The sequence below is a fragment of the Streptacidiphilus sp. EB103A genome (assembly GCF_041261405.1).
In the GTDB taxonomy this organism is placed as follows: Bacteria; Actinomycetota; Actinomycetes; order Streptomycetales; family Streptomycetaceae; genus Streptacidiphilus.
This window is the reverse complement of sequence record NZ_JBGCAQ010000005.1, coordinates 113,325-170,627: the sequence shown is the minus strand read 5'-3', so window position 1 is coordinate 170,627 and position 57,303 is coordinate 113,325. Positions and strand designations below refer to the sequence as shown.

The window sequence follows — 57,303 nt, the reverse complement described above, 5'->3', positions numbered from 1 at the left end:
GCCTCCGAGCGGGCCGGCCCCGCGCAGCACCAGCACGGTGTCCTCGGTGATGCCGAGGGCCGGGTCGTCGATGTCCCGCTGGAGTTCCTGATAGGAGTCGAAGACCACGGCGGGGCCGGTGTGGGTGAGCAGCTCGGGCGCCGCCGCCAGGTGCTTGATGACCGCGCCGCCCGGTGCCAGGTTGCCGTGCAGCACCGCCACCCCGCCCTCGCTGGCCACCGGGTCCTGCGGGGTACGGATGACCTGTGGGTCATGGGTCTCGGCGGTGGCGTAGTAGGAGGAGAAGGGGGCGCCGGTGACGGTGATCCGGTCCGGGTGCAGTGCTCCGGGGACCGTCGAGAGCTGGCGCAGGAGGGCGGGCAGGCCGCCGGCGTAGTGGAAGTCCTCCATCAGGGCCGCGCCGACCGGGCGGACGTCGGCCAGCACCGGCACCCGGCGGCCGATCTCGTCGAAGTCCTCCAGCGAGAGCGGCACACCGAGCCGTCCGGCCATCGCGACCAGGTGGATCAGGGCGTTGGTTGAGCCGCCGAGGGCCAGCACCGTCGCGACGGCGTCCTCGAACGCCTCCCTGGTCATGATCCTGGCCGGGGTCAGCTGCGCGCGCACCAGCTCCACCGCGCGGGCGCCGCTGGCGGAGGCCATCCGGTGGTGGCCCGAGTCGACGGCGGGGATCGAGGAGGAGCCCGGCAGCGCCATGCCCAGCGCCTCGGCGGCCGCCGTCATCGTCGAGGCCGTCCCCATGGTCATGCAGTGCCCCGGCGAGCGGGCCAGACCGCACTCGACCTGCGAGAGCTCGCACTCGCCGATCCGCCCGGCCCGGTACTCGTCCCAGTAGGCCCACAGGTCGGTACCGCTGCCCAACGCCCGGCCCCGGTGGTTGCCGCGCAGCATCGGCCCGGAGGGGACGACCAGGGCCGGGAGTCCGGCGCTGGCGGCGCCCATCAGCAGCGCGGGCACGGTCTTGTCGCAGCCGCCCATCAGCACCGCCCCGTCCACCGGGTAGGAGCGGAGCAGTTCCTCGGTCTCCATGGCGAGGAGGTTGCGGTAGAGCATGGGGGTGGGCTTCTGGAAGGTCTCGGACAGGGTGGCGACCGGGAACTCCAGCGGGAAGCCGCCCGCCTGCCAGACCCCGCGCTTGACCTGCTCGGCGCGCTCGCGCAGATGCATGTGGCAGGGGTTGATGTCGGACCAGGTGTTGAGGATCGCGATGACCGGCTTGCCGAGGTGCTCCTCGGGGAGGTAGCCGAGCTGGCGCATCCGGGAGCGGTGGCTGAAGGCGCGGAGCCTGCCGCCGGTGGGGTCCTCGCTGTCGCCGAACCAGGCGGCGGAGCGGAGGACCGGCGGGGGTGCGGGTGCGGGTGCGGTGAGGTCCGCGGGATCGTTCACAGCCAGCCCTCGATCCGCCACTGGGCTATCAGCTCGGAGATCCGGACCCGCAGGTCCTCGGGCAGGACCCGGGACGGCGGGCGCACCGCGCGGCCGGACAGGCCGAGCTGCTGCAGGGCCTCCTTGACCACGCTGACGTTGTCGGCGGAGGCGTCGGCGGCACGCAGTTCCTCGAAGACCCGGGCCGACTCCCACACCCGCATCGCCTTGGCGAAGTCGCCGCCGCGCAGCGCCTCCAGCAGCGCGGCGGACAGCTGCGGGACGACGTTGACCAGCCCGGAGGTGAAGCCGGTCGCTCCCACCGCCCAGTAGCCGGGGGTGGACAGCTCGGCCAGCCCGGCGATCCAGGCGAAGCGGTGCAGTCCGGCGTCGCGGGCCACCGAGGCGAACCGCACCGGGTCGGGAACGGCGTACTTCACCCCGATCACATTGGGGCTGCGGTCGGCGAGTTCGGCGAGCTGCCGGCCGTCGATCCTGGGGTCGCGGACGTAGAGGACCACCCCCAGCTCGGGCACGGCGTCGGCGATGGCGCGGTGGTACTCGATCCAGCCCTCTGCCGAGCGGTAGGGGTGGACGGGTTGATGGACCATCAGCGAGCCCGCCCCGGCCGACCGGGCGTCCAGTGCGCCGGCGACGGCGCTCGCGATGTCGAGCCCGACCCCGGCCATCACCTCGGCCCTGCCGTCCACGGCCGCGACCGCGGACTCGACGGCGCGGCGGGTCTCGGCCCCGGTGAGGGTGTAGAACTCGCCGGTGTTGCCGTTGGGGGTGACCACCTCGACGCCGTGCTCGACCAGCCGCCGGATCAGCGCGGCGTGGTTGTCCCAGTCCACCGCGCCGTTCTCCTGGAACGGGGTCACCGGGATGGCGACCACCGTGGACAGTCGGGCACGCAGCGCCTCCAGCGGGGTCCGGGCGTCCTGCAGGCGCAACTCGTTCTCCGTCGTCATCAGATCCCGTCCTCGGGGAAGTTCCGGGCGGCGAACGCACCGATATGAGCTCGCATCAGATCCCGTACCTGGTCCGCCTCCCGGGAGCGGGCGGCGGCCAGGATGGTCCGGTGCTCGCGCGCCTCCTGCTCCCAGGAGGGCTGCCGGGCCCAGGCCGCGCTGGACAACAGCGCCGTCTGGTCCCGCAGTTCGTCCAGGGTCCGCACCAGCAGCGGGTTGCCGCAGCCGGCGTACAGCGCCCGGTGGAAGGCGCGGTTGGCGAGCGAGCGCTCGGCCGTGTCCGAGGCCTGGTCGGCGCGGTCCAGGGCGCGCCGCGCGTCCTCCCAGTCGACGGAGCCCGCGGCGGTGCGGGCGGCGGCCACCGGCTCCAGCAGCAGCCGCATGTCGTAGACGCAGCGGGCGTGCGCCTGGTCGACCTCGCGGACGGCCGCGCCCTTGTAGGGGCTCATGACGACCAGCCCGGAGCCGGCCAGGGTCTTCAGCGCCTCCCGGACCGGCGTCTTGGAGACGCCCAACTGCTCGGCGAGGTCCGTCTCGACCAGGGCCTGTCCGGGCTTCAGCTCCCCGGTCAGGATCGAGTGCTTGATGGACTCCAGCACGGCCTCGGTGCGGGAGGGCAGGGCGCCGGGGCGGGCGGCCTGTCCGTTCTTGGCAAGGATTTCGGGCACGTCTGCTGCTCCTGGCTGGTGCACGGTGCGAACTCGCGCCGGCACTGCGGCGCTACTGCGATCCCGCATGAGATCTCATATATGACCTGCCGCAGACGCTAGAGGGCAGGGCGACAGCGGTCAAGAGGTCGCGCAGATCGCAGTCGCCGACCATGCCTCAATTATCGCTCGGATACCGGCCGTTGACGCTGGGGTCGCAGCTCCGCAGTCTCGCGGCTCGTCATATATGAGACGTGATACGCGATTCCGCTCCTCGCTATCCCTGGCCCTGGCCGTGCTGGTACCAGCCGACCAGGGCCGCGGCGACGGCGAACAGCGTCCCGTCCAGCAGCGCGGCGCCGATGGTGCCGTCGCCGAAACGCTCGCCCCGGACGACATGGGTGGCCGCGCGGACCGCGTCGGCCGGGGAGAAGGTCTCCTCCCGGCTCAACTGCGGTGGCGCGAACGCCATCCAGTGGTACGCCGGGCTCACCGCGCCGACGGAGGACAGGGCGGAGTGGATCGAGTCGACCCGCCTGCTGTAGACGGGGTAGCCCAACTGCCAGACGCCGTCGGGCTGCTGCCTGTTCTCCGTCCAGGTGTAGTCGTCGTCCGCCACCTGCCAGTCCTCGACGTGTGCGGTGAGCGTCTCCCAGCCGTCGGTGCGGTCCCGGTCGAGCCCGTCCAGCAGCGCCGCGTCCCCCGGATCGCCCTCGCAGGGGCGCCTCGGGACCGGGGCGGCCGGGTCCCAGCGCAACAGCCGACCCATCCGCGCGTACTTGCGGCGCAGCCGGATCCGGGTCGCCGGGTCCAACGCGGCCAGCCTCCGCGCGTTGCTGTTGTGCTCCATGTCCGCCTGCTTGATCTGCACCGCGCCCGGCTCGGCACGCAGCCGCGCCGCGTAGTCGCGCGGATCCTCCCCCGGGTGCTTGGTCATCGCCAGCACCAGCGCCTTGGTCCGCTCCGACAACGGCGCCCCGGCCAGCCATTCGGCCGACAGCGCGTCGTCCTCGATCGAGTCGTGCAGCCAGGCGGCGGCGATCTGCTCCTGATCGCCGCCCCGCTCCCGAACGCCCGCCGCCACGGCGGCCAGGTGCTCCGCGTAGGGGCGCCCGGCCTTGTCCACCTGCCCGGCATGGGCGCGCCGCGCCGCGGCTTCGACCTCGGCGAGACTCAGATACTCCATCCCGCCAGCCTAGGACGTTGGACGTCAGAGGAAGCGCGAACTCGAAACCGGACCGGTCGAGGGCATCGGCGGCCGTCCCCCCTGCAGCCAGTCAGCGCGTACCGCGGAGACGAACGCGCTGAGCCTCTCGTCGGTGTCGGCCGGTGCACCGTCGTCGTTCGCACCGTCGTCAGCCTCACCATCGCCCGTGCCGGCGTCCGCGTCGAAAGGCGGCTCGGCCCGGACGATCTCTGCGGCCAGTTCCTCCACCGATCGGTCGTCAACGACGGTCTGCTCGACCTGGCCGTCCCCGTTCTGGCGCAGCCGTGCACCCCACGGCGGCACCAGGGACTGGTAGAGCAGGGCGACGCTGTCCGCGGTGAGCGGCGGTGCGTCGGTCCAGCAGCTCGCATGCTCGTGCAGCACCTGTCCGGGGGCGCGCCCAAGCAGGAGGGCCCTGAGCGCCTCGCCGCCCTCAGCGCGCGTCTCCTCGCCGATGACGCCGTCCAGGTTGTAGGCGATCACCACGGTGTCCTGGCGACCGGCGGCGAAGGGCTCGGCGGGCAGGCCGAACACCTCGGCGGCGGCCAGGCCGAGGATGCGGCTGTCGCGATCCGGCAGCAGCGAGATCGAGCGCGGCTGGAGACCGGCGGCGGCCAGGACCGTCCGCAGCCGCCGCAGCCCGCGCAGGCACTCCCCGTACGAGTCCTGGATCCAGGCGTAGCGTCCCCGCATCCCGTCGGCGAAGCCGTACGGGGACAGCGTTCCGAGGACGGTGCCGCCGATGACGAACTGCCAGCCGCGCAGGTCGTCCCGGTCGAGGGCGGTGGCGGGTGCGGCGGCCGCGGCCCTGCGCAGCATCCGCGCCAACCTGTCCCGCGCGGGCAGCCACCGGGCGTCGTCGGGGGCGGTGAGCAGCGCGTACTGACGGTTCGCCAGTTCGAGGTCACCGGCCATCAGGGCGTTGAAGACCAGCAGGTAGCGGTCCGGCCAGTCGACCAGCGCCGCCTCATGTGCCAGCAGGAGGTCGGCGGCCTCACGGTGCCGGGTCTCCGTCTCGTACGCGGCCACCAGCTCCCGGAGCGGCGCGACGGCGTCCGGGCTCTGCCGCAGCACCTCGCGCATGGCCGGGACCGCCAGGTAGGAGAGCCCGCGCTCGATGCAGGCATAGCCGAACTCGAACAGGCTCAGGCCGTCCTCCGGCTCACCGGCCAGCTTCGCCGAGGCCTGCTTCAGATCGTCGAAGCCGGCCGAATCCGCGGCCCGCTCCACGACGAGCGCGACCTCGCCCAAGGGAAGGGTGTCGGCGCTGTGGCGGATCTTCCGGAGCGCCGCGGGAACGTCGCCGGCCTCCAGCGACTCCCAGGCCGCGGCGAGTTCGGGTGACTGCGGACGGAGGTTTTCGCGCGAGGACATGGCCGCGATCCTCCCTGAAGGCCGCCGCCTGGAGCAATCGGTTTGGCCCGGCCCCCAGCGCGCAGCCCGCGGTGCTCGGACCGGTACGTGCCAAACGCCCGGTGGGTGGCTCCTACAGGCCCCGGGCGTCCAGTTCGGTCATCAGGCTGCCCTTGGTGCGGTGGAGGGCTCGGATCTCGGCGACGAGGCGGCCGGCCTCCTCCGGGGTGCCCAGTTGCCGGTAGAGGTCGCCCAGGCGCATGATCCAGCCGACGGCGGCCTGGAAGGACTCGCGGGACTGCTCCTCGATCCGGATGTCGATCTCCTGCCGGTAGACCGGCACGGCATCGCCGGGGTGGGTGGCCACGCGCAGTTGGGCCAGGCGGAGCAGCGCGCGGTGCGGGACGGCGTACTGGCGGGCCGCCGCCCAGGCGGCGTCGAGGTCGCCGTCGGCGACGAGGAACTCGATCAGCGGTGAGGCGGGATTCTCCCAGCTGCGGGTGGTCGGGCGGGCGGCGCGGCGGTGGAGCTCGGAGAGGGCCCATTCGCGCTGCTGGGAGCGGTCGTCGGGGGGCGCCGCGGCGGCCAGGGCGAGGTAGGCGTCGTGGTCGGGGCGGCGCTGGAACTGCTCCCGGAGCCGGGCGACGGCTTCGTCGCTGCGGCCGACGGCTCCGTAGTGCTCGGCCAGGAAGGCCAGCAGCAGCGCGTCCGGCCCGCGGCCGTCCGGGGCCGCCGCGAGGCCCCGTTCGGCCCAGTCGACGGCCTCGGCGACCCGTCCCTCGGCGGCCAGCAGTTCGGCGATGCGCAGATGGCGGCTGGGGTGCCCCAGGTCGGAGGCCAGCACCGCGACCAGCGCGTCGATGTCGCCACGGGTCGTGTGCAGTGCTTCGAGGCGGCGGGCCAGGGCGGGGTCTCCGGCGGCCTCGGTCTGGTCCCAGAAGATGGTGAGGGTGCTGCTGTAGGCGTCGAGGCCGCTGTCGCCGAGGACCTGCGCATAGGCGTCGATGCCGAAGGGGACGTCCTCCTGATCCACCTTCAGGTGGCGCACGGCGAGCCACCTCGCGAGTTCCGCCACGTCGGGGTGGCTCTCCCGGCAGGCGGCCAGGTGCAGCTCCGCGAGGTCCCCGGCGATCGCGCTCAGCTCTCCCGACGAGTCGTCAGCCCGGACCGCCGCCGCACCGAACCGCTCCAACGCCTGCTGCGCGAGCCGCACCACGAGGTCGGCCCCACCGTCCGCCAGGATCCTCCGGAGCACGCCGACCACCGCCCCGATCTGCTCGGCATACAGCCGCGCCCCCGGGTCGTCGAGCGGACCGACCGGTCGCAGTGCCGCGTCGACGGCCGCCTCGCTTGCCGCCGGATCGGTGCCGACAGCCTTACGCAACCCCGCCCGGACCGCCGCCGACCGCAGCCGCTCCCCCAGCTCCTGGTCCACCGCGGCCGCCTCCAGCAGCAGGCCGACCAGCGCCGCGTGGTCCAGCCCGGAAAGATACCCGGGCAGTGGGTCCCGCGGTTCGGATGCGCTGTCGCGGGCCATTCGGGATCCTCGGTGCGTAGGGAGTTACGGGTCAGGCCAAGGCTACCGGGGCTGCGCCCAAGGAGGTCCGCCAGGGAAGTCGGCCTCGACTCTGACCCAGCGCACGAGGGGCGGACCGCCACGGTTCCGGGCTGCCTGCGCGGACTCGGCTGTCTCCGGCTCCGGGCCCGAATCCGCCGCACGTTCCCGCATCGCTGCCAGCATCAGCTGGACCTCGGGATCTCCGGCATCGGCGGCCTCCTGGGCGAGTGTGTCAGCGCCCTCGCCGTCCCCGGCCCACTCCCGCATCTTCGCCACCACCCGAAGGGCGCTGGTGTTCCCCGCGTCGGCGGCCTGCCGGGCGAGCGCGTCCGCGCCCTCGTGGTCCCCGGCCCGTTCCCGGATCCGCGCCAGTTCCGCGAGCGACCAGACGTCCCCGCCGTCAGCCGCCCGCCGGTAGAAGGCTTCGGCGCCCTGCACGTCTCCGGCCTGCTTGCGCAGGCCGGCCAGGTCGCGCAGCGCCTCGACGTTTCCGGCGTCAGCAGCCTGCAGGAACAGCGCCGCACCGCCTTCCACGTCCCCGAAATGGAGCCGGGCCGCCGCCAGGGACCGCAGAGCCCGGACATCCCCGCCGGCAGCGCCCGACCGGACCAATGCGTCGATGCCCTCGACGTCCCCGGCCGCCCACCGCATCTTCGCCAGAAGGCGCAGACCGACGCTGTCCCCAGCCTCCACGCCCTGCCGTGCCAGGGCCTCCGCACCCTCGCGATCCCCCGCCTGCTCCCGCATCCCCACCAGCTCCGCCAACGCGGTGTCCAGGTGGCGTGCTGCAACGCTGTAGGGCTCGCCGGTCGCGGCCATCCTCGCCCGGATCGCGCGCTTACGTGCCTTGTCGTCGGTCATCGCGGTGCCCTTCCGGCGGGCGTCCCACGCACCCCGCCGTCCACGGATGACAGACAGTCCAAGGCGGTGCAGGCGAGTCGGCGACCCTTGTCCTCATCGCGACGGCGGCGTGGGCGACCGTCACTCGGAACCGGCAGGCACAGGCTGCCTCCCCCCAAAGTACTGCGCGCCATCCACAGCACAACAGGGGTGGACTCGCCCACTTATGGCCGCATCGCGGTGTCCTCCGGTACCGGGAAGGTGGAATCCGAGAGTGAACCTCATCCAGGCCCCACCATCCCGTCACCGCCCGCACCCGCGCCTCAACGCCGTCGTCGGCGCCGTGCTCGCGCTGCTGCTCTGGATCGCGGCGGCCGGTGCGGCGTCCGCCTGCGACGGGGTGGCCCCGAGCGTCGGCGAACGCGTCACAGGGCAGCGCGTCGTCGCGGCCGCGCTGCACGAGCTGGGGACTCCGTATGCGTGGGGCGGGGGCGGTCCGGAGGGGCCGTCGCTCGGCTTCTGCGACGGGACCAACGGCTACCTGCAGGGCGTGTGCATGGCCGACCACACGGTCGGCTTCGACTGCAGCGGGTTGGCGCTGTTCGCCTGGTACCAGGGCACGGACGGCGGCGTGCTGCTGCCGCACTACAGCGTGGACCAGCTCGCCACCAGCCGTTCGGTGCCGCTGGACCGGCTGATCCCCGGCGACCTGCTGTTCTTCGCCCACCTCGGCGGCCCGGTCCACCACGTGGGCGTGTACCTCGGCGGCGGGGCGATGGTCCATGCCGAACACACCGGCACCGTGGTCACCGTCCTGCCCGACGTCGCCCACGACCCGGTCTGGGGTCCCCAGCTGATCGCCGCCGCACGCCCCGGCCGGCCATGATGATCGACTTTTCTCTCTGGAGCCGCAACAGCCAAGTCAATTGACGTTTACGCTTGTGCTATGAACAGCAATCGCGAGTGGCTGGCCGAGCACGGGGGCCAGGCCCCGCCGTCCCTGGACCTGCGTCCGGACGTCCCGCACCCGGCCCGGATCTACGACTACTGGCTGGACGGCAAGGACAACTTCCCGCCCGACCGGGCCGCCGCGGAGCACGCCATCTCGGCCTCGCCCGACATCCCGGCAGCCGCGCGCGAGAACCGCGCGTTCCTGCACCGCGCGGTACGGCTGGCCGCGGAGGCGGGCATCCGGCAGTTCATCGACATCGGCTCGGGCCTGCCCACCCAGGGAAACGTGCACGATGCCGTCCACGCGATCGACCCCACCGCGCGCGTCGTCTACATCGACAACGACCCCATCGTCCTTGCCCACGGGCGCGCGCTGCTCGCGGACAACAGCACCACCACCGTGCTGACCGGCGATCTCCGCGACCTCGACGAGTTGCTGGACCGTCCCGAACTTCGCGCGCTGATCGACCTGTCCCAGCCCGTCGCGCTGCTGCTGCTCGCCGTCCTGCACTTCGTGAACGACGAGCAGGCCAGGGCCGCCGTGCAGGCTGTTCACAGCAGGCTCGCACCGGGCAGCTACCTGCTGCTCTCCCACAGCACCGGCGAGGGCAACCCGGAGCGGGCCGCCGAGGTGGCGAAGACCTGGAAGTCCACCGACACCGGCATCAACTTCCGCGGGCACGCGGCGGTCGAGGAGTTCTTCGAGGGCTGGGAACTGCTGGAACCCGGCGTGACCTTCGTCCCGCTCTGGCGCCCCGACGGCTCGACCGCGAACACGACGCGCTGGATGTACGCAGGAGTGGGCCGCAAGGGCTGACCCGTCGCCATGCTCGCTTAGGTAGGTGGCTCCCATGGATGTGATCAGGGGACGGGCGGTCGTGCTGCGCCCTGCGGAGGCGTCGGACCATCGGCGCTTCCGCGAGATCCTGGCCACGCCGGAGGTCGCCCGCTGGTGGGGCGACCCGGACGAGGAGGCCGCCGAGGCCTGCGCGCCCGGGGAGGACATCCACAGCTACGCCATCGAGTACCGGGGTGTCGTCGTCGGCATCATCCAGTCCTGCGAGGAGCCAACACCCGCCTACCGCAGCGCCGGTATCGACATCGCCGTCCACCCGCACTGGCACCGCCGCGGCATCGGCGCCGACGCCATCCACGCCCTGGCCCGCCACCTCCTGGACACGGACGGCCACCACCGCCTCACCATCGATCCCGACACGGACAATGAGGCCGCGATCCGCCTCTACCGAAGCCTGGGTTTCCGCCCGGTCGGCGTCATGCGCCACTACGAGCGCCGCCAGGACGGCACCTTCCACGACGGCCTGCTGATGGACCTCCTCCCGGAAGAACTGCGCGCGCCCCCGGCAGGACCGAACGCCCCTACCCCACCCGCGTAGGGAGACCGGACGCGTTCGAAGCTCGACTCCCAGCCCCGCCTGACGGTCTGATACCTGCCGTCGTGGCCCGGGACGGCGACGGGCATCCGGCTACGATGCCGGTCATGGGTCGTCAGAAGCAGAACAAGCCACGCCGCGAGCGGTCGATCGGGCCGGGGAACGCCATCGCCGGCATGCTCGACCTTCCGTCTGTCATCTCGCACGGGGAGACGGATGTCGTGCTGGACGTGGCGGCGGTGGGCCTGGCCGGGGACGATCTCGCCGACGACAGGCCCGCGTACATCCGCCTCAGCGGGGGCTCGGTGAAGTTGCTGCCCGAAGGGCTCCGGCCGTGGGCACGCGACATCGTCGCCCGCGATCTCGTCCTGCGCGCCGCCGGTGAGGCGTCCCTGTTCCCCTGCAGGATCGGGTTCGGTGTCACCGACGGCGCGGCCTACGCCGCGTTGCTCTGAGACGTTCCCCGGCCGGGCGCGTTCAGCTCGGCTCGGCCCCGAGCTTGCGGTCGAACCAGTCGCGGCTACGCCGCAGCAGGTCGAGCTGGTGGTTGCGCTCCCGGATCAAGTGGCCCTCGCGCGGGTAGGAGACGAACTCGTGGTCGACTCCGTAGTGGCGCAGCGCACGGTGGAAGTAGAGCGCCTGACCGAAGGGCACATTGGTGTCCTCCTCGCCGTGCACGATCAGCACCGGCGTGCGGATTCGCGAGGCGAACGAGACCGGGCTGAGCTGGTCGTGGCGGTGCGGACCGGATCCCTCCCAGCCGATGCTGCCGCCGAGAGCGGTGTCCTGGAACCCCACGTCACTGACTGCGGCCTGCATGCCCCAGTCGCTGATCCCCGCACCCATCAGAGCCGCCTTGAACCTGTCCGTCTGCCCCACCGCCCACGCGGCCATGAAGCCGCCATGGCTCCAGCCGGCGATGCCGAGCCGGTCCGGATCCGCGACCCCTTTGGCGACGAGCAGGTCGATCCCGGTGACGATGTCGGCCCACTCGTCCGTACCGACCGCGCCCACGACTGTCGCGGCGAAGTCCTGGCCGCGGCCCTCGCTGCCACGCGGATTGGGCATGAACACCGCGTAGCCGCCCGTCGCCAGCCACTGGCCGCTGAGCACCGGGTTGAGCAGGAACTCGTCGGCGAAACGGTCGTAGGGGCCGCCGTGCACCAGGGTGACCAGCGGGAAGGGACCGTCCTCCCGGCTGCGGCCGGCCGGCAGGAGGAGCAGTCCGTCGAGTTCCAGCCCGTCGGCGGCCTTGTAGGACAGTCGTTCCTGCGTGCCCCAGGTGATCCGGCGCAGCTCCGGCCCGGTGTCGCTGAGCCGGAGCAACCGGCCGCCGGGAGGCCCGGCGTGGACATCGCGGGGTGCGTAAGCCGTACTCGCCATGGCCGCGACCATCGCCCCCGAGCGACTGGCCGTCAGCGAGTCGACTCGGCCCCGGGTGCTGGACAGTTGCCGGAACCGTAGTTCGGCGGGGTCGAGTCGGTAAAGCGCGGTGTCGAAACCGTCGGCGAACAGCGCGAGTGGCGGGCCGTCCGCGACCTGGACCAGGACGGTCGGACAGATGCCCATCCCGGACGTCAGGCTTTTGTGCGGGCCGGGCGCTGCGTCGGCACCGGGCACGGTGACGTCCAGCACCGCATGGCCCCCCACCAGCGCGGGCGGGGTGATCGCCAGATAGGCCACATGCCAGTCACCGTCCGCGCTCCACCAGGCCGGGGAGCAGGCCTCCACCCCGACCGAGCCGAGGTCGTCGACTGCTCTTGTCACTGGGTCGACCAGGTGCAGTTCGGCGGTGTACTGGCCGGGATCCTCATCCGGGGAGCCCCAGGTGATGACCGCGAGCGGTCCGCCGTCCGGTCGCTGCACCACTGCCACGACATGACGATGGGCCAGCGCCTCGACCAGGCGCAGTTCACCGGTGTCGAGGTCCAGCAGCCGCAACCGGCTGAGCGGTTCCCGCTCCCCCCACACCCTGGCGTCGTCGCCCTCGGCCTCTCTGCGCTCGTCCTCCTCGGTCGGCTCGTCCTCGGCGGCCACCGCGATGCTCCGGCCGTCGGCGAGGGGCCAGTGGTCGGATATCGCGCCTTGCCAGGCGGTCAGCGGCTCGCCGGCAGCGGTGCTCTCACCGCCGTCCGGGCCGCCGTCCAGGCCGATCCGGTGCAGCTGACCCTTCAGCCTGTAGGTGATCGACGCCGAGTCGGGCGCCCAGCGCAGCAGGTTGATCGGCGCCGGAACGGCGGTGAGCTGTACCGCCGGTGAGCCTCCGTCAGCGGCGACCACCATGAACGAGCAGAGCGGCGGCTCTCCTTCCCTGGGCGTCTTGACCGTGTAGGCGACCAGCCGACCGTCCGGAGAGATCGCGGGCCCCAGCGGCAGTGCCGCGTCGACGACCTGCTCTGCGGTCAACTCGGTTATGCCATCCGTCATTGGGAACACCTCTCGTCGCCGCTCAGTGGGATCGGGACGGGCGGAACGGCGTCCCGGAAGATCGTCACCCGGTAGGGATATCACGCCGGAGGGGCCGTGTGGGCCGTCTGCCGCAGCTTCACTGACACTCCACACCGGACAAACCGCCACCAACGGATCTGCGGCGGAGCCGAATTGCTCCGTGTCGGAACCGTCGGCCGACAAGGATCGCGGGCACGCGGGAGAGGAACTCCTCTTCACATTCGGGGCCGATTCACGGCAGGCAAGGAACGGATCCCGGCATACGATGTCCTGTGCCGGATCCGAGGATGTGCTGAATGCCGAAAACTGTTCGCTGCCAGTAACCGATGGCGGCCTCCGGAAATCCACTCCACCCCGCTGGATCATGAGGCAGGAAGTAAATCCCCGGGTCCGCGACGCAATTCCAGGTGATGGCCGCAGTGCCGCCTCGCAGTATCCGCCGTCTGCCGCGAGCATGTCAACCGAGTTCGCGGAATTCGATCGTCCGTCTTCAGCCTCCGAACCGGCGCTCGCCAGCTGCCCCGCCGGCCGACCGTTCACCAGGGAGGACGTGGCCGGCTTGGTGGGTGACGGAGTGACAGGAAGGGCGGGGGCGGCGCCGGCCCCTGCTCGTCACTCCACGTTCATCGGCGACAGCGGACTCGGTGGTTCGAGGGAAACGTACCTGACTGTCCGGTAAGTTCGTGAATCCCTCCCGGAAAGGACGAACATTCCATCCCGACCTGCGGAGCAGCCCGCGTCAAGCGTTGACAATTCACCCTATCGAATGAATTACTGACCGGTACTGGACAAGGCGCAATCGTATGGCGATGCTGACCAGCACCCTACGTGGGAGGACTTACGTGACCACTGGAATGGCACCCCAGAGTGCGCCGCGACCGACGGGTCCCGTCGGTCCGAACGACCAACAGATATCCCGGCGGGAGGCTGGGACTTCGCATCTGTTGCGGGACGAGGACGGGACGCTGGCGGTCGTCTCCGTCCTCGACACCGAGCTCGTCTCGGACTCTGGGTTCCAGTCCGCGTATCCGGCCGAGGCGGCGGCACTCGCGGGGCTGGAGGAGCGGCGGGTCGCGCCACCGGAGCGCTATGTCGTCGATGCGATGGGCCGCGTCATCTCGGTCGTCCGCCGGTTCTTCGACAGCACTCCGCTGTCCACGCTGCTGGCGCAGCGGCCCCGGGGGCTGGACCCGCAGACCGCTGCCGCGGTCCTCAACGACGTCCTCACCGCACTGTGCGCACTGCACCAGCAGGGGGTGCCGCACCGCAGGGTACGGGCGGACCAGGTGCTGGTCGGTACGGACGGGGTGTGCGTACTGGTCAACGTCGGGCTTTCGCCCCGTCTCCGGGCCGGCTCCAGCGGTCTGACCTCAATCATGCAGAACAGTGCGGCAGATGAGGCAACCAGTGCCAGGGAACGCGAGGCTGCGATGGCCGGGGATCTCTCCGCCGCAGCCGACCTGTTCGCGGCCTGCCTCGCCCCCGGCCTGCTGCTCGGCGCGCTGCTTCCGCCGCGCAAAGGGGCGCAGCGACCGGACGGCGCTCCGGACAGCGTGCCGGACCGGTTGATCGCCGTGCTGGCCCGGGCGAAGTACCCCGATCCGCACGAGCACTGTACGGCCGCCGAGTTGCTCGCGGCTTTCACCACGGCGACCAAGGCCTTCGACAGCGGGTGGGACGAACGCTGCCGGGAGCGGTTGGCGGCCCTGGTCCAGGACAACCGGGAGGCGCCTGCCGCTTCGACGGAAGTGCTTCGGGTCCGTCGCAGTCGGCGGCTGCCCCTCGACCACCACCGACGTTCGAGACGGCTGCTGGCCGACCAGCCCCCCGAACGTCCGGCCAGCCGACACACGTTGACGCACTCGGCCGACGCCCTGCGGCAGGTGCACCTGCGGGCACGGGCCGCCGCGCTGCGGACGACGCACCGCAGTGAACAGCGGGGCCCGAAGCACCCGGGCGCTGCGGACCGGACCTGGATCCGCGCAGTTGTCCTCTATGCGGCAATGCTGGCCGTGGTGATCGCCGGGATGATCGGGATCGCGCTGTCCGGCGAGGGCTCCGCGCCGACCCGGAAGGCGTCGCCCCCGGCCGACCGGCCGCCAGCCGCTCCCAGCCTCCAGCCGCCCGGGTCGGTGATCGGCACGGCCACGGCGCTCGGGTCGGCGCCCGCAGTCGCCACCACGACTGCCACGGCGAAACCCACGGCGTCCGCCTCGCCCGTTGCGGCCCCTCCACCCGTGTCGGTGACGACGAGCCCGGCCTCGGCCACCTCGTCCGCCCCGTCCGCCCCGCCGCAGCAAGGCTTCCTCTTCGCCCAGGGCTCGATCGACCCGCACAGCAACCCCTACTGGGCGCAGAGCAACTTCGTCCTCAAGAACGACCTGGCCATCACGGCCCTGGACGTTCGGCTCCGGGTCGTCCTCACCCCGGGAGTGGCCAACACCGGCGCCTGGGCCACGGTCCCCGCCGCGGACCTGGTCACCACCGTCACCCGCTCCGACAACGCGCTCCTGTATGAATTCGTCCTCAAGCCGGGCGTCGTCATGGCTCCGGGCAGCTACGAGTTCGCCGCGCAGTACAACCACGCCCAGGGCTACCGGGATTCGGGCAATGACAGCTTCGATGCCACGGCGACCGCGGTGGGCAACCAGGTCGAGCTGACCGGGAGCTTCGACGGGACCGAGCACGGCACCTTCGTCTTCCGCGGCGGCAACTCGACGGTCGGCGACGGCGGCGGGCGCGCCTCCCAGCCGCCTCCGGCAGGCGGCTCGCACACCGGAGGCCGCAGAGCAGTCGCCGTCGCGCTGGTCACCAGTTCGGTCCCGACCGGCCGGGTCGTCCCGACAGGCCGGATCACCTCCGCCGACCTGCTGGTCAGTCGTGTTCTGCGGTCTGCTGCGGCTGCGGCTGCGGCTTCATTGACACTCCATCAGTCCGGGATGGCACTTCTGCCCAGCCAACTGCACCTATGTTCACTGGGCGAACAATTTTGAGCCGTCAGGTTCCCATTGGCCGGCGGTGGCGGAGCTCGGCTGCGGCGCGGCCGGGTCGCTGACGCCGGCCAACACCCCGTTCGACGGCGAACAGACCTGAGCGTGAGCAACCCTGATGGTTCGTCAGGTCAGCTGCGCTGCGCCGCAGACTTTCCCATGAGTTCAAGGACCTCATCGTGCACCCGGCCGTTGGTGAGCAGGGCAGCGTCTGCGGAGATGCTGCGGCCCCCCTCCAGGTCGCTGAACCGGCCTCCGGCCTCCTCCACGATCGGAACCACGGCGGCGATGTCCCAAGGGCCGGCCTTCAGATGCAGGAAGGCATCCACGACTCCGGCCGCGACCAGCAACGCGCCGTGGCAGATCCCTTCCCACTCCGACAGCGGTCCCCCCTCGGCACACGCTGCGATCACCCTGTCGCCCGCGGCCCGGCGCTGAGTGGAGAGCCGGTCGGCGCGGGGCCAGGTAACCACCGTGGCCTTGTCGAGCGTCGCGGTAGAGCTAACAGCAAGCGCCTCGTCGACACCACCACGCCCGTCGAGGAAGGCGCTGGTCCAAGCCCCCGACCCCCGAGTCGCCCACCAGCGGCGCTGGACGGCCGGCGCGGACACCAGGCCCGTGACCACCTCGCCGCCCTCGTCCACCGCGATCAGCGTGCTCCACCGGCGATCCCCCGCCGCGAAGTAGCCCGTCCCGTCGATCGGATCGACCACCCAGCGCCGCGCGGACGCTCCCACCGCACCGCACTCCTCGCCCAGGAAGGCGTCGTCCGGACGGGCCTCACCGAGCCGACCCCGAATGGCCTCCTCGACCTCGTGATCGGCCGCCGTGACAGGACTGCCGTCGGCCTTGGTCAGCGTCGGCACGAAACCACCCGAGAAGTACCGAAGAGAGATCCCGTCCGCGGCGTCTGCCAGCTGGTGAGCAAGCTGCAAGTCGTTGATCAAGGTCATGTGTACGGAAGTGTACGGAGATCCACACCGCGAGGCCAGCGCCGCCCTGCAGCCGAGAGCGGGCTCAGCTTTCGTTCGGCTCAGCCCGACGCCCAGCGAGACCGCGAGCGAGCCGTGACGGCGCCGACGCGGGCTCGGGGCCCATCCGGCGGCCGAGCCCCCGTCCCGACCCCGTCTCCGACGTGCGCGTTCGCTCCCGCTGGCCGCCCGTCGCCTCCGTGGGGCACGCCGGTCAGTCCCGGGCTGGGGTGGCTCGGCTCCGCCTCGCGGCAACCACGAGGAGCGGGGAGGGCGGCGGGGAGGGCGGCGGGGAGGGCGGCGGGGAGGGCGTTGCCGGGCGGGGCGCCGGTGCCGGTGCCGGGCGTGAAGAAACGTTCCTTCCGTGTGTCTTTCGCTGAACCGGGGTCACTTTTGGTACGCCGGGGCACTTTTGGTACGCGAACTTCGGGATGAATCGGGCATAACGGCATGATCAAGTGACACCTTGTCCCGAAAGTGACCCCGGTTTGACCGACTGGCCTGGTTTTGGGGTCACTCGACCTACTTTGGGGTCACTCATCCGACGAAATGTGACCGGTATGTCCGATATGACGCCAAGGCAGTGACCCCAAAGTAGGTCGAGTGACCCCAAAACGGTGAACTCGGCCCGCCCCGCGCCCCCGCCGCACGCTTCGCGCCGGACCCGGGCCGCCCCTGGCCCTTGTTGCGCGGCGGAGCCGCTTCTGTCCGGGCGCGAGCCCGGGAGACGGCGCTCAACTCGCCCCACCCACGCTGCCGTTGCAAGCGTGCCCGGCTGAGCACCGCCGGCGCGGGCCCGCGCCGGCGGCTGCGGCGGTGTCAGCCGTTGTACTTGTGGAGCCACAGGCCCACGGTGGCGCCGTTGGTGAAGACCGCGCAGATGTGATTGTCGTAGCGGGACGGGTCGTAGCCGTGCTCCCATGCCCGCTGACCGCACCGAACCTCCCGGAGCCGCCGACGAAGACGCCGTCTCCGTCGAGACCGACCAACAGCTGCACGCCATCGGCAATCTGACCCGCCACCGGGTGCTACGGGTTCTGCGCGACGAACCCGCGACGGTCACCCAGATCGCCGCGCGCCTCGGCATTGCCAAGGGCAGCTCGAACTACCACGTCAAGGTGCTCGCCAAGGCCGGGCTGATCCGGGTGGTGGACACCCGTAAGGTGCGCGGCGTCACCGAGCTCTACTACGGGATGGCGGGCAAGGTGATCAGGCTCCCCGAAAGCGGATCCGGGCAGCCCGACATCCTCATGCGGCACGCCCTCGCCGACGCGGAGGCCGCCCCGGACGGCGCGGACAAGGACATGCGGCTCAGGCATCTGCGACTGAGCCCGGAGAACTTCGACCTGGCCGTGGAGAAGTTGACCGCGCTCCACGCCGAGATCGCCGCCCTGCACGACCCGCTGCAGCCCGCCGCCGACTTCTTCTCGGCGCTCTACCGGCCGCAGGACACCAAACCCCAGGACGGCGCTTCGCAGTCCGCACCCATCCCGGAGAACGGAACACCCGAATCATGACCGGGAAGCGCACCGACCGGGCCAGGCTGCCTGGCTCATTCCACCGAATATGGGCCGCCTCGGCCGTCTCCTCGCTCGGCGACGGCGTCTACTACTCGGCGCTGCCCCTGCTCGCCCTCACGCTGACCCACGACTCGACCGTCTTCGGCATGATGGAGGCCGTCACCCTCCTGCCCTGGCTGCTCTTCGGCCTGATCGGCGGCGCGCTCGTCGACCGCTGGGACCGCCGCCGCACGATGGTGGTCGCGGACCTGTGCCGCTGCGCACTCCTGGTCGCCGTCACGACCGCCGTCGCCGACGGCCTGCTGAACATCGCCGTGCTGATTGTGATCGGCTTCCTGCTCGGGATCGGCGGCGTCCTGTTCGACACCGCGTCGATGGCCTACCTCCCGGAACTGCTGGACCGCGACCAGCAAGCCCTGCAGCGCGCCAACTCGCGCCTGCAGGGCGCCGAGCGGGCCATGGACGGCTTCGTCGGCCCGCCGACCGGCAGCCTTCTGTTCTCGCTCAGCCGCACCCTGCCGTTCGTGGCCGACGCCGTGTCGTTCCTTTTCAGCTCCCTGGTCATCCGCACACTTCCCGTGCCCCCGAAGAAGGCCGCCGCCAAGTCGAAGGCCCCGATTCTGCGGGAGGCCCGGATCGGGATCTCTTACCTGCTGCACCACAGGCTGCTGCTCGGGCTGTCGCTGCGTCCGGCGGTCGGCAACTTCGCCTTCTGCGGCACCGGTGCGGTGCTTGCGCTCTACGCGCACGACACGCTGCACCTGGGGGCGGCCGGCTACGGCGCGTTCCTCACCACCGAGGCGATCGGCGGCCTGGGCGGAACCTTCGTCGCCGGGTGGCTCGGCGCGCGTCTGGGCACCGGCGGCGCGCTGACCCTGACCGCGATCGTCGAGGCCGTGGCGCTGCTCGGTGTCGGCGTGTCGGCGAACGCGTACGTCGCCGGGGCTGGTTTGGCCGTGCTCGGGGCGGCGATGGCCGCGACGATGACGCTGGGGCCCTCGGTCCGGCAGGCGATCGTGCCGGACGAGCTGATGGGACGGGTCGGAGCGGCGGCGCGGTTGACGGCGATGAGCGCCGGGCCGGTCGGCGCGCTGTTCGGCGGCTGGCTGGCACACGTCGCCGGACTGCGCGCGCCGTTCCTGGCCGGAGCCGGGGTCCTTGTGCTGATGGCGGGCCTCGCGGCCCGGCTGACCAGCAACAGACGGATCGACGCCGCGTTGGCCGAGGCGGCACGGGTGCGGGAGGGGACGGGTGCGGGTTCTGGCCTGGCTGGGGTCGCGACTGAGGCCTCCGTCTGAGGGGGTGTGCCGCGCACGCGGCACACTGCTCGGGCGGAGGCCTCGGTTCGAGGCTTGACGGTCAGGCCGCCGTCGGTACCGTCCAGCGCTGGCCGGTGCCTGCCGTGCAGGTGGCGATGGTGAGTTGGGTGCCGTTGGTGGCGCCCGCGCTGGTGTCCGTCAGGCAGAGGCCCGAGACCGGGTTGACCAGTTCGCCGGAGGAGTCGGTCTGCCACTGCTGGGCGGCGGTGCCGTTGCAGGTGTGCAGTTGGACCTTGGTTCCGCTGGTGGTGGCGCCATTGGCGACGTCCATGCAGTCGGTGAGGACCTGCAGGGTGTGGTCGGGTACCAGGGTCCAGCTCTGGGCCGAGGTGCCGTTGCAGGTGTAGAGCTGGATGGCGGTGCCGTTGGAGGTGCCCGAGCCCTTGTCGTCGACGCACTTGCCCGTCGCCGTCTCGGTGATCGCGCCCTTCGGCTCTGCCACGGTGCCGTTGGCGGTGCCGTCGTAGGACGGGGGCGCGTCGGCGGCGGCTGCCGCCCAGGAGGTGTTGGCCGAGGTGCCCAGGGTGAAGTTGAGCACCGCTCCGGAGGCGGTGTCGGCGGCGGGGAGGTAGGCCTGGTTCCAGGCCGTGCCGTTGACCGTGAGGCTCTGGACGTAGGGGTCGGCGTCCGCAGCCGCGGGGGCTGTGACGGTGATGGTCCTGCCGGTGCTGCCCAGGGAGACCACCGCCTGCGGGAACAGCGGGCTGCCGATGGCGAGGTCGGCCGTGCCCGGGGTCTCCGGGTACAGGCCGAGCGCCGACCACAGGTACCAGGAGCTGAGCTCGCCGAGGTCGTCGTTGCCGGGCAGGCCGGCCGGGGTGGCCGCCCACAGCTGGTCCTGGACCGCGCGGACCGTGCTCTGGGCCTTGTACGGCTGCCCCACCCAGTCGTACTCCCAGGGGAGTTCGAGGCTGGGCTCGTTGCCCATGTTGGACTGGGTGCCGATGACGCTGCCCAGGCCCTGGTAGCCGGAGAGCACGCTGTCCAGATAGCTCGCCAGGCTCCCCGTGCCGCCCTCGGCGGTGGCCAGGCCGGCGATGTTGAACGGGACCATCGGGGTGTAGGTGAAGGCGTCGCCCTCGGCGAAGTCGTTGCTCGACGTGCCGGTGATCAGCTTGGCGTTGAAGCCGTCCATCCACCTCCCGTTGGAGTGGACCGGCTGGATGTAGCCGCTGGAGCTGTTGTAGATGTTCCTCCAGTCCTGCGCCCGGTTCCGGAAGCGGGTCGCGGTGGCGCTGTCACCGAGTGCGGACGCGAAGGTGGACAGGGCGAAGTCGTCGGTGTCGTACTCCAGTTGGGTGGAGGTGGTGGCGTACTCGTGGCAGCAGCCGTAGATGCTGTTGGTCGGCAGGTAGCCGAAGCTGTCCAGGTAGGTCACGCCGGGGGTGACGGTGGTGTTCGTGGTCTGCTCCTTGACCATCGCCGCGAGGGCGGTGGCGGTGTCGAAGCCGGTCGCGCCGAAGGCCCGGTAGTCGGCCAGGACCGGCACCGCCGAGTCCCCCACCATGATGTCGGTCTCGCCGGTGGCCATCCCCCACTTGGTCAGCGTGCCGCCCTGGGTGTAGTCGTTGACGATCGACTGCGCCATGTCGGAGGCCGTGCCGGGGTCCAGCAGCGCGGTGAGCTGGGCCTGGGAGCGGTAGGTGTCCCAGTTGGAGAAGTCGGTGTACTGCGCGGAGTGCCCGCTGCCCACCGAGTGCACCGCGCCGTCGTAGCCGCGGTACGTGCCGTCCGCGTCGCTGACCACGCTGGGGAAGAGCGAGGCGTGGTACAGCGCCGTGTAGAAGGTGGTCTGTTGCGCCGTGGTCCCACCGCCGATCGCGATCCGGCCCAACTCGCTTGTCCAGGCGGCACGGGCGGCGGCCGCGACATCGGCGAAGGTCTTGCCGGTGACCTCGGCGTCGCGGTTGGCCCGGGCCTCGGCGACGGAGGTGTAGGAGACGCCGACCCGGGCCTCGACGGTGGTGCTGCCGGTGCTGGTGTCGAAGGTGAGGGTCTCCCCGCCCGGGCCCGCCGAGGTGGTGCTGTAGGCGGTCGAGGAGGTGATGGCGTGGTCGAAGCCGACCGCGAAGTAGAGCGTGAACGGGTTGGTGGCCTCGCAGAAGCCGGTGCTGGTGACCGAGCCGGTCACCTCGGTGCTGCTGTTCACACTGAATGTCGATGCCGCATAGGGGATCTGACTGTTGTTCAGCTTGAGGATCAGGTCGGCGGCGGTGGTCGCCGGGTAGCCGAACCGGGCGACCCCGGCGTGAGTGGTGGTGGTGAGCGCGGTGCTGGTGCCGTTGCCCAGGGTCACCGCGTAGCTGCCGGGCGAGGCGGTCTCGCCCGAGTGCGAGAAGGACGCCGTGGTCGAGCCCGGCGTGGAGCCGACGGCGCCGGTGGTAGGCAGGAACGGGATGTCTCCGGCGGCGTCGCAGCCCACGCCGGAGACATGGGTCAGACTGAAGCCGGAGATGCTGGAGTCGGCGTAGTTGTAGCCGCCGCCCTTGGGCCGTGACGAGGTGTCAGGACTCCACTGCAGCATGCCGTGCGGCACGTCCGCGCCGGGGAAGGTGTTCCCGGCGCTGTAGTCGCTGTTGGAGGCGGTCCCGACGTACGGGTCCACCAGTGCGGCCGGGTCGCTGACCGCGGTGACCGCGGTCGCGGCATGGGCGGTGGCCGCCGTCGGGCCGAAGGCGAGCAGGGCGAGCGCTGCCGTACCGGCCGTCAGCAGTCGGCCCGGACGGCGGAGCGCGGCGCGGCGCGGGCCGGTGAGCCGGTTGTCAGCCACGGGCCAGCACCTCGCCGAGGACGCCGTCGCCGGGGGCGTTGAACCAGTCGGTGGAGACGAAGGACGCGCCGTCGGCGGCGAGCAGCGCCACCCGGGCCTGAGCCTCGGCCAGGGTCGGGGCGGAGGCGCTGAGCGCCGGGGCGACGTCGTAGGCGTCGGTGACCACGGCGAGGTAGTGGTTGGTGTTGTACCACTCGGTGTTGCCGTCGCTCACCCAGGTCCCGGCGTCACCGTCGAAGACCACGAACCAGGGGCGCAGCGTGGTGTCGCTGTAGCGGGTGCGGGGGTCGCCGGTCTGGGCGTTGAGCACGCTGGGGAAGATCTCCGCACTCGCGATGTTCCCGGCCGCGTACAGGCTCTTGAGGTGGGCGGCCTCGACCACGTCGGTCCAGGTGGAGGAGGAGTTGAGGGTCTGCTCGACGGTGCCGGGGATGGCCTCCACGATCACCTTGCCGGCCAGCGCGGCGCGGGTGGCCCAGTTGTCGGCCTTGGCGGCGGTGTCCAGGTCGGGGTAGAGGCTGCCGTCGGCCTTGGTGAGCAGGTCGGCCGGGGTGTAGACGAGGCTGCCGAGGTGGGTCTTGACGTAGCTGTCCAGCTCCGTCGCGTCCAGGCCGATCGAGGAGTTGAAGCCCTCCTTCAGTTCCAGCTTGACCATGATCGGGCCGTGGGTGGGGTGGGCCTGCATCCAGATCCGGATGTCGTCCAGGCAGCTGTCGAGGTTCTGGTTGCGGTTGCCGGTGTAGAGGTCGGCCGTGGTGCTGGCCTGGACGCAGTTGTTGTTGCTGGCCAACGGGTTGCTGTGGCTGACGTTCCACTTGTGGGTGAACGGGTTGGCCCAGGCGTCCAGCTCGATCAGGGACGCGCCGGTGTCGAGCGCGTTGGCCAGGTAGGTGTACGGGACCTTGTCGTTGTAGGTGTTGTGCAGCCCGACCGAGGTGGCGCCGGCCAGGGTCTGCGAGCCGAGGTCGTCGGCGTGCACGGCCGACGACGGGGCGACGATGGTCAGCGCCAGCGCGGAGACGGCGATGGCGGCGGGACGGAGCCGGCGGTGCAGGTACTTTGTGGACATGTCAACTCCTGGAACGAGGGTGAGAGGGTGAGGGTTGAAGCGGGATGGTGCGTGACGCCGGTTGGAGCGTGACGGCGCAGCGGATGCATCGTGGCCGTGCCATGGTGGCGGTGCATCCGCTGCGCGGGCAATGGGATTGCTGACAAAGTGTCAGCAATGCTTCCCTGTAAGGTCAGTTGCGAGTGATCCGGACCGACAGGCCCTGGTGGGTGTAGACCGGGACGGCCTGGTAGCCGTCGGCGTCCACGGTGATCGAGGCGAACTGGCCCTGCAGCGAACGGGTGTCGATCACCGGCAGTGTGATGTCGCGGTCGCCGGCGACCGGTCCGTCGAGGTGGATGGCGAGGACGGCCCCGCCGCCCAGCGCGACCCGGCCGGAGACCTCCAGCGCCGCCGGGCCGCCCCGACGGAGCGTCACCGCCAGGGTGGTGCCGGCGGCCAGGGCGACGCTGCCGCGCACGCTGACGCCGCCCCGGTTCGGCTGCAGCCGCAGCGTGCCGCCGCCGACCCGGACGTCCCCGTGGCCGAGCGCCTGGTGCGAGGCGGCGGTGAGCACGCCCGCCGCGACCGTGGTACCGCCGGTGTAGCTGTTGACGCCGGAGAGGGTGAGTGTGCCGGTGCCCTGCTTGGTGAGGCCGCCGCAGCCCTCGATGTCGTTGCGCCAGGCGTCGGCGGCGCTGAAGCCGCCGTCGGCGGCGTTCATGGTGACGGTCACGTCGCTGTCGAAGGCCGCGTAGCCGTCCGCCGCGGCGAAGAGGTCGAGCCGTCCCCACTGCTCGGCGGTGTACTGGTCGTCGGCGTCCGGGAGGGTGTAGCCCGAGCGGAGCGCGGTGCTGCGCAGCACCTCGCGGCGCTGGTCGGCGTCGAGGTAGGGCAGCCGGGTCTCCAGCAGCACCTCCGCGCCCTTGGGCACGGTGAGCGCGATGTCGCGGCCGTGGCGCGGCAGGATGTAGGTGAGCCGGCGGGTGACCGCGTCTTCGTTGGCCTCGCGGTCGGCGTAGGGGTCGGTGTCGACGCCGGCGGAGTGGGCGAAGGCGTAGAGGGTGTCGGCGGTGCTGCCGGTCTGCGTCTGGAAGTACGCCGCGGCCTGGGCCCGGGCCGCGGCCTTGAGGGCGGCGTTGGCGGGGTCGGCCAGCGTGGCCGCGGCCAGCGCGGTTGCCAGGGTACGGCCGCCGATGACGTCGACCGGAGAGTGCATACCCGCGGTGATACGGGTGTTGGCGAGCTTGGAGGCACTCGCCACCAGTTCCTGGAAGCGCTCGGGGACCGCGTAGGCGAGGGCGAGCGAGGCCAGGTAGAAGGCGTTGGTGTGGCCGCTGGGGAAGCCGCTGTCGGTGGCCGGGGTGGTGCTGCGCTGCCGCAGCAGCTGCGGCGCCACCACCACGTCCGACGTGTAGACCGGGTAGCCCAGGCTGTCGGTGCTGCCGGTGTCGACGACCGTGCTGTCCTCGGTCATCCGCCACGGGCGCGGGTACAGGTAGGAGTTCTTGCTGGGGTTGCCCGAGGCGTAGTTGCCGCGCAGGGTGTTCACCAGGGTGACCACCAGGCCGAGGTCCGAACTGGTGGAACCGGCGCCGGTGGCGGACCCGGCGGGAGCGCCGGCCGGGACGGAGTCGCTGATCGTCGTGGCCGGGGTGCCGTCGGGCGCGGAGGTGATCGAGGTGACAGCCTTGGCGCCGGTGCGGTAGAGGTCGGCGAGCGGGCCGAGGCCGCCGATCGACGCGTAACTCTGGTCCTGCCGGTCGTAGATGAAGGCCTCGCGCGCCTCGGCGTCGGTCCGCGCCGCGGTGACCTCGGCGCAGTAGCGCATATTGGCACGCAGGATGTCGGCCGCCAGCGGCGTTCCGGTGTTCCAGGCCGTACCGGTCTTCCACAGCCGGTCCATCCCGGACAGTGCGCGGACCGCGGCGTTGCCGGCCACGGTGAGGTCGGCGCTGGTGTTGGTGGTGTAGGTGTCGACAAAGGCGAGCGCCTTGACCGGCGTGACCGCCGCTTCCGCCTTCTGCGGGACCGCCAGCCAGCTCAACGCGGTCGGGGCCGCGAACAGGCCTAGCGATGCACCGGTCGCGTTACGGATGAATCCGCGCCGGTTCACGTCGATCTGGGTCTTCAAGTCCATCTCCGCCGGGTGAGGGTCGCACAGGAGGGTAGGAGCGAGCGCGTTCGCCGTTTCTGGTCGCTCGCCGTTCTGGTCGCTCGGAGTCTCGGGCAGCCGCATGAAGAACGGTGGTACGTATCGGGTGGGGCATATGAACACGCAGGCATGTGAACGCTAACAATCCCTGTCCGCACCCTGTGCGCGGCAAACCTGAGGGTAGCTCACAATCGCTCGACGTAGGGTCGTGGAGCGACACCGAATGGAGGCCCCGTGCACGACATCACCCTTTACGGACCGGCGAGTTGGGAAGGTCCGCCGCGCCGCCACGGCCCGGTCGCCAGCGTCGCCGTACTGTCCGACGTGCACGGCAACATCCCTGCCCTCGACGCCGTGCTCGCCGAACCGGACGTCGCGGGAGCCGACCTCGTCCTGTTCTGCGGGGATCTGACCTGGGGTCCGGAGCCGCAGCAGACGTTCGAGCGGATCGCCGCGCTGGGCGACCGCGCCGTCTGCGTGCGCGGCAACGCTGACCGCTGCACGGCCGAGGTGTCCGCCGGGAGCCGTACTCCAGACAGCCCGAGGGCGTCCTGGATCCCCGCACAGCACTCGGCCGAGGCCGTCGCCTTCCTGGCCGGGCTCCCGTTCAGCGCCGTCGTGGAGCTGGAGGTGCTGGGCCCGGTGTTCTTCTGCCATGGCTCCCCGCGCAGCGACCGCGAGCTGGTCACGCCGGGAACGCCCGCCGGGCGCTTCGCCGACCTGGCCGCCGGCGTCGACGCGCGGACCCTGGTCACCGGCCACACCCACCTGCAGTTCGACCGGAGCGTGGCGGGCCGGCGCAGCGTCAACCCGGGCAGCGTGGGGCTGCCCTTCCACGACGGCGATCCCGGCACCGCGTACTGGGCGCTGCTCGGCCCCGACGTCGAGCTCAGGACCACGCGCTACGACGTCACCGCCGCCGTCGACCGCGCCCACCGTTCCGGCGACCCCGCCGCGGAGCGCATCGCCGCCCTGCTGACGCGTCCGCCCGGCTTCGCGGAGATCGTCGAGGACGCCGAGTCCAAGGTTTTCTCCGACTGAAACACTCGCTGAGCAGGGCTCGGGTTGCAGGAGGGGCGCGCGGGTGTGGAGACTACCCCCCTGCCCTGCGCGCCCCCACCCCCGCCCGCACAGAAGGAATCGATCCCCATGGACGCTGACGTCATCGTCGTCGGAGCCGGACTGGCCGGACTCGTGGCCGCACACGAGCTGACCAGCCGGGGCAAGCGGGTCGCCCTGCTGGACCAGGAGAACGCCGCCAACCTCGGCGGCCAGGCGTTCTGGTCCTTCGGCGGGCTGTTCCTGGTCGACTCCCCCGAGCAGCGCCGCCTCGGCGTCAAGGACTCGCTGGAGCTGGCCTGGAACGACTGGCAGGGCAGCGCCGGGTTCGACCGGCTGGACGACGAGGACTCCTGGGCCGCCCGCTGGGCCCGCGCCTACGTCGAGTTCGCCGCCGGGGAGAAGCGCTCCTGGCTGACCGGCCACGGCATCAGCTTCCTGCCGACCGTCGGCTGGGCCGAGCGCGGCGATCTGCGCGCGGACGGGCACGGCAACTCCGTCCCCCGCTTCCACGTCGCCTGGGGCACCGGCACCGGGGTGGTCGAGCCGTTCGTCGCCTCGGCGCAGCGAGCCGCCGCGGACGGCCTGCTGACCTTCCACCACCGCCACCGGGTCGACGAGCTCCTGGTCGCCGACGGCCAGGCCACCGGGGTGCGCGGCACGCTGCTCGCGCAGGACGACTCGGCCCGCGGCGTCGCCTCCAACCGGGACGCGGTCGGCGAGTTCGAGCTGAACGCGCAGGCAGTCATCGTCACCAGCGGCGGGATCGGCGGCAACCACGACATCGTCCGCCGCTACTGGCCGGAGCGGATGGGCACCCCGCCGGCCAGTATGGTCACCGGCGTGCCCGCCCATGTCGACGGGCGGATGCTCGACATCAGCGCCGAGGCCGGGGTGCGGCTGGTCAACCGGGACCGCATGTGGCACTACACCGAGGGCGTGCAGAACTGGGACCCGATCTGGGCCGGCCACGGCATCCGCATCCTCCCTGGCCCCTCGTCGATGTGGTTCGACGCGCTGGGCCGGCGGCTGCCGGACCCGTGCCTGCCCGGCTACGACACCCTCGGTACGCTGCGCCATCTGCGCACCACAGCGGACATCGCCCGGTTCGACCACTCCTGGTTCATCCTCAGCCAGAAGATCATCGAGAAGGAGTTCGCGCTGTCGGGCTCCGAGCAGAACCCCGACATCACCAGCAAGGACCGCCGCGCGTTCCTGCGCGCCCGGCTGCTCGGCAAGGGCGCCCCGGCTCCGGTCGAGGCGTTCAAGCAGCACGGCGCGGACTTCGTCGTCGCCGACACTCTGGAGGAGCTGGTGGCGAGGATGAACGCGCTGACCGACGAGCCGCTGCTGCGGGCCGACGCCGTCCGCGCCCAGATCGAGGCCAGGGACCTGCAGATCGCCAACCCCTACAGCAAGGACTCGCAGGTCCAGGGCATCCGCAACTCCCGCCGCTACCTCGGCGACCGGATCGGCCGCACCGCCTCCCCGCACCGGATCCTGGACCCCGCCGCCGGACCGCTGATCGGCGTCAAGCTGCACATCCTCACCCGCAAGACGCTCGGCGGCATCCAGACCGACCTGCAGTCCCGGGCGCTGGGCGCGGACGGCGCGCCCATCGGCGGGCTGTACGCGGCCGGCGAGGTGGCCGGCTTCGGCGGCGGCGGGGTGCACGGCTACAACGCCCTGGAAGGCACCTTCCTGGGCGGCTGCCTGTTCTCCGGACGCGCCGCCGGACGCGACGCGGCGGACCGGCTGTGACGGACCGCGGATGAGCTCAGGACAGTCCGTGCCCGGCTCCCGCTCGGCCGCCGACCGGCTGCTGGACGTGCTCGGCGCCTTCGACCAGGACAACCAGGCACTCTCGCTGACCGCGATCGCCCGCCGGGCCGGACTGCAGCTCACCACCGCCCACCGGCTGGTCGGCGCGCTCACCCGCTGGGGCGCACTGGAGCGCGACGACGCCGGGGTCTACCGGATCGGGCTGCGGCTGTGGGAGACCGCGGCCCTCGCCCCGCGCGGGGTGGTGCTCCGGCAGACCGCGATGCCCTACCTGGAGGACCTCTACGAGGCCACCCACGAGAACGTGCACCTGGCGGTGCGCGACGGCTTCGACGTGGTCTACATCGAGCGGATCTCCGGACGCTCCGCCGTCGGGGTGCGCAGCCAGGTGGGGGCGCGCTGGCCGCTGCACGCGACCGGCGTGGGCCTCGCCCTGCTCGCCCACGCGGACGTCGACCTGCAGGAGCAGGTGATGGACCGTCAGCTGGCCTCCTTCACCCCGTACACGGTGACCGATCCAGCCCGGCTGCGCCGGCTGCTGGCCGAGGCCAGGCGCACCGGCTACGCGGTGAGCGACCGTCAGATCACCGACGACGCGGTCTCGGTGGCCGCTCCGGTGCTCGGGGCGGGCGGTGAGCTGGTGGCCGCCGTGTCCGTCGTGGTCCATGCCGAGGACGCCCAGCCCCGGCAGCTCGGCCCCGCCGTCCGGGTGGCCGCGCGCGGCATCTCCAGAGCCCTGGGCTGGCAGCCCCGGTGAGTGCGCCGGCCACCTCTCCCAGGTCGTCTTCCGCCTGACGGAAGGAGGCTTGCCGGGGTGGGGCGGGCGCGTCGATGGTGTTCCTCAGCCGCTCCGTGCAGTGGTCCCCCAACGTCGAGGGAATCCATCGTGACCGCATTCGCCCGCAACCAGTGGTACGTCGCCGCCTACGGCCGCGAGGTCGGCCGTGAACTGCTCGCCCGCACCATCCTCGGCGAGCCCATCGCCTTCTACCGCACCGAGGACGAGGAGCAGCGGGTGGTGGCTCTGGCCGACCGCTGCGTGCACCGCCGCTTCCCGCTCTCGGCGAGCCGGCTCGACGGCGACAAGGTCGTCTGCGGCTACCACGGCTTCACCTACGACACCACCGGCACCTGCGTCTACGTCCCCGGCCAGAAGCGGATACCCCGTACCGCCAGGGTGAGCTCGTACCCCGTGGTCGAGCAGGACTCCTTCGTCTGGGTCTGGATCGGCGACCCCGCGCTCGCCGACAGTGCCGCTGTCCCCCGGGCCCCTCACCTCGCCGACAGCGAGAACTGGAGCTCGGTCAGCGGGATGGAGCCCATCGACGCCGACTACGGGCTGCTGGTCGACAACCTGCTGGACCTCTCGCACGAGACCTATCTGCACGGCGGCTACATCGGCACCCCCGAGGTCGCCGAGACGCCGATCACCACCGAGGTCGACGAGGCCGGCGCGATCGTCCGGGTGTCGCGGCACATGGAGGACGCCGCGTGCCCGCCCTTCTACGCCCGGTCCACCGGGATCGAGGGCCGGATCACCCGGCACCAGGACATCGAGTACCTGGCCCCCTGCCTCTACCTGCTGCACAGCCGGATCACCCCGGTGGGCACCGACAGCCCCGCCTTCCACACCGAGATCACCTACGCCATCACGCCCTCCACCGAGGGCAGCGTCTACGACTTCTGGGCCGTCTCCCGCGACTTCGCCCGGGACGACGCCGAAGTCACCACCTTCCTGCACGACTTCAACCACACCGTGGTGATGCAGGACGTGGACGCCCTCAACCTGCTCCAGCGCGCGCTGGCCACCGAGCCGGCCGGGTACCAGGAGCTCAGCATCAACATCGACACCGGCGGCCTGGCCGCCCGCCGCATCCTGGCCCGGCTGGCGGAGCTGAAGCAGTGACGACCAGCGGCGTCCAGGGGCCGAGCGGCGAGGTCTACCGCGTCCGCTGGCTGCCCGGAACCGACCTGCTGCACGGCGCCTGCCACTGCGGGGCCGAGCACACCGACGACGACCCGGTGGAGATGTGGAGCTGGATGCTCACCCACGAACACCAGCACGAGGACAGCCGCCGATGAGCACCCAGAGCACCACCGCCGAATACCAGGCCGAACTCACCGTCGACCGCCGCACCCAGGAGGCGGACGGGGTCGTCTCCCTGACACTCCGTCATCCGGACGGGGGCGAACTCCCGGGCTGGGAGCCCGGGGCGCACATCGACCTGCTCCTCGACGGCGACCGCACCCGCCAGTACTCGCTGTGCGGCGACCCGTCGGACCTTGACCGCTGGCAGGTCGCCGTGCTGCGCGAACCCGACGGCGTCGGCCGCGGCGGCTCCGCGCACGTCCACACGGCCCTGGCCGAGGGCAGCAGCATCCGGGTCCGCGGCCCGCGCAACCACTTCGCGCTGCGCCCGGCCGACCGCTACCTGTTCATCGCGGGCGGCATCGGGATCACCCCGATCCTGCCGATGCTGGCCGCCGCCGAGGCCGCCGGCGCCGAGTGGACCCTGCTGTACGGGGGCCGCACCCGCGGCTCGATGGCCTTCCTGGACCGGCTGGCGGCGCTGGACGCCGGCCGGGGCCGGGTCACCGTCGCGCCGCAGGACGAGACCGGGTTGCTGGACCTGGACCGGGTGCTCGCCGCGACCCCTGCGGACATCCCGGTCTACTGCTGCGGCCCGGGCCCCCTGCTCGACGCCGTCGAGGAGCGCTGCGGCGACCGGCCCGCGGGCAGTCTGCGCACGGAGCGGTTCACCGCCCGGGCCGCGGACCCGGACGCGGTCTCGGACTCCTTCGAACTCGTGCTGCTGGAATCGGGGTTGACCCTGACCGTGGCGCCGGACGCCACCGTGCTGCAGACCGTCCTCGACGCAGGTGTGCAGGTGCTCTACTCCTGTACCGAGGGCACCTGCGGAACCTGCGAGACCGACATCGTCGAGGGCGAGGCGGACCACCGCGACTCGGTGCTCAGCGCCGAGGAGCGGGCCGCGAACGAGACCATGATGATCTGCGTCTCCCGCTGCCGGGGCGACCGCCTGGTCCTTGACCTCTGAGACCTCTGAGACCCCTGCGACCTCTGCCCCGGGCTGTCCGGCTCAGCCCAGGTCCCGGCGGCGCAGACCGACCAGGCCCGCGCCGCCGAGCACCACGGTGACCAGCGTCAGCCAGAACAGCGGCTGCAGCGTCACCGTGCCGCCGGGCAGCCGCGGCACATGGGTGAACGGCGTCAGGTCCAGGAACCACTGACCGGCGTTCAGCAGCGGCCCCAGGTAGGCGATGAACAGCAGGACGCCGAGGACGCCCCAGGCAGCGGCGGTCCATCGCGGCCGCAGTCCGAACAGCGCGACGGCCACCCCGGCGAACACCCACACCGCCGGCAGCTGCACCAGAGCGCCGCCGAGCAGCCGCCAGGTCCAGCCGCCCGGATCGCCCAGCACCGCGCCGGTGCCCAGGCCCAGGCCGAGGCCCGCCGCCAGCAGCAGGACGGCCGAGCCCAGCAGTGGGTAGACCAGATGGCTCCACGCCCAGGTGAGCCGGGCCACGCCGGTGGCCAGCACCGGCTCGGCCCGACCCCCGGTCTCCTCACCGCGCAGCCGGAGCACGGTCTGCACCGCGTAGACGGCGGCGACCATGCCGAAGGTGCTGATCATGGTGGAGAGGTAGGAGTCGACGGCTCCATGGGTGCCGCCCATCCGCTCCAGCAGCTGCCGCGTCGAGCTGCTGCCGTCCAGGAGTTGCCTGATGCCCTGGCTGATGCCGCCGAAGACCAGCCCGGAGGCCAGGAACGCGGCGGTCCAGCCGTAGAGGCTGCCGCGCTGCAGCCGCAGGCCGAGGGCGTAGGCGCTGCGCAGCGAGGGAGCCCCGGCCGGCGGCCCGGGGCGCTGCGGAAGCAGTCCGCTGCCCAGGTCGCGGTGGCTGGCCAGCACATACGCACCCGCGATCTGCACCAGGGCTGCCGCGAGCATCAGCGCCGGCAGCCACCAGGCGTTCTCGCCGTAGGGGCGGACCCGTTCCGCCCAGCCCAGCGGGGAGAGCCAGACCAGCCATTCGGGACCGCTGCCGCCGGACGCGTCACCGCAGGCGCGGAGCAGATAGGCCAGGCCCAGCAGCGCCCCACCGATCCCGTTGGCCGCCCGGGCGGTGCCGGTGACCTGCGCCGCGAGGGCCGCGGCACCGGCGAAGACCAGGCCGACCCCGGCGTAGGCCACGCCGAAGGCGAAGGAGCCCGCAGCGTCCTGGCCGAAGGCGATCATCAGCAGCGGCACGACCAACGCGACGGCGACGCAGGCGGTCAGCGCCGTGCCGAGGGCGGCGGCCAGCGGCGCGGCCCGGCCGACCGCACCCGCGCCGACCAGCTCCATCCTCCCTGCCTCCTCCTCGGCGCGGGTGTGACGGGTGATCAGCAGGACGCACAGCAGACCCATCATCAACCCGCCGAAGGGCAGGATCCGCCAGGCCGTCAACGCGCCGATGCTGTGGGCGTCGTGGACCGGCCCGTACAGCGCGCGCAGCGACGGGTTGCCGTTGATGCTCTGTGCGAGCCGGTCGCGGGAGGCGGCGTCCGGGTAGAGGTGGCGGATCGAGACCAGGGTGCTGGCCACCGAGCCGATCATCGCGTAGATCCAGACCGGCAGCATGATCCGGTCCCGGCGCAGGGCCAGCCGCAGCAGCTCGCCGAGCCCGGCGGTCATGACCGCACCCCGTCCGGCTGCTCGTAGTGGCGCAGGAAGAGCTCCTCCAGCGTGGGCGGACGGCTCGTCAACGTGCGGACCCCCGCGATGGAGAGGACCCGCAGCAGGCCGTCGAGCCGGTCGGTGTCCACCTGGCAGCGCAGTTGGGCGCCGGCTCCGGGGAAGACCTTGAGGTCGAGGTCGTGCAGTCCGGGCAGCCGGTCCAACCCTTCTGGAGCGGAGGCGAGTTGGGCCTCGATCGAAGTACGGGTGAGGTGGCGCAGCTCGGTGAGCGAGCCGCTCTCCACGGTGCGGCCGGCCCGGATGATGCTCACCCGGTCGCACAACGCCTCTACCTCGGAAAGGATGTGACTGGACAGCAGCACGGTGCGGCCCCGGTCCCGCTCCTCGGCGACGCAGCCGCGGAAGACCTCCTCCATCAGCGGGTCGAGACCCGAGGTGGGCTCGTCCAGGATCAGCAGCTCGGCGTCCGAGGCGAACGCGGCTACCAGGGCCACCTTCTGACGGTTGCCCTTGGAGTAGGCGTTGCCCTTCTTGGTCGGATCGAGCTCGAACCGCTCCAGCAGCGCGGCCCGCCGACCGGCGTCCAGGCCGCCGCGCAGCCGTCCGAGTAGGTCGATCACCTCGCCGCCGGTGAGGTTCCGCCACAGCGTCACATCGCCCGGCACATAGGCGAGTCGGCGGTGCAGCGCGACCGAGTCGCGCCAGGGGGGGTCCCCGTCCAGCATCCGCATCGTGCCGGAGTCGACCCGGATCAGACCGAGGAGCGCCCGGATGGTGGTGGACTTGCCGGCGCCGTTGGGGCCGAGGAACCCGTGCACCTCACCCGTGGCGACGCTCAGCTCCAGGCCGTCCAGCGCGCGGGTCCGACCGAAGGTCTTGACCAGCCCGGACACGGAGATCGACGTTGTCATGGCTCGAAGCTACACGGCCCGCCCGTCCGGCCTTTCGGGACGCTGCCGTGTTCACATCCCTGAATTGTCAAAGTCGGCCGAATCGCCCAGCCACACCCGGCCAGGTCGGACGCGACAGTGCCTGCGTCAACTCCACGACCTCGCGAACTGTCCATTCCACCTGCGGTAATGAACTCCTCTCGCTGAAGGGATTGTTGACCGGGCGAAGCATCCGTACTATCCAGACTGACGCACCATTGGACTAGACCTAGTTCATGTACCTGAACATGGTCCAGGCAGCGGAAGGAACCCCCACGTGAAAACCCGCTCCAAGCTCCTCGCCACGGTCACCGCCGTCGGCATGGCCGGCACCGTCAGCCTGCTGGGCACCAGCGCCAGCGCCGCCTCCCCCACGGTCGCGCCCGGCGGAAACTTCAACCTGTCGGTCTGGGAGCTGCAGGAGCCCGTCGGCTCCCCCGGCTCGCCCACCACCATCCCGTCCTCCGAGCTCCAGGGGGCCAACGGCTTCCAGGACTCGTACTTCTACACCGACACCCGCGACGGCGCGATGACCTTCTGGGCCCCGGAGAAGGGCGTGACCACCCCCAACTCCAACTACGCCCGCTCCGAGCTGCGCGAGATGAACTCCAACGGCAGCCCCGCGGACTGGGCGCTCAGCGGCACCCACAAGCTGAGCGCGACGCTGCGCGTGGTGTCCGTGACGTCGCACGTCTGCGTGGGACAGATCCACCTCGGCTCGGGCGGCTCGTCCACCAAACCGCTGGTGGAGCTCTACTACTACAACAACGGCAGCATCGTGGTCGGCACGGAGAACTCGCCCTCGGGCGGCCAGACCACGCACACCGTCGGCACTGTCGCGATCGGCAAGACCTGGAGCTACGTCCTCGGCGTCTCCGGCGGCAACACCATCAACCTGACGGTCAACGGCACCACCACCCACTACGCCATCCCCTCGTCCTTCGACGTCTACAAGCAGTACTTCAAGGCCGGCTCCTACAACCAGTCCTCCTCGAACAGCACCACCAACGGAGCGCGCGTGGCCTTCTACGGCCTGACCGTCTCCCACAGCTGAGCAGCAGTCCGCAGCTGATCAGCAGCACGCATCGTCACAGCCCCGCCCGGCCCGGCGCACGACGCCGGGCCGGGCGGATCGCTGAGGAGGCTGTGCACGGGGGTGTGCACGGACTGTGCACAACTGTGCCGAATTCGGTCACGCTCCGCTCTTGACCTCGGCGCTCGGCAGCCCCAAGCTTCCGTTTGGATCTGTCGCTCCTTGTTGGAAAAACCATCAAGGTGCCACGCGGTCCCGCGCAGCCCCACAGCGATGAAAGGACCCCACGTGCAACGACGCACCATGATCAAGGCGGTGGCGGCTGCCGCCGCCGCGACCACGCTTCCGCTGGCGTTTCCGGACGCGGCGCTGGCGGCGACCCGCGCCGCGGGCACCGGATCAGACGCGGCGGACGGCAGCGGGCTGCGCATTCGCGGTATGGACATCTCCTCCCTCGCCAAGAGCGAGGCGCTGGGCGGCGTGTACCGCTACCCGGACGGCCGGCGCGGTGACGCGATTCGGATCCTCGCCGAGGCCGGACTGACCCACGCCCGGCTGAAGGTCTGGGTCAACCCGGCCGACGGCTACAACACCAAGCGCCGGATCCTGCCGATAGCCCGGCGCCTGCACGCCGCCGGGGTGCGGCTGATGGTCGACTTCCACTACTCCGACACCTGGGCCGACCCCAGCAAGCAGTTCAAGCCCGCGGCCTGGGCGGGCTACGACCTCGACGGTCTGAAGCAGGCGGTCTACGACCACACCGCCGACGTCCTCGGATCTCTGGCCGCGCAGGGCACCCCGGCGGCCCTGGCCCAGATCGGCAACGAGCTGAACGGCGGGCTGCTCTGGCCGGACGGCGACTGGAACCACTGGGAGCAGCTGGCCGCACTGCTCAAGTCCGGCATCGCAGCGGCCCGCGCCGTCTCGCCGCGCACCCGGATCGTGCTGCACCTGGCCAACGGCGGCGACAACGGCCTGTACCGCTGGTGGTTCGACAACGCCGTGTCCTACGAGATCCCCTTCGACGTCATCGGGGCCTCCTACTACCCGTACTGGCACGGCCCGTTGACCGGTCTGGCGGCCAACCTCGCCGATGTCTCGGCCCGCTACGACAAGGACGTGCTGGTCGCCGAGACCGGCTACCCGTTCCGGCTGGACAGCAAGGACGCCCTCGCCAACATGATCGACTCCGCCGACCAGCTGGTGGCGGGCTTCCCGGCGACCCCGTCCGGCCAGGAGGCCTGGGTACGCACCCTCGCCGACACCGTCGCGGCCGTCCCCGGCGGGCGCGGGCTCGGCTACTTCTACTGGGAGGGCACCTGGACCGCCGTCCCCGGCAACGGCTGGGACGAGACCGACCCCACCTCGGGCAACGCCTGGGAGAACCAGGCGGCGTTCGACTACGACAACCGCGCCCTGCCCATGCTGCGCGCCTTCCGCGGCGACCGCGGGAACTGAACGGCAGGAGCTTGAGCGGTACGAACTGAACGAGCTGAACGAGCTGTCACGGCGGCTGTCGACACACTGTCGGCAGCCGCCTTCCTGCGCTGCGGCGTGTCGCCTGACGCGGGCACGCTTGATCAGGGACAGTTCCACTGCGGAGCGGGCTACGCGCAGGACGGGCACAGTCCGCGGTAGGTGACCTCGACCTCGGACATGGTGAAGCCGAAACGCTGCTCCGCCGGGAGGGCGGCCAGCGGGTCGCCGGTCGGGTGGACATCGCGGATGGTGCCGCAGTGGGAGCAGACCAGGTGCTGGTGCGGGTGGTGGGCGTTGGGGTCGTAGCGCTTGGCGCGGCCGTCCGTGGTGACCTCTATCACCTCGTGGAGCGAGACCAGCTCGCGCAGGGTGTTGTAGACGGTCGCGCGGGATATCTCCGGCAGCCGCCGCACGGCTCGGGCGTGCACCTCGTCAGCCGTGAGATGCACATGGTCGCCGTCGAGGACCTCCGCAACGACACGCCGCTGGGAGGTCATCCTCCAGCCGCGCCCTCGCAGTCGCTCCAGCAGGTCACTCATATCGGTTCACCTATTCGGGTTCGACGGGACGCACGTAGTTTACCAATGGATGTCCGGGTTCCGATTGGATGTGGGATTGGCAGGCTTCTTGACTTAGACTCTGTCCATCGTAGGATCGGATCCGGCGCTGGCCAAGGGACAAGAGACAAGAAGCCTCCGGCACGCCCCTCCTGCAGATGCTGACCGCCGTGATCCGCAGACTCGTGAACCGTCCAGTCCGGAAGGAATCCCATGTCCGACAACCATGATGCAATCGTCGTAGACGCGAAGACGGAGGGCGGGGGTGGCTGCCCGGTCGTGCACGGACGCGCCGCGCACCCGACGCAGGGCGGCGGAAACCGCCAGTGGTGGCCGGACCGGCTCAATCTGAAGATCCTCGCGAAGAACCCCGCCGTGGCCAACCCCCTCGGTGCGGACTTCGACTACGCCGAGGCCTTCAACTCGCTCGACCTCGCAGCCGTGAAGCAGGACATCGCGGCGGTGCTGACGGACTCCCAGGACTGGTGGCCGGCCGACTTCGGCAACTACGGCCCGTTCATGATCCGCATGGCCTGGCACAGCGCGGGCACCTACCGGATCAGCGACGGCCGCGGCGGCGCCGGGGCCGGGCAGCAGCGCTTCGCCCCGCTCAACAGCTGGCCGGACAACGCCAGCCTCGACAAGGCCCGCCGCCTGCTGTGGCCGGTCAAGAAGAAGTACGGCCAGAACATCTCCTGGGCCGACCTCATGATCCTCACCGGCAACGTCGCCCTGGAGTCGATGGGCTTCGAGACCTTCGGCTTCGCCGGCGGCCGCCCCGACGTCTGGGAGCCGGACGAGGATGTCTACTGGGGCCCCGAGACCACCTGGCTCGACGACGAGCGCTACACCGGCGACCGCGAGCTGGAGGAACCGCTGGGCGCGGTCCAGATGGGCCTGATCTACGTCAACCCCGAGGGCCCCAACGGCAACCCGGACCCGCTGGCCGCGGCCCGCGACATCCGTGAGACCTTCCGCCGGATGGCGATGAACGACGAGGAGACCGTCGCCCTGATCGCGGGCGGCCACACCTTCGGCAAGACCCACGGCGCCGGCCCGGCCGACAACGTCGGCCCCGACCCCGAGGCCGCCCCGCTGGAGCAGCAGGGCCTCGGCTGGAAGAGCAGCTACGGCACCGGCAAGGGCGCCGACGCGATCACCAGCGGCCTTGAGGGCATCTGGACGAACACCCCGGTCACCTGGGACAACAGCTTCTTCGAGATCCTGTTCGGCTACGAGTGGGAGCTGTTCAAGAGCCCCGCGGGCGCCAACCAGTGGCGGCCGAAGGAGAACGCGGGCGCGGGCACCGTCCCCGACGCCTTCGACCCGTCGAAGAGCCACGCCCCGACGATGCTGACCACCGACCTGTCGCTGCGCATCGACCCGGCCTACGAGCAGATCTCGCGCCGCTTCCTGGAGGACCCGGCCGCGTTCGCGGACGCCTTCGCCCGGGCCTGGTACAAGCTGACCCACCGCGACATGGGCCCGATCGCCCGCTACCTCGGCCCCGAGGTCCCGTCCGAGGTCCTGCTGTGGCAGGACCCGCTGCCCGCGGTGACGCACGAGCTCGTCGGCGCCGAGGACATTGCCGCCCTCAAGGGCAAGATCCTCGACTCGGGCCTGACGGTGTCCCAGCTGGTCTCCACCGCCTGGGCCTCGGCCTCGTCCTTCCGCGGCAGCGACAAGCGCGGCGGCGCCAACGGCGCCCGCATCCGGCTGGAGCCGCAGCGCAGCTGGGAGGTCAACGGACCCGACCAGCTGGCCACGGTGCTGCGCACCCTGGAGGGGATCCAGGAGTCCTTCAACTCCGCCGCGACCGGCGGCAAGCAGGTCTCGCTCGCCGACCTCGTCGTGCTGGCCGGCGCCGTCGGCGTCGAGCAGGCCGCCAAGACGGCCGGCTTCGACGTCCAGGTCCCCTTCCACCCGGGCCGCGCCGACGCCTCCCAGGACCAGACCGACGTGGAGTCGTTCTCCGCCCTGGAGCCGATCGCGGACGGCTTCCGCAACTACCTCGGCAAGGGCAGCCGGCTGCCGGCGGAGTACCTGCTGATCGACCGGGCGAACCTGCTCACCCTGAGCGCCCCCGAGCTGACCGTCCTGGTCGGTGGCCTCCGCGTGCTGGGCGCCAACCACCAGGAGTCGTCGCTCGGTGTCCTCACCACCACCCCCGGGTCGCTGACCAACGACTTCTTCGTCAACCTGCTCGACCTGGGCACCGAGTGGAAGGCGACCTCCGAGGACGCCACCACCTTCGAGGCCCGCGACTCCGCCACCGGCGAGGTCAAGTGGACCGGCAGCCGCGCCGACCTCGTCTTCGGCTCCAACTCCGAGCTCCGCGCCCTCGCCGAGGTCTACGCGAGCGACGACGCCAAGGCCAAGTTCGTGAACGACTTCGTCGCGGCCTGGTCCAAGGTCATGGACCTCGACCGGTTCGACCTGGCCTGATCGGGGCCTGATCGACCGAGTCTGACGCTCCGAAGCCCGGGCCGGCCCCTGTGGGCCGGCCCGGGCTTCGTCTGTCGGCTCATGGGGGAGGCGGGGCGTCTTCGCCGGTTGTTCGCGGATGCTGTGGGTGGCTTACATGGCGGATTCGTTGCCGCCCTCCGCCGTCCGTGGCTTGTTGCTGTTGCTCGCTCCGCTCGCGGGCTAACTACGGGAGGGGGCAGCCTGGTTGGGCGCCGTAGGCCCGTGCGGGGGGCGTGCGGGCGGGCCAGGGGCGTGCGGCGATCGGCGTGGTCCATTTTGGGGTCACTCGACCTACTTTGGGGTCACTGACTTGACGGCATATCGGACATACGGGGCGGGATCTGTGGGACGAGTGACCCCAAAGTAGGTCGAGTGACCCCAAATGCATAGGACACCTAGCTGAAGAATCGTTTCCGCAGGCACCACCGACCGCCCCGCCGCCCGGCAACGGCGCTCCGCCCCCACCCCTCCTCCGCCCTTGTCGCCGCGAGCGAAGCGAGCAACAGCAACAAGCCACGGACGGCGGAGGGCGGCAACGAACCTGCCATGTAAGCCACCTACAGCTTCCGCACCACCCAGTTCCCAGTTACCGGCGCGCACCGGCCAGCAGCGCCTCGTGCGGAAGCACGAGTCGGCCGTCAGGCCCCGCGAACTCCTCGCAGAGCAGGTCGAAGTGGCGCTTGATCTCCACGCGGGTCATCTCGGGCTGGCTGAGTACGACCTGACCGATGAAGGCGACGCCGGCCGCCGGACCGCTCCACCACACCTCGGGGTCGGCCCGGTGGTCCCAGCGAACCGTCTCGCACCCCGCCTCCCGGAACCCGGCGGACTCCAGCAGGTCGGTCAACCCCTGGGGGCTGCGCGGGAAATCGTCCTCGGGCGCGAGCGATGGCAGGTGCGACGGCCGCACCACGCCCGCCGCCTCCACGGCCCGGCCCAGCAGCGCCTGGCCGGGAGCCGCGGGAGTAGACCAGATCGTCAGCGCGATCCGGCCGCCCGGACGGAGCACCCGGCACAGCTCGGCCAGCGCGTCCCGGGGGCGGCCCACGTGGTTGAGCACGAAGTTGCCGACCACGGCGTCGAACTCCCCGTCAGCGAAGGGAAGCACTGGCAGGACGGCGACCTGGACATCGGCAGCGGGGGCCGTCTGCGCGGCCAACTCCACCATGCCGGGCTCGGCGTCGACCGCCGTCACCTTGGCCCCGCGCCCGCACGCCGCTGCAGCGGCCGTCCCGGTTCCCGTGCCCACGTCCAGTACCCGTACATCCGCCTGAACCCCGACGGCGTCCAGCAACTGCGGTACCGGATACGCGCACAGCTGGGCGAAGCTGCCGGCGAACGCCGACGCCCGCCCGGCCCATGTCTGCCGCTCACACTCGTCGAAGGCCGTCGCCGACATCGCCACTCGCTCCTCCTGATCCAGCCGCGCGAAGATCGCCACCGCTGCTGGCCCAGGACCCTAACGCACGATCGCGAACCGAGCCGAGCCGAGGAAATTGCGTTGCGGGCCCGGGTGACTGGCCGCTAGCTTCTGGGACCGCCGACCTGGTTGTCAGGCGGCCGTCGTCAATGCCGAAGGGCCCGTTTTCATTCTGAATCAGATGCAGTCCATGCCCGATGACCTGACTCGTGCCTACTCCGACGAGAGCCTGAAGCGGGCCGCCCACTGTCGCCTGGTCCGCGCTCTCCAGCTCAGGAACCGCGCAGAACGAGCCACTGAGCGCGCCAGGAAGGCGCTCGCGGCAGCCGCGGTCGTTCAGTAAGCGCAGGGCCGACTGCGAAGCGGTCGGCGAGGGATCAGTCCGTGTCTCGACGCTGAGGGGAGCACCGGGAAAACACCTGAAGCCATAGGTCATATGGCAATGCTTCTGTGCTGTGAAGCCGTTTCGTGATGGCATGCTGGTCGGCAGGATCGATCCATGGCGGAGGGACGACAGAGCAGCCGTGAACCGACTATCCAGTGCAGCCCGGCGCGCTGTTTTCGCGCCGCTCGACACCGAGGCCCGGGTCGAGGCGGTCGCGCGGCGCCTCGGGGACGCCATCGTCCTCGGCCTGCTCGTCGACGGGGAGCAGCTGCCCGGCGAGAGCGATCTCGCCGGGCAGCTGGGCGTCGCCACGGTGACCCTGCGCGAGTCGCTGATGGCGCTGCGGCAGCAGGGCCTGGTCGCGACCCGGCGGGGCCGCGGCGGCGGGACCTTCGTGCGCGCCCCCGCCGACACCCTGCACGAACGGCTGACCCAGCGTCTGCTCGCCTACACCGTCGAGGAGTTGCGCGACCTGGCCGACCACTACGCGGCCGTCGCCGGCGGCATCGCCCGGCTCGCCGCCGAGCGTGCCGACTCCCCCGATCTGGACGCGCCCCGGCGCTCGCTCCAGGACTTCGCCGACGCCGAGGACGCCACCGCCCGGGCCCGCATCGACGGCCGACTCCATGTCGAGCTGGCGGCCGCCGCCCAGTCGGCCCGACTCACCCGCGAGGAGATCCGGCTGCAGACCGAGATCGGGCCGCTGCTCTGTCTGCCGTTCACCGACGACGAGGTCCACCGGATCGCCGACAAGCAGCACCGGGACCTGCTCGACGCCATCGGGACCGCAGACCCGCCCCTGGCCCGCGGTCTGGCCGAGGAGCATGTCCACACCGGGCTGCGGCAGCTCATCGAACAACGGCTGAAGGAAGCACCGGGATGACGGACCCGACCCGACCGAAGGATGCCGCCGACCCGACACGGTCGGCCCGCCGGTCAGCGCAGCACCTCCCCCGACAGGCGCTGCGCCAGGTAGACCGGGACGATCGAGAGCACAATGAGGAGTGCCGCGACGACGTCGACGATGGGGCCCTGGTCGGGACGGGCCAGATTGTCGAAGATCCACAGTGGCAGGGTCTGCGTTCCCGGTCCCGCCGTGAAGGTGGTGACCACGATCTCGTCGAACGAGAGCGCGAACGCCAGCAGCGCACCGGCGAAGAGCGCGCTGCGGACCGCGGGCAGGGTGACGTACCAGAAGGTCTGAAAGGTGTGGGCGCCCAGGTCGGCTGACGCCTCCTCAGCTGTGGGCGCGGTCCGCCGCAGCCTGGCGGCCACATTGTTGAACACCACGACGATGCAGAAGGTCGCATGGCCCACGACGACGGTGAACAGTCCGAAGCCGATCCCGAGCGGGGTGAGCACGGTGCGGAAGGCCGCGTTGAGGGCGATGCCGGTGACGATCCCGGGCAGCGCGAGCGGCAGGATCAGCAGGAAGGAGACCGCCTGCTTCCCGAAGAACCGGTACCGGGTGACGGCGAAGGCGGCCATGGTGCCGAGGACCACGGCGATCGCGGTCGCTCCCAGCCCGGCTTTGAGCGAGGTGTAGAGGGCCTCGCGCAGCCCGGTCTCCTGCCAGGCCGCCGTCCACCAGCGGGTGCTGAGCCCCGAGGGCGGCCAGGCGAAGGACCGCGAGGCGTTGAACGAGTTGACCAGCACCAGCGCCAGCGGCACATAGATGACGGCCAGCCCCAGGGCCATGGCCAGGCGCAGGGCGACCCGGGCGCCACGGGAGAGTTCCACCGAGTCCCTCCTTTCACAGGTTGTCGAGCGCGCCGGTTCGGCGCACGGCGAGCAGGTAGCCGACGATGATCAGCACCGGTACACAGGACACGGCCGCGGCCAGCGGCAGGTTGAGCGTGACGTTGGAGGCGATGACGTTGCCGAGCATCTGCGTGGTGCCGCCGACGATCTGCACCGAGAGGTAGTCGCCCAGGCTCAGCGAGAAGGTGAAGATCGACCCGGCGATCACCGCCGGCTTGACCAGCGGCAGCACCACCCCGACGAAGGTCCGCCAGGGCCTTGCGCCCAGGTCCCCCGAGGCGGCGAGCAGACTGTCCGGCAGCTGCTCGAAGGCCGTATAGAGCGGCAGGATCATGTACGGCAGCCACAGGTACGACAGCACGATCACCACGGCCGGTATCCCGAAGCCGGGCGAGCTGCCGCCGAAGGGCGCGGTGAGCCAGTCGATGATGCCGCCGTGGCTGAGCATCACCCACCAGGCGTAGGCCTTGACCAGGTACCCGGCCCAGAGCGGGGTCAGTACGGCTACCAACAGCAGTTGCCGACTGTGCGGCTTGGCCACCCTCGCCATGTAGAAGGCCATCGGGAAGGCGATCACCGCGTCGATCAGGGTCACCCCGGCGGCGATGCCCAGCGTCCGCAGCGCGACATTGCGGTAGAGCGGATCGGTGAGCACCGTACGGAAGTTGTCGGTGTTCCAGAGGTAGTCGATGTTGGAGGTGAACTCATTGGTCGTCCAGAAGGCGGAGACCAGGAGCACCACGAGCGCGCCGAGGTAGGCCAGCGCGAGCCAGGCCATGGGCGCGGAGATCAGCGCGGCCAGGCGCAGGCGGGGGCGACGGTGCAGCGCCCCCGCCAGCCTGCGGACGGGTGAGGTCATCAGCCCTTGATCTCGTTCCATGCGGTGACCCACTGGGCGTAGGTGGTGCAGTCGTTCTTGCCGCTGCCGTCGAGGCAGAGCTGGGTCGGGGTGTTCCAGTAGTAGACGTTCTTCCAGTAGCTCTCGTCGGCGGCGTGGTAGTCGGCGCAGAAGTTGGGGTTGTCGGTGATCTGCGCGCAGGCCTTGGAGTTGGCCGGGGCCTCGCCGAAGTACTCGGCGACCTGGGCGTTGACCTTCGGCGAGACGATGTAGTTCATCCACTGGTAGGCGCAGTTGGGGTGCGCGGCTTTGGCCGCGATCATCCAGGTGTCGGACCAGCCGGTGGCGCCCTCGCTGGGCAGGATCGCCTTGGTCTTCACCTTGCCGTCGGCGGCCACGGCCTGCTGGATGACCTCCCAGGTGGTGCCGAGCAGGTCGTCGCCGGAGTCGAAGGCCGCCTGCTCCTTGGTGTAGTCGCTCCAGTACGAACCGACCTGCTGCTTCTGGACCTTGAGCAGGTCGGTGGCGGCGGTCAACTGGGCCTCGGTGAGCGCATAGGGGTTCTTGATGCCCAGTTCGGGCTTGGTCTTCATCAGGTAGAGGGCGGCGTCGGCGATGTAGATCGGGTCGTCGTAGGCGGTGATGTGTCCGGTGTAGGGCGAGCTGGGCGAGAAGACCGCGGACCAGGAGGTGGGCGCGGGGGTGACCTTGGCGGTGTTGTACATCAGCAGGTTGGCTCCGCGCCCGTGCGGAATGCCGTAGGAGACGCCGTTCACCGAGTTCCACGGCTGGTTCTTCAACGCCGGGTAGATGTCCGCGTAGTTGCGCACCAGCGCGGTGTTGACCGGGGCGACGTTGCCGCCGGCGATCAGCCGCAGGGTGGCGTCGCCGGAGGCGGAGACGGTGTCGTACTGGCCGGTCTTCATCAGCGCGACCATCTCGTCGGAGGTGCCCGCGACCTTGACGTTGACCTTGCAGCCGGTCTGCTTGGTGAAGGCGGAGACCCAGTCCACGGTCTTGCTGTCCTGGCCGTACTCGACGTAGCCGGCCCAGGCGACGATGTTGACCACGCCCTCGCCGGTCCCGAGCGACTTCTGCATCGGGATGCTCGGCGGCGTGAAGCCCGCGGTGGAGGTCCCGCCTCCGCTGTTGGTCGGCGTGGCCGAACACGCGGCGGCGAGCAGCAGGGTGGACGCGACGACCAGGCCGCGCACGGTCCGGGATCTCGGGGAACGGTAGGCGTTCATGGATGACCTCACTGTGAGTTGTCGTTCGGCGTGGTGTCGCTGAGCCGGTCGCCGGCCCGGTCGCCGGCCCGGTCGCTGAGCCGGATGGTGTGACGGCGCTGCCAGGCGAGCAGGACCGTCGAGCCGCGGTGCCGGGCCACGTCGGTGCTGGACTCCTCGACGTTCTGCCGCAACGCGACCAGTCGGCCGCCGGCTTCGAGGTCGACCACGAAGCGGGTCAGCGCCCCCGCGTAGACGACCTCGACGATCGTCCCCGGGGCCGAGCACTCGTCCGGTCCGGCGGGGTCGTCGGGATGGGTGATCCGGATCTTCTCGGGGCGCACGGAGTACAGGCCCGGCTCGCCGAACACCTGGGCCGCGGCGTCTCCCTGGAGCAGGTTGGAGGTGCCGACGAAGCCCGCGACGAACTCGGTCGCCGGGTGCTCGTAGACCTCGGCCGGGGTGCCGACCTGCTCGATGCGTCCGGCGTTGAAGACCGCGATCCGGTCGCTCATGGTGAGCGCCTCGTCCTGGTCGTGGGTGACGAAGACGAAGGTGATCCCGGCCTCGCGCTGGATCTGCTTGAGCTCGATCTGCATCTCCAGGCGCAGCTTGAGGTCGAGGGCGCCGAGGGGTTCGTCGAGCAGCAGCACCGAGGGCCGGTTGACCAGGGCGCGGGCCAGGGCGACGCGCTGGCGCTGGCCGCCGGAGAGCTCGGCGGGCCGCCGGGCCGCGAAGTCCTCCAGCCGTACGGCGGCCAGGGCCTCGGCGGCCCGCCGGATCCGCTCGGCCTTGGGGACGCGCTTCACCTTGAGGCCGTACTCCACGTTCTGACGCACCGACAGGTGCGGGAACAGCGCGTAGTCCTGGAAGACGGTGTTGACGTCGCGGTCGAAGGGCGCGAGCCGGGTGACGTCCGCGCCGCCGAGCAGCACCTGCCCGCTGGTCGGCTCCTCGAAGCCGGCGATCATGCGCAGCACCGTGGTCTTGCCCGACCCCGAGGGGCCGAGCATCGAGAAGAACTCCCCTGCCCGGATCTCCAGGTCGATGCCGTCGACGGCGCGTACCGCGCCGAAGGCCTTGGTCACCCTGGACAGCGCGACCGCGCCCGGGACGGACGGACCGGCGAGGGGTCCGGCGAGGGGTGCACCGGTGCTGGTAGGTGGGCTGTCCGTCACGCTGGTCCTCGGGGTCGGGTGGCCGTTGGTGATGCCAAAACCTATGAACCCAGATGACAATTCGGCTATGGATGGCCGCACGGACTTCCCGGGCGCCGTTGTGCACGCATACAGTCCGCGCCATGCCAGTGCGACTGCGGGACCTCCTCGACATCGAGGGTCTGGCGCTGCGCTGCTGTACCGGGGAGGGCGGCCTGGACCGGCTGGTGAGCTGGGCCGCGGCCTCAGAGCTCGCCGACCCGACGCCTTGGATGAACGGCGGCGAGCTGCTGCTCACCACCGGGCTGCGGCTGCGCACCGCCGCGGCGCAGACCGCCTTCGCCGCCCGGATCGCCCAGGCCGGCGGCTCCGGCATCGGCTTCGGCACCGGGCTGAGCCACACCGCCGTACCCCGCGCCCTGCTGGCCGCCGCGCGGCAGTTCGGCCTGCCGGTGCTCGAAGTCCCGTACCAGACCCCGTTCATCGCGCTCGGCCGCCATGTCGCGGAGCGCATCGCCGCGGAGCGCCACACCGAGCAGGGCCGACTGGTCGAGGCGCACGACCGGCTGACCCAGGCCGTGCTCGCGGGCGACGCGCTGGAGCAGCTGCTGCGCACGCTGAGCCGCGAGATCGGCGCACCGACCGCGGTCCTGGCGGCCGACGGCGGCGCACTGGCCGGATCGCTGCCCGCCGCACCGGAGCACCGGCTCCAGGTCGAGGTCGACGGGGTGGTGGTGGCTTGGCTGCTCGCCGGGCGCAGCGAGCAGCCGGAACCGCTGCACTACGCCGCCAGGCTGGTCGCGCTGGAGCTGGCCCGGCGGCTGTCCTTCATCGCCGGTCGGCGCGGGCTGCTGGGGCGGCTCCTCGGGGAGGTGGTCAACGGCACCCTGGACGGCGGTGCCGCGGACCGGCTGCTCGCCGTGCACGGCGTCGATCCGACCCGACGCCACCACGTCCTGCTGGGCCAGTGGGCGGACCGCCGGTCCGGACGCGAGCAGGAGAGCCGCCGCAGGCTCAGCCATCTGGCCTGGTCGATGCCGCAGTTCGGCGAGGGTCCGGAGGGGCAGCCGGCCCAGCCGCTGTCCGCGGTGGTCGAGGGTCACCTGCTGGTGCTCGTCCCCGAGCACCCCGAGGACGGCGAGAGCCAGCAGGCCGCCGAGGTCCACGCCAAGAGCCTCTGGGAGGCTCTGCGCCGCGACCCGGTGCGGGGCGTCACCGCCGCCGTCGGCCTGAGCGCGCCGGGCGCCGGAGCGCGCGGGGTGCAGGAGGGATACCTGGAGGCCAGGGCCGCGCTCAGCAGGGGCGCGGGCGTCCACGCGGGCACCCAGCCGCGCCTCGCGGACCTGCTGCTCTCGCCGCTGTCGCCGGCCGTACGGCAGTTGAGCGACCGGGTGCTGCGGCCGCTGCTGCGCTTCGACGCCGAGCACCGGGCCGACCTGGTCGGCACGCTGCGCCGCTACCTGGCCACCGACGGATCGGTGCAGGCCACCGCGGACCAGCTCTTCGTCCACCGGAACACGGTGCGCTACCGGCTGTCCCAGATCGAGGAGTTCACCGGACTCTCGCTGGCCTCGACGGCCGACCGGGGCGAACTCTGGCTCGCGCTCCTGGCGTTGGACCGCTCCAGAGCCGAATAGCACGCTGCTCGCGCGGTCACCACCCCCGCCGCGCGTACGTCCGCAGCCCCGTGCGCCACGCCCAGCCGCCCACCGCCAGCCAGACGGCCGCGACCAGCGGCGAGACCATCGTCAGCGCCGGTCCGTACGGTACGGTCTCCGCTTTCCCCAGCACCGCCGCCATCGGATAGAAGGCCACGAACGCCACCGGCAGCGCGAAGGTGAACGCCGCCCGCAGGATCGAGGGGAACACGCTCAGCGGGTAGTTGCCGAATGCCCCGATCACCGTGTCCAGCCAGGAGAACAGCGCCTCGGTGCCGGCCCGGCGCAGCACGATGCCCGCCACGCACAGTGCGAGCGCCAGCTCAAGGGTGGCCCCGCTCGCCACCGCGAGGACGAGCGAGCCGACCCGGGCGACGGTCCAGTCCAGCCGCAGCATGGACAGGCAGACCCCGAGCGATGTCGCCGCGACGGTCAGATCGCCCACCGCGTTCAGCGGAAACCGGCTGGTGCACACTTGGAGGAACACCGACGCCGGTCGTACCAGGAAGCTGTCGAACCGCCCCTGCCGGATCAGGTAGGGAATCTCCCTGACGTTGGTGAAGCCCAGCACGAACACGGAGTGCGCGAGCAGACGGACGCTGCTCACCAGCAGCACCTGCCCGACCGTCCAGCCGGCCAGCGGTGGAAACCGGGTGAAGACGACGGTCGCGAACAGCAGCACGGTGATCTGGTACGTCACGCCGTTGACGATCGCCAGCGCGAAGTCCCCTTTGTTGGCGAGGCGTTCCCGCAGCCCGGCCCGGCTGGTCGCCCGGGCGATCCTCGCGGCGCGGCGGATCCGCGCGGTGGTCGTCATCCGCCCAGTACCACCAGACGGCGTCCGGCGCGGCGCCAGAGGACTGCCGTGACCATCGCGAGTACCACGCACCAGCCGGCCTGCCCGGCCAGCGCCGGCACCGCCTCGGCCAAGGGAATCCGTCCGGCGTAGAGCGAGATCGGCGTCGACACCCCGGCCGCGAACGGCAGACGGGTCGTCAGACTGCCGAGCCATCCGGGGAGGAACCACACCGGTATCAGTGCCCCGGACAGCAGTGCCTGCACGAAGTCGTAGAACCGGGTGACCCCGTCCGTCGAGACGGTCCAGAAGGCGATCACGTCGATCAGCACGGTCAGGTAGTACAGCACCACGAGACCGAGCGCGAAGCTGACCGCCGACACCGCGGCCACCGCCGCCGAGCCGGGAGGCGCGACCAGCCCCAGGCCCAGCCCGAGCGCAAGCCCGACGACCACCCAGGCCGAGGAGTACAGCGCCTCGCCCACCCCGTACCAGGCGCGGTAGCGGCGCGCGCTCACCGGGCGGAGGAACCAGTAGGCGATCGAGCCGTCCAGGATCCGGGTCTTGACGGACTCCCCGGTCGCGCCGCGCATGGCGCGGGCGGTGGTGGCGAGGGTGGCCAGCGTGGAGTAGGTGACTGCCTGCCGGACGTCGAGCCCGGCCACGGTCGCGGTGTGCGCGTACAACGCCCGCCACAGCTCGGCGTACAGGAAGACCTGGGTGGCGATGACGAATCCGGTCGTCAGCAGGCGCGCGCCGCGCATGCACTCGGCGAGCGGCGCGATCCGGGCCAGCCGGTAGGCGCGAGCGGTCACGGCGGGGTCGGTCACGGCGGGGTCGGTGCGGCCGGACGCGCGGGGGGTCGTGACGGGCTCAGCACGCTGTGGTCACCCGCGTAGATCGAGCGCAGCACGTCCTCGAGCCGGACGCCCTCGAAGTCGATCGCCCGTACCTCACCCGCAGCGAGCAGACGGGTCGCGAACTCCGCCTGGCTCACCTCGGGTTCAAGCGTGTACATGGCTCGGGCGCCGTCCGGGTCCAGCAGCCGGGCACCCTGGATCCGGCGCGGCGGGCTGCTGCCGGCGGCCGGCTCGACCAGGACGGTGCGACGACGACCGCCGATCCTGGTCAGGTCGGCGAGTGTGCCGTCGAAGAGCGTCTTCCCCTGGTCGATCAGCACGATCCGGGGGCAGAGCGCTTCGACGTCGGCCACATCGTGGGTGGTCAGCACGATGGCGTGGTCCCCGGTGCCGGCGAGATCCGCGAGCATCGCCCTGACCTGGTCCTTCACCAGGATGTCCAGGCCGATGCTGGGCTCGTCCAGGAACAGCACCCTGGGCCGGTGCAGCACGGCCGCGGCCAGGTCGCACCGCACCCGCTGGCCGAGTGAGAGGTGCCGCGCCTGGGTGTCCCAGAACGCGGACAGGTCCAGGTAGTTGTCGAGTTCGCGCATCCGCCGGGCGTAGACCGCCGCCGACAGGCCGTACATGTCCCGCAGGATCTCGAACGAGTCGCGGGCCCGCAGATCCCACCACAGCTGGGTGCGCTGGCCGAAGGTCACGCCAATATTGCGCGCGTTCCGCACCTGGTCCCGGTTCGGGTCGAGTCCGAGCACCCGCACCTCGCCCGCGTCCGGCACCATCAGCCCGGTCATCACCCGGATCAGTGTCGACTTCCCGGCTCCGTTCTGCCCGAGCAGCCCGACGAACTCGCCCGTCTCGATCCCCAGGTCCACCCGGTCCAGGGCGACCGTCTCCCGACGCGTCCCCTCCCCGCGCGTCCCCTCCCCGCGCGTCCCCTTGCGGCGCCGGATCAGCGGCCCGCGCAGTCGGAAGTGCTTGCTCACCTGGCGCACGTCAATGGCCGGCATGCCGGGACCTTCCCGCGCCACCCGGCCGGACAGTCACGACCGGCTCCCGCCGTACCGCGCTCCCAGGCAGAGCGCCGTGATCAGCGGTTCCACCATCAGCTCACCGGCCCGCTCGAACTGGCCGACCGGCAGGAACCGCCGTACCCCGCCGGGGAACATCGTCGCCAGGGCCCGGGCCGCGACCGGCTGCCGGGCCGCGGTCGGGATGCGGTCGGCGGAGAGGCCCAAGTCGGCCACGACCATGCCGAGCGCGCAGGCGGTCAGCCACCACTGCGCGATCAGCATCTCGCTGACGATCTCGCGCACCTCCGCCGGGACCGCCGCCGCACACGTCGCGTCCAGCTCGGCGGCGGTGAGGCCGCGGGCGGCCAGGATCGGCGCGGTCCACTCCTTCCGGTACCGGTCGCCGTCGCGCACCCGGATGCAGGAGAGCCCCTCCCACCAGGAGAACTGCGGCACCATCGGCAGCGCCTCGATCGCCGGCCCGGTCCAGTCGGCGGGCGGGTCGCCGTCGGCGGGCAGGCAGACGCAGCGGCGCGCGCCCATGTGGTCGTTGCCGGTGAGGCTGGGCGTTTCCAGGTGGTCGGCGAGGTTCGGTACCGAAACGTAACTGGCGACCCCGAGTTCGCGCAGGTAGTCGTCGAGGGCGACGTCGTCGGGGGTGGCCGGGTCGGCCTTCCGCTCGGCGTACTCGTCGAAGCCGCGGGCGATGTGGGCGGGCAGCAGCAGTGCGGGCGCGGGTACGTACTCGTCCACCGCCCGTGCCCAGGACGCGCCGGTGAGCGCCGCGATCCGGACCATGTGCGCGGTACGCGATCCCCACTCGGTGAAGAACGCGAGTCCGTCCTCCGGCCTCGCCCGCGCCGCTGCCGCCGCCTGCGCGGCGAATCCCGCGCAGGGAACGGCGTCGTCCTGCAGCACCAGGTGATGGGTGGCGCCAGGCGCGACCGCGCTCCAGGCGCGACGGGCCGTGCGCAGAGCGCTCGGCGGTCCCTCGGGTTCCGGGTCGAATACGACCTCGGGTGCCAGTGCGGCGAGGTCCGCCTGCAGCCGGAGAGCCGCACGCGCGCGACTCGGATGCGCCATCACGGCGACCGATAAGTGGACCTGCGGCACGGATTTCGCCTTCCCTGGAATTGTATTCGCAGTTGGGTCAAGCCAACCCCAGGTTCCAGTCCGTGTCAATATACGCCGGTTCCGTTACAGCGTTACATCGGACCCCGCCGAACAAATTCGGACAAGGCAGAACAACAGAACATAGATGACAGTTCGAACCAAGTCTTGTGCTGACGCCGGGACTCCGATCTACTGCTGAAGCATCAGGATAGTTGCACGGGAGGCGCAGGCATATGCCGAACATTGCTGTAGCGGGTATCGGAAACTGTAGCTCTGCCCTGGTCCAGGCACTGCACGGGGTCGGCAACGGCACGATCGCGCACACCGACCTCGTGCCGGGCCTCGAATCGGTACCGGTGCGTGACATTCGGATAACCGCCGCGTTCGATGTCGATGCCAGAAAGGTAGGAATACCTCTGGAGAAAGCAATCTTCGTCGAGCCGAACTGCACGACCAGCTATGTCGACGTCCCCACCCAGCTGCCCAGGGTCACCGTCGGCCCGTTGGCGGACGGCGTCAGGGGTCCGCTCACCGGTGTCGTCCAGGTCCACGACCTCGCCCATCGGGCCACGGCGGCGGACGTAGCGGCCGAACTCAGGAACTCCGCGGTCGACATACTCGTCATCTTCCTTCCCACCGGCGCGCAGGAAGCCGCCGAACTCTATGCCGATGCCGCGGTAAAGGCAGGATGCTCGCTCGTCAATTGCACACCCGCTTTCCTGGGTCGGTCGGAGACCTGGCGGGAGCGTTTCCAGCGCCGTGGAACCACGCTCCTGGGTGACGACATGAAGAGCCATATCGGGTCGACCACCATGCATCAGGCGCTGCTGAGCGCCCTGAACAGGCAGGGCGTCACGGTGAACTCCACCTATCAGCTGAACATCGGCGGAAACACCGATTTCCTCAACCTTCGGGACACCAGCCGGTCCGCAGCGAAACGGGTGACAAAAGCCACCGCCCTGCGCGAGCTCGTCTCGCCGGAAACGGCCATGGATCTGGGGCCCAGCGATCACATCGCGCAGCTCAAGGACCGGAAGGTCGGCTATATCAGAATCGAAGGGAACGGTTACCTGGGAATGCCGTTCTCGATGGAAGTCCGCCTGGAAGTCGAGGACAGCCCGAACTCCGCGGCCATCGCCATCGATGCTGTCCGGGCTGCCGCGAGCCTGCAGTCCGGCGCCGAGCTCGACCTCTCGGCCGTACTGCCGTCCCTGTTCAAGGCTCCCGGACTACCCGATCGCTGAACCCGGTCAGCCATGCTGTTCAATCCACCGCGTGCTCGGCGGAGAAGATCTCCCGGGCCTCGCGGACGGCGTAGTAGACCAGGACGAAACCGGCGAGCGGGTCGGCCCACCACCAGCCCAGGGCCGAGTTGAGGACCAGGCCGACCAGCACTGCCGCTGCCAGGACACCGTCGATCAGGGTAACCCGTCCCTCGGTCCTGAGCACCGGATTGTCCAGCGCCGCACCGGTCCGCGCCTTGCCCGCGGCCAGCGCGAACATGACGGCGGCCGTCACCGCGGTCCAGGCGATGCCGAGCGACGAGTGGTGCGGATGAAAGCCCGTCACCAGCACGACGACGGACTGCACCGCCAGATACCCGGCCAGCAGCGCGAACCCGACCCCGATCAGCCTCAGCGCACGGCGCTGCCGATCCTCGCCGACGCCGGAAAGCTCCCACACCACCACCGTGGACGCGCCGATCTCGATCAGCGAGTCCAGCCCGAACCCCGCCAGCGCCACCGACCTCGCGGACACCGCCGCGAAGGCGAGCACCACAATGCCCACCACGTTCCAGCCGAGCGTCGTGTATTCGAGGACGAAGCCCCGGCGGAGCAGGGCCTTACGGGTGGTCACATCGAGGGCGTTCACCGGAGGAGTCTCGCAGACGCAGCAGCGCTGTTGGTCCTCGGCCCAGGTGGTCGCAGCCGACCCGCCAGGGTGCTGACCTGCGTGGGATGCCAGGATGCTCGCCATGAGCATCGAGCCGAGCGAGTACGTCAAGAGGTTGCCGATCGGGGAAAGGATCCCCTTCCCCGCGGAGGGCATCCCGTTCTGGGAGGTCTTCCCCTACGAGGGAGAGTTGCAGATCAAGGTCCTGGAGCAGCCGACGCTGCCGGAGCCTCCGCGGCACGGCGAGGCAGGACCGCAGGACTGCGACACCTGCAAGCGTGCGGACGCCGAATTCCTGTGGACCGACGAGCACTGGCGGCTCGGCGGCTTCCCTGAGCCGGCCGCGGTTCCGGCGATGGTGCTGCTGCAGCCACGCGGCCACTACGACCTGCACGACCTGCCGCCCGAGCGGGCCGCCGAGCTGGGGGCGATGCTGCAGCGGGTGGAACGGGCGGTCATGTCGCTGGAAGGCATCGCCAGGGTGCACGTGAACAGGTGGGGCGATGGAGGAGCGCACCTGCACATGTTCCTGATCGCCCGCCCGGAGGGGATGATGCAGCTACGGGGCACCTGCCTGCCGCTCTGGGACGATGTGTTGCCCAAGGTCCCCGAGGTGGTCTGGACCGAGACAAGCCACCGGATCGCCCAAGCCATGGCCACCGATGGCGGCATCGCCCACTGCTGACGGGCCGTCACTCCCGCCGCTGCGGTCCGCCTCGTGCCAATACTCCCAAAGTATGTGTAGAGACTGTGAGTCAGAGGGATACCTACCTCTGGGACGGTCGGCGTCCATACCCTGACGGCACACGAACCACTAGGGGCACGGAGGCGGCAGCGTGGCGCGCGAGACGGAGTGGATGAGCTGCACAGGGTCGGCGGAACCGGCTCCGTCGGTCGATCTGAGGACGGAGATCGCCCATACGGCCCGGATCTATGATGCGCTGCTCGGTGGAAAGGACAACTTCCCGGCGGACCGGGCGGCTGCCGAGCAGATCCTGCGGGCCGCACCGGAAGTGCGGGCTGGTGCGCGGCTGAACCGGGCGTTCCTGGGAAGGGCGGTGCGCCACGCGGCGACTTCGGGCATCGGCCAGTTCCTGGACATCGGCACGGGCATCCCCACCGCCGGCAACACGCATGAGGTGGCGCAGCAGGTGAATGCGCAGGCCCGGGTGGCCTACGTGGACAACGATCCGATCGTGCTGTCGCACGCCCGAGCGCTGATGGCGGGCGCCGGCCACGGCGCGACCCGCGTGATCCAGGCCGACCTGCGCGACCCGCAGAAGATCCTGGCCGACCCCGCGGTGACCGACCTGCTGGACTTCGAGAAGCCCGTCGCCCTGGTCCTGGCGGCGATCCTGCACTTCATCGACGACGCGGACGATCCGCACGACATCGTGGAACTACTGGTGGAACGACTCGCCCCGGGCAGCATGCTGATCCTCAGTCACGCCTCGGGCGACACCGACGATCCCGCGGACGCGGAGGTCGCCGATCGGATCAGCAGCCCCTACAGCACGGCCAACGCCCAACTGCACCTGCGCAGCCGCGCCGAGATCACCCGCTTCTTCACCGGCACGAACCTGCTGGACCCCGGCCTGGTCCCACTGGCCAACTGGCGCGCCCAGGCCACCCACGAGGAGTGGTTCGCCACCCGCGGCTTCTACTGCGGCGTCAGCGCCAAGCCCTGACGAACCGTCGACGGAGGCTGCCCGCTGGGCCCGGCCCTGCTTTGTGCAGTTCTGGGCTGACGTCCGGCCGTCCCCTGTGGTTGAGTTGACCCACCGACGGACAGTGGAGGTTGTGGGGTGGCGAGGTCCGAGGTGCCCTCCTGGATGAAGCCGACCTGGGACGACCCGATACCGACGGTCGACCTGCAGACCGACCGTGCGCACCCCGCCCGGGTCTACGACTACATGCTGGGCGGGAAGAGCAACTTCGCCGCCGACCGCGAGGCGGGTGAGAAGATCATCGCGGAGTGGCCCGGGTCGCGCGACTCCGCCCGCGCCGCCCGCGCGGTGATGCACCGCATGACCCGCCGCCTGGCAGAGGTGCACGGCATCCGGCAGTTCCTGGACATCGGCACCGGCATCCCCAGCGCGCCCAACCTGCACGAGGTCGCCCAGGGCATCACTCCGGCCTCCCGGATCGTGTACGTGGACAACGACCCGATCGTGCTCGCCCACGCGCGTGCCCTGCTCACCAGCACGCCCGAGGGCCGCACCGCGTACGTCGACGGCGACCTGCGCGACCCTGCGAGGCTCCTCGCCGACCCGGCGCTGCGCGGCACCCTGGACCTGGCCCGGCCGGTGGCACTGACCCTGATCAACATCGTGCACTTCCTGTCCGACGAGGCCGTCCATCCGCTCGTCGCCCAGTTGATGGACGCCCTGCCCTCCGGCAGTCTCCTCGCGCTGACCGCCGGCACCGCTGACTCCGCACCCGAGCAGGCCGCCATCGCGTCCCAGCGCTACCGCGAGGCAGGCATCGAGAACCACCTGCGCACGCACGCGGAGGTGGAGCGGTTCTTCGTCGGCCTGGAACTGGACCAGCCCGGCGTGGTGCTGATCAACCGCTGGCATCCCGACCTGGACGACGGCCCGGTGCTGAAGGACCACGAAGTGATGGCCTACGCGGGCCTCGCCCGCAAGCCGTAGCGCATCGCCGGGGCTGTCACGTTCAGAGCCAGCGCCGGACCCTGCGCCGGTACTCGGCGTACTCCTCGAACCGGGAGGCGAGGTACTCCTCCTCCGGCTCGATGACCAGCCGCCGCACCGCGAACAGCACCAGGGGCAGGTCGATCAGCGGCCACCACGACCCCGCCAGCAGTGCACCACCGCCGTGGACGAGAGCGAGCCCGGTGTACATCGGGTTCCGCGAGACCTGGTAGACCCCCGTGGTCACCAGCGTGGACACGGCGTGGTGCGGCACGATCGTGGTACGCCGCCGGAGGATCTCCCGGGCACCGCCCGCCGCCAGCACAACGCCCCCGGCGACCGCCACGGCGCCGAGCACGCCGGTAACCGGCCGCCCGCCGAGCGGAAGCGGCACCCTGTGATGCAGCGCCATACCGGCGGCGAATCCGCCGGCGAAGTACAGCGGTGGCGGAACGGGGAACACCCGTGCACCGCCGCCGGTGTTCTCCTGCTCCTGCTCGGGGACGCTCACACCCAGTTCCTCCCGCCCGGCCGAGGTCAGCCCGGGGAGCCCTCACTGTTCGCTTCGATGATCCGTTCCGCCTCGCCCTCGTAGGCGATCCGGTCCGGGCGCACCCGGTAGCGAGCGGCGAGGGATGCCACGTCCTTGAGGATCGCCACGGACACATCCGGGGCGACCGCATGGCCGGGACGATCGCACACCTGTGCCGCAAGGCGGCACGGCGCATCCGGCCCGGCCTCCCGCACCGTGATCGTGATGCTGGAGTACTCGTTCATACCCCCAGCATCCGCCTGCTGGGGCGGTCCGGCCACACCTGCCGTCCCGGCTCGGGTACCTGCCCTGCTGCTGGCCGGGCGCCGTGATCCGGGCCGGCGGCGTGCTGCCCACCCGTGCCAGGGATGATCGGTATCGTCCGCAGTACCTGGACAGCACAAGAACATCCCCACGGAGGAACCGCCATGGCCGAACGCCGACACGGAACGGCGGGTCTCGCGCTGATGATCGGCGCCCTCGGGGTG

The 57,303-nt window shown here is 71.1% G+C and carries 49 protein-coding genes and 2 pseudogenes (2 of these 51 running past the window's edge); 23 read left to right on the top strand and 28 right to left on the bottom strand.

From position 1 onward, the window contains the following. The 8 genes and pseudogenes from araD to ABH941_RS09870 all read right to left on the bottom strand — a co-directional run. On the bottom strand, positions 1–1,386 hold the 5' portion of the coding sequence (gene araD, locus ABH941_RS09905; RefSeq protein ID WP_370128300.1) for an L-arabinonate dehydratase. The gene continues 393 nt to the left of window position 1, outside the view; 1,386 of the gene's 1,779 nt are visible here — the first part of the coding sequence; its start codon is at positions 1,384–1,386; its stop codon lies beyond the left edge, outside the window. Then, positions 1,383–2,336 (bottom strand): dihydrodipicolinate synthase family protein, encoded by a 954-nt coding sequence (locus ABH941_RS09900; protein ID WP_370128298.1) that lies wholly within the window; start codon positions 2,334–2,336, stop codon positions 1,383–1,385. Before ABH941_RS09900 ends, araD begins: the two co-directional genes overlap by 4 nt. Continuing rightward, positions 2,336–3,004 carry a GntR family transcriptional regulator gene (locus ABH941_RS09895; protein ID WP_370128296.1) on the bottom strand — a complete coding sequence of 223 codons (669 nt, stop codon included), beginning with the start codon at positions 3,002–3,004 and terminating at the stop codon, positions 2,336–2,338. Before ABH941_RS09895 ends, ABH941_RS09900 begins: the two co-directional genes overlap by 1 nt. Before the next feature lie 256 nt (positions 3,005–3,260). Then, positions 3,261–3,629, bottom strand: a pseudogene (locus ABH941_RS09890) (DUF6508 domain-containing protein); the annotation flags it as partial. A gap of 108 nt (positions 3,630–3,737) precedes the next feature. Beyond that, positions 3,738–4,169, bottom strand: a pseudogene (locus tag ABH941_RS09885) (HD domain-containing protein); the annotation flags it as partial. Between the two features lie 24 nt (positions 4,170–4,193). Beyond that, positions 4,194–5,564: a hypothetical protein gene (locus tag ABH941_RS09880; protein WP_370128294.1), complete on the bottom strand. Its 1,371-nt coding sequence runs from the start codon at positions 5,562–5,564 to the stop codon at positions 4,194–4,196. Between the two features lie 112 nt (positions 5,565–5,676). Further along, complete coding sequence (locus ABH941_RS09875; protein WP_370128292.1) at positions 5,677–7,080, bottom strand: hypothetical protein; 1,404 nt, start codon at positions 7,078–7,080, stop codon at positions 5,677–5,679. A 42-nt stretch (positions 7,081–7,122) separates the two neighbouring features. Beyond that, positions 7,123–7,962 carry a hypothetical protein gene (locus tag ABH941_RS09870; protein WP_370128290.1) on the bottom strand — a complete coding sequence of 280 codons (840 nt, stop codon included), beginning with the start codon at positions 7,960–7,962 and terminating at the stop codon, positions 7,123–7,125. A gap of 253 nt (positions 7,963–8,215) precedes the next feature. Between ABH941_RS09870 and ABH941_RS09865 the strand changes: the two genes are divergently transcribed. The 4 genes from ABH941_RS09865 (at position 8,216) to ABH941_RS09850 (ending at position 10,738) form a co-directional block, all read left to right on the top strand. Then, positions 8,216–8,827, top strand: coding sequence for a C40 family peptidase (locus ABH941_RS09865; RefSeq protein ID WP_370128288.1), 612 nt, complete (start codon positions 8,216–8,218; stop codon positions 8,825–8,827). A 60-nt stretch (positions 8,828–8,887) separates the two neighbouring features. After that, a complete protein-coding gene (locus tag ABH941_RS09860) occupies positions 8,888–9,709 on the top strand; it encodes an SAM-dependent methyltransferase (RefSeq protein ID WP_370128287.1) in 822 nt (273 codons plus the stop codon). Between the two features lie 34 nt (positions 9,710–9,743). Further along, positions 9,744–10,286 carry a GNAT family N-acetyltransferase gene (locus ABH941_RS09855; protein WP_370128286.1) on the top strand — a complete coding sequence of 181 codons (543 nt, stop codon included), beginning with the start codon at positions 9,744–9,746 and terminating at the stop codon, positions 10,284–10,286. Positions 10,287–10,390: 104 nt separating this feature from the next. Continuing rightward, positions 10,391–10,738, top strand: coding sequence for a hypothetical protein (locus ABH941_RS09850; protein ID WP_370128285.1), 348 nt, complete (start codon positions 10,391–10,393; stop codon positions 10,736–10,738). Positions 10,739–10,760: 22 nt separating this feature from the next. Here ABH941_RS09850 and ABH941_RS09845 read toward each other — a convergent pair whose 3' ends face one another. Next, on the bottom strand, positions 10,761–12,710 hold the full coding sequence (locus tag ABH941_RS09845; protein ID WP_370128284.1) for a prolyl oligopeptidase family serine peptidase: 1,950 nt from the start codon (positions 12,708–12,710) through the stop codon (positions 10,761–10,763). 965 nt (positions 12,711–13,675) lie between these two features. Here ABH941_RS09845 and ABH941_RS09840 point away from each other — a divergent pair. Next, a complete protein-coding gene (locus ABH941_RS09840; protein WP_370128283.1) occupies positions 13,676–15,724 on the top strand; it encodes a hypothetical protein in 2,049 nt (682 codons plus the stop codon). Between the two features lie 128 nt (positions 15,725–15,852). Here the strand turns inward: ABH941_RS09840 and ABH941_RS09835 are convergent, their stop codons facing one another. Next, positions 15,853–16,674, bottom strand: a complete 822-nt coding sequence (locus tag ABH941_RS09835) for an inositol monophosphatase (RefSeq protein WP_370128282.1) — start codon at positions 16,672–16,674, stop codon at positions 15,853–15,855. Positions 16,675–17,612: 938 nt separating this feature from the next. Between ABH941_RS09835 and ABH941_RS09830 the strand changes: the two genes are divergently transcribed. Beyond that, positions 17,613–18,209 (top strand): ArsR/SmtB family transcription factor, encoded by a 597-nt coding sequence (locus tag ABH941_RS09830; RefSeq protein WP_370128281.1) that lies wholly within the window; start codon positions 17,613–17,615, stop codon positions 18,207–18,209. Next, positions 18,206–19,510 (top strand): MFS transporter, encoded by a 1,305-nt coding sequence (locus tag ABH941_RS09825; RefSeq protein ID WP_370128279.1) that lies wholly within the window; start codon positions 18,206–18,208, stop codon positions 19,508–19,510. The genes ABH941_RS09830 and ABH941_RS09825 overlap by 4 nt, the downstream gene beginning before the upstream one ends. Positions 19,511–19,571: 61 nt before the next feature. On the opposite strand, the gene ABH941_RS09820 is transcribed toward ABH941_RS09825, so the two are convergent. The 3 genes from ABH941_RS09820 to ABH941_RS09810 all read right to left on the bottom strand — a co-directional run bounded on the left by ABH941_RS09820 (position 19,572) and on the right by ABH941_RS09810 (position 25,489). Continuing rightward, the gene (locus ABH941_RS09820) at positions 19,572–22,301 is read right to left on the bottom strand and encodes a lectin (RefSeq protein WP_370128278.1); all 2,730 of its coding nucleotides are present in this window, start codon (positions 22,299–22,301) and stop codon (positions 19,572–19,574) included. Next, positions 22,294–23,370 carry a hypothetical protein gene (locus tag ABH941_RS09815; protein WP_370128277.1) on the bottom strand — a complete coding sequence of 359 codons (1,077 nt, stop codon included), beginning with the start codon at positions 23,368–23,370 and terminating at the stop codon, positions 22,294–22,296. Before ABH941_RS09815 ends, ABH941_RS09820 begins: the two co-directional genes overlap by 8 nt. 172 nt (positions 23,371–23,542) lie before the next feature. Further along, the gene (locus ABH941_RS09810) at positions 23,543–25,489 is read right to left on the bottom strand and encodes a phosphatase PAP2 family protein (RefSeq protein ID WP_370128276.1); all 1,947 of its coding nucleotides are present in this window, start codon (positions 25,487–25,489) and stop codon (positions 23,543–23,545) included. A gap of 249 nt (positions 25,490–25,738) precedes the next feature. Between ABH941_RS09810 and ABH941_RS09805 the strand changes: the two genes are divergently transcribed. From ABH941_RS09805 to ABH941_RS09780, 6 genes are all read left to right on the top strand, one after another. Next, a complete protein-coding gene (locus tag ABH941_RS09805) occupies positions 25,739–26,545 on the top strand; it encodes a metallophosphoesterase (protein WP_370128275.1) in 807 nt (268 codons plus the stop codon). A gap of 108 nt (positions 26,546–26,653) precedes the next feature. Next, entirely contained in the window at positions 26,654–28,324 is a 1,671-nt protein-coding gene (locus ABH941_RS09800) for an FAD-binding dehydrogenase (protein WP_370128274.1), read from the top strand. Between the two features lie 10 nt (positions 28,325–28,334). Beyond that, positions 28,335–29,102 carry an IclR family transcriptional regulator gene (locus ABH941_RS09795; protein ID WP_370128273.1) on the top strand — a complete coding sequence of 256 codons (768 nt, stop codon included), beginning with the start codon at positions 28,335–28,337 and terminating at the stop codon, positions 29,100–29,102. Between the two features lie 129 nt (positions 29,103–29,231). Next, positions 29,232–30,251 carry a Rieske 2Fe-2S domain-containing protein gene (locus ABH941_RS09790; protein ID WP_370128272.1) on the top strand — a complete coding sequence of 340 codons (1,020 nt, stop codon included), beginning with the start codon at positions 29,232–29,234 and terminating at the stop codon, positions 30,249–30,251. Then, on the top strand, positions 30,248–30,427 hold the full coding sequence (locus ABH941_RS09785) for a hypothetical protein (RefSeq protein ID WP_370128271.1): 180 nt from the start codon (positions 30,248–30,250) through the stop codon (positions 30,425–30,427). Before ABH941_RS09790 ends, ABH941_RS09785 begins: the two co-directional genes overlap by 4 nt. Beyond that, positions 30,424–31,404 (top strand): 2Fe-2S iron-sulfur cluster-binding protein, encoded by a 981-nt coding sequence (locus tag ABH941_RS09780; RefSeq protein WP_370128269.1) that lies wholly within the window; start codon positions 30,424–30,426, stop codon positions 31,402–31,404. The genes ABH941_RS09785 and ABH941_RS09780 overlap by 4 nt, the downstream gene beginning before the upstream one ends. 42 nt (positions 31,405–31,446) lie before the next feature. On the opposite strand, the gene ABH941_RS09775 is transcribed toward ABH941_RS09780, so the two are convergent. Further along, on the bottom strand, positions 31,447–33,042 hold the full coding sequence (locus ABH941_RS09775) for an ABC transporter permease (RefSeq protein ID WP_370128267.1): 1,596 nt from the start codon (positions 33,040–33,042) through the stop codon (positions 31,447–31,449). Further along, positions 33,039–33,956, bottom strand: coding sequence for an ATP-binding cassette domain-containing protein (locus ABH941_RS09770; RefSeq protein WP_370128266.1), 918 nt, complete (start codon positions 33,954–33,956; stop codon positions 33,039–33,041). Before ABH941_RS09770 ends, ABH941_RS09775 begins: the two co-directional genes overlap by 4 nt. 340 nt (positions 33,957–34,296) lie before the next feature. Between ABH941_RS09770 and ABH941_RS09765 the strand changes: the two genes are divergently transcribed. Together ABH941_RS09765 and ABH941_RS09760 are read left to right on the top strand one after the other, a co-directional pair. Next, complete coding sequence (locus ABH941_RS09765) at positions 34,297–35,028, top strand: polysaccharide lyase family 7 protein (RefSeq protein ID WP_370128687.1); 732 nt, start codon at positions 34,297–34,299, stop codon at positions 35,026–35,028. A gap of 267 nt (positions 35,029–35,295) precedes the next feature. Continuing rightward, on the top strand, positions 35,296–36,465 hold the full coding sequence (locus ABH941_RS09760; protein WP_370128265.1) for an arabinogalactan endo-beta-1,4-galactanase: 1,170 nt from the start codon (positions 35,296–35,298) through the stop codon (positions 36,463–36,465). A gap of 149 nt (positions 36,466–36,614) precedes the next feature. Here the strand turns inward: ABH941_RS09760 and ABH941_RS09755 are convergent, their stop codons facing one another. Next, positions 36,615–37,025 (bottom strand): Fur family transcriptional regulator, encoded by a 411-nt coding sequence (locus ABH941_RS09755; RefSeq protein ID WP_370128264.1) that lies wholly within the window; start codon positions 37,023–37,025, stop codon positions 36,615–36,617. Positions 37,026–37,256: 231 nt separating this feature from the next. Here ABH941_RS09755 and katG point away from each other — a divergent pair, with 231 nt between their 5' ends. Beyond that, positions 37,257–39,488: a catalase/peroxidase HPI gene (gene katG, locus ABH941_RS09750; protein WP_370128263.1), complete on the top strand. Its 2,232-nt coding sequence runs from the start codon at positions 37,257–37,259 to the stop codon at positions 39,486–39,488. A 607-nt stretch (positions 39,489–40,095) separates the two neighbouring features. On the opposite strand, the gene ABH941_RS09745 is transcribed toward katG, so the two are convergent. Next, on the bottom strand, positions 40,096–40,908 hold the full coding sequence (locus tag ABH941_RS09745; RefSeq protein WP_370128262.1) for a class I SAM-dependent methyltransferase: 813 nt from the start codon (positions 40,906–40,908) through the stop codon (positions 40,096–40,098). Between the two features lie 545 nt (positions 40,909–41,453). Between ABH941_RS09745 and ABH941_RS09740 the strand changes: the two genes are divergently transcribed. Continuing rightward, a complete protein-coding gene (locus tag ABH941_RS09740) occupies positions 41,454–42,197 on the top strand; it encodes a FadR/GntR family transcriptional regulator (protein WP_370128261.1) in 744 nt (247 codons plus the stop codon). Between the two features lie 53 nt (positions 42,198–42,250). Here ABH941_RS09740 and ABH941_RS09735 read toward each other — a convergent pair whose 3' ends face one another. From ABH941_RS09735 to ABH941_RS09720, 4 genes are read right to left on the bottom strand one after another with little or no spacing between them, the layout of a single operon-like run. Continuing rightward, positions 42,251–43,054, bottom strand: coding sequence for an ABC transporter permease (locus ABH941_RS09735; RefSeq protein WP_370128260.1), 804 nt, complete (start codon positions 43,052–43,054; stop codon positions 42,251–42,253). A gap of 13 nt (positions 43,055–43,067) precedes the next feature. Continuing rightward, complete coding sequence (locus tag ABH941_RS09730) at positions 43,068–43,934, bottom strand: ABC transporter permease (protein WP_370128259.1); 867 nt, start codon at positions 43,932–43,934, stop codon at positions 43,068–43,070. Next, on the bottom strand, positions 43,934–45,160 hold the full coding sequence (locus ABH941_RS09725) for an ABC transporter substrate-binding protein (RefSeq protein ID WP_370128258.1): 1,227 nt from the start codon (positions 45,158–45,160) through the stop codon (positions 43,934–43,936). Before ABH941_RS09725 ends, ABH941_RS09730 begins: the two co-directional genes overlap by 1 nt. An 8-nt stretch (positions 45,161–45,168) precedes the next feature. Next, positions 45,169–46,236 (bottom strand): ABC transporter ATP-binding protein, encoded by a 1,068-nt coding sequence (locus tag ABH941_RS09720; RefSeq protein WP_370128685.1) that lies wholly within the window; start codon positions 46,234–46,236, stop codon positions 45,169–45,171. A gap of 203 nt (positions 46,237–46,439) precedes the next feature. On the opposite strand from ABH941_RS09720, the gene ABH941_RS09715 reads away from it, so the two are divergent. Further along, positions 46,440–47,933, top strand: a complete 1,494-nt coding sequence (locus ABH941_RS09715; protein WP_370128257.1) for a PucR family transcriptional regulator ligand-binding domain-containing protein — start codon at positions 46,440–46,442, stop codon at positions 47,931–47,933. A gap of 16 nt (positions 47,934–47,949) precedes the next feature. On the opposite strand, the gene ABH941_RS09710 is transcribed toward ABH941_RS09715, so the two are convergent. From ABH941_RS09710 to ABH941_RS09695, 4 genes are read right to left on the bottom strand one after another with little or no spacing between them, the layout of a single operon-like run. Further along, positions 47,950–48,771 carry an ABC transporter permease gene (locus ABH941_RS09710; RefSeq protein ID WP_370128256.1) on the bottom strand — a complete coding sequence of 274 codons (822 nt, stop codon included), beginning with the start codon at positions 48,769–48,771 and terminating at the stop codon, positions 47,950–47,952. After that, the gene (locus tag ABH941_RS09705) at positions 48,768–49,580 is read right to left on the bottom strand and encodes an ABC transporter permease (protein ID WP_370128255.1); all 813 of its coding nucleotides are present in this window, start codon (positions 49,578–49,580) and stop codon (positions 48,768–48,770) included. Before ABH941_RS09705 ends, ABH941_RS09710 begins: the two co-directional genes overlap by 4 nt. Continuing rightward, positions 49,577–50,620, bottom strand: coding sequence for an ATP-binding cassette domain-containing protein (locus tag ABH941_RS09700; RefSeq protein WP_370128254.1), 1,044 nt, complete (start codon positions 50,618–50,620; stop codon positions 49,577–49,579). Before ABH941_RS09700 ends, ABH941_RS09705 begins: the two co-directional genes overlap by 4 nt. A gap of 33 nt (positions 50,621–50,653) precedes the next feature. Further along, on the bottom strand, positions 50,654–51,706 hold the full coding sequence (locus ABH941_RS09695; RefSeq protein ID WP_370128252.1) for a hypothetical protein: 1,053 nt from the start codon (positions 51,704–51,706) through the stop codon (positions 50,654–50,656). 263 nt (positions 51,707–51,969) lie between these two features. Between ABH941_RS09695 and ABH941_RS09690 the strand changes: the two genes are divergently transcribed. Further along, positions 51,970–52,980: an inositol-3-phosphate synthase gene (locus tag ABH941_RS09690; RefSeq protein ID WP_370128251.1), complete on the top strand. Its 1,011-nt coding sequence runs from the start codon at positions 51,970–51,972 to the stop codon at positions 52,978–52,980. 19 nt (positions 52,981–52,999) lie between these two features. On the opposite strand, the gene ABH941_RS09685 is transcribed toward ABH941_RS09690, so the two are convergent. Further along, complete coding sequence (locus tag ABH941_RS09685) at positions 53,000–53,608, bottom strand: cation transporter (protein WP_370128250.1); 609 nt, start codon at positions 53,606–53,608, stop codon at positions 53,000–53,002. Positions 53,609–53,711: 103 nt separating this feature from the next. On the opposite strand from ABH941_RS09685, the gene ABH941_RS09680 reads away from it, so the two are divergent. From ABH941_RS09680 to ABH941_RS09670, 3 genes are all read left to right on the top strand, one after another. Then, positions 53,712–54,314 carry an HIT family protein gene (locus ABH941_RS09680; RefSeq protein WP_370128249.1) on the top strand — a complete coding sequence of 201 codons (603 nt, stop codon included), beginning with the start codon at positions 53,712–53,714 and terminating at the stop codon, positions 54,312–54,314. A gap of 151 nt (positions 54,315–54,465) precedes the next feature. After that, positions 54,466–55,317: an SAM-dependent methyltransferase gene (locus tag ABH941_RS09675; RefSeq protein ID WP_370128248.1), complete on the top strand. Its 852-nt coding sequence runs from the start codon at positions 54,466–54,468 to the stop codon at positions 55,315–55,317. Positions 55,318–55,461: 144 nt separating this feature from the next. Then, positions 55,462–56,283 (top strand): SAM-dependent methyltransferase, encoded by an 822-nt coding sequence (locus ABH941_RS09670; RefSeq protein WP_370128683.1) that lies wholly within the window; start codon positions 55,462–55,464, stop codon positions 56,281–56,283. Between the two features lie 22 nt (positions 56,284–56,305). On the opposite strand, the gene ABH941_RS09665 is transcribed toward ABH941_RS09670, so the two are convergent. Together ABH941_RS09665 and ABH941_RS09660 are read right to left on the bottom strand one after the other, a co-directional pair. Beyond that, positions 56,306–56,794 (bottom strand): isoprenylcysteine carboxylmethyltransferase family protein, encoded by a 489-nt coding sequence (locus ABH941_RS09665; protein WP_370128247.1) that lies wholly within the window; start codon positions 56,792–56,794, stop codon positions 56,306–56,308. A gap of 26 nt (positions 56,795–56,820) precedes the next feature. Beyond that, complete coding sequence (locus tag ABH941_RS09660) at positions 56,821–57,060, bottom strand: hypothetical protein (RefSeq protein ID WP_370128246.1); 240 nt, start codon at positions 57,058–57,060, stop codon at positions 56,821–56,823. Positions 57,061–57,243: 183 nt separating this feature from the next. Between ABH941_RS09660 and ABH941_RS09655 the strand changes: the two genes are divergently transcribed. Continuing rightward, positions 57,244–57,303 carry the 5' portion of a potassium transporter Kup gene (locus ABH941_RS09655; RefSeq protein ID WP_370128245.1) on the top strand. The gene runs 1,848 nt beyond the window's last position, so 60 of the gene's 1,908 nt are visible here — the first part of the coding sequence; its start codon is at positions 57,244–57,246; its stop codon lies beyond the right edge, outside the window.

Coding starts and splice junctions, on each gene's coding strand:
- ABH941_RS09900 (WP_370128298.1), bottom strand. CDS start 2,336: ATGACGACGGAGAACGAGTTGCGCCTGCAGGACGCCCGGACCCCGCTG.
- ABH941_RS09880 (WP_370128294.1), bottom strand. CDS start 5,564: ATGTCCTCGCGCGAAAACCTCCGTCCGCAGTCACCCGAACTCGCCGCG.
- ABH941_RS09875 (WP_370128292.1), bottom strand. CDS start 7,080: ATGGCCCGCGACAGCGCATCCGAACCGCGGGACCCACTGCCCGGGTAT.
- ABH941_RS09870 (WP_370128290.1), bottom strand. CDS start 7,962: ATGACCGACGACAAGGCACGTAAGCGCGCGATCCGGGCGAGGATGGCC.
- ABH941_RS09860 (WP_370128287.1), top strand. CDS start 8,888: ATGAACAGCAATCGCGAGTGGCTGGCCGAGCACGGGGGCCAGGCCCCG.
- ABH941_RS09855 (WP_370128286.1), top strand. CDS start 9,744: ATGGATGTGATCAGGGGACGGGCGGTCGTGCTGCGCCCTGCGGAGGCG.
- ABH941_RS09850 (WP_370128285.1), top strand. CDS start 10,391: ATGGGTCGTCAGAAGCAGAACAAGCCACGCCGCGAGCGGTCGATCGGG.
- ABH941_RS09845 (WP_370128284.1), bottom strand. CDS start 12,710: ATGACGGATGGCATAACCGAGTTGACCGCAGAGCAGGTCGTCGACGCG.
- ABH941_RS09835 (WP_370128282.1), bottom strand. CDS start 16,674: ATGACCTTGATCAACGACTTGCAGCTTGCTCACCAGCTGGCAGACGCC.
- ABH941_RS09830 (WP_370128281.1), top strand. CDS start 17,613: ATGCCCGCTGACCGCACCGAACCTCCCGGAGCCGCCGACGAAGACGCC.
- ABH941_RS09825 (WP_370128279.1), top strand. CDS start 18,206: ATGACCGGGAAGCGCACCGACCGGGCCAGGCTGCCTGGCTCATTCCAC.
- ABH941_RS09815 (WP_370128277.1), bottom strand. CDS start 23,370: ATGTCCACAAAGTACCTGCACCGCCGGCTCCGTCCCGCCGCCATCGCC.
- ABH941_RS09810 (WP_370128276.1), bottom strand. CDS start 25,489: ATGGACTTGAAGACCCAGATCGACGTGAACCGGCGCGGATTCATCCGT.
- ABH941_RS09800 (WP_370128274.1), top strand. CDS start 26,654: ATGGACGCTGACGTCATCGTCGTCGGAGCCGGACTGGCCGGACTCGTG.
- ABH941_RS09795 (WP_370128273.1), top strand. CDS start 28,335: ATGAGCTCAGGACAGTCCGTGCCCGGCTCCCGCTCGGCCGCCGACCGG.
- ABH941_RS09780 (WP_370128269.1), top strand. CDS start 30,424: ATGAGCACCCAGAGCACCACCGCCGAATACCAGGCCGAACTCACCGTC.
- ABH941_RS09775 (WP_370128267.1), bottom strand. CDS start 33,042: ATGACCGCCGGGCTCGGCGAGCTGCTGCGGCTGGCCCTGCGCCGGGAC.
- ABH941_RS09770 (WP_370128266.1), bottom strand. CDS start 33,956: ATGACAACGTCGATCTCCGTGTCCGGGCTGGTCAAGACCTTCGGTCGG.
- ABH941_RS09765 (WP_370128687.1), top strand. CDS start 34,297: ATGGCCGGCACCGTCAGCCTGCTGGGCACCAGCGCCAGCGCCGCCTCC.
- ABH941_RS09755 (WP_370128264.1), bottom strand. CDS start 37,025: ATGAGTGACCTGCTGGAGCGACTGCGAGGGCGCGGCTGGAGGATGACC.
- katG (WP_370128263.1), top strand. CDS start 37,257: ATGTCCGACAACCATGATGCAATCGTCGTAGACGCGAAGACGGAGGGC.
- ABH941_RS09745 (WP_370128262.1), bottom strand. CDS start 40,908: ATGTCGGCGACGGCCTTCGACGAGTGTGAGCGGCAGACATGGGCCGGG.
- ABH941_RS09730 (WP_370128259.1), bottom strand. CDS start 43,934: ATGACCTCACCCGTCCGCAGGCTGGCGGGGGCGCTGCACCGTCGCCCC.
- ABH941_RS09725 (WP_370128258.1), bottom strand. CDS start 45,160: ATGAACGCCTACCGTTCCCCGAGATCCCGGACCGTGCGCGGCCTGGTC.
- ABH941_RS09715 (WP_370128257.1), top strand. CDS start 46,440: ATGCCAGTGCGACTGCGGGACCTCCTCGACATCGAGGGTCTGGCGCTG.
- ABH941_RS09710 (WP_370128256.1), bottom strand. CDS start 48,771: ATGACGACCACCGCGCGGATCCGCCGCGCCGCGAGGATCGCCCGGGCG.
- ABH941_RS09700 (WP_370128254.1), bottom strand. CDS start 50,620: ATGCCGGCCATTGACGTGCGCCAGGTGAGCAAGCACTTCCGACTGCGC.
- ABH941_RS09695 (WP_370128252.1), bottom strand. CDS start 51,706: ATGGCGCATCCGAGTCGCGCGCGTGCGGCTCTCCGGCTGCAGGCGGAC.
- ABH941_RS09690 (WP_370128251.1), top strand. CDS start 51,970: ATGCCGAACATTGCTGTAGCGGGTATCGGAAACTGTAGCTCTGCCCTG.
- ABH941_RS09680 (WP_370128249.1), top strand. CDS start 53,712: ATGAGCATCGAGCCGAGCGAGTACGTCAAGAGGTTGCCGATCGGGGAA.
- ABH941_RS09670 (WP_370128683.1), top strand. CDS start 55,462: ATGAAGCCGACCTGGGACGACCCGATACCGACGGTCGACCTGCAGACC.
- ABH941_RS09660 (WP_370128246.1), bottom strand. CDS start 57,060: ATGAACGAGTACTCCAGCATCACGATCACGGTGCGGGAGGCCGGGCCG.